Source organism: Mucilaginibacter rivuli, from assembly GCF_019391655.1.
GTDB classification, from domain to species: domain Bacteria; phylum Bacteroidota; class Bacteroidia; order Sphingobacteriales; family Sphingobacteriaceae; genus Mucilaginibacter; species Mucilaginibacter rivuli.
In genome coordinates, this window is sequence record NZ_JAHXPQ010000003.1 from 57,672 (window position 1) to 115,342 (window position 57,671).

General features: G+C 43.0%; 51 protein-coding genes (2 of these 51 cut by a window edge). 21 read left to right on the forward strand and 30 right to left on the reverse strand.

Annotated features, from left to right (window positions below; all coding sequences use genetic code 11):
• Both KXQ82_RS07490 and rhaT read right to left on the reverse strand, forming a co-directional pair.
• Positions 1 to 48: the beginning of a bifunctional aldolase/short-chain dehydrogenase gene (locus KXQ82_RS07490; protein ID WP_219487566.1), read on the reverse strand. The gene continues 2,070 nt to the left of window position 1, outside the view; 48 of the gene's 2,118 nt are visible here — the first part of the coding sequence; the start codon lies at positions 46 to 48; its stop codon lies off the left edge, out of view.
• A gap of 41 nt (positions 49 to 89) precedes the next feature.
• Positions 90 to 1,220: an L-rhamnose/proton symporter RhaT gene (gene rhaT, locus KXQ82_RS07495; protein ID WP_219487567.1), complete on the reverse strand. Its 1,131-nt coding sequence runs from the start codon at positions 1,218 to 1,220 to the stop codon at positions 90 to 92.
• 382 nt (positions 1,221 to 1,602) lie between these two features.
• Between rhaT and KXQ82_RS07500 the strand changes: the two genes are divergently transcribed.
• The 7 genes from KXQ82_RS07500 (at position 1,603) to KXQ82_RS07530 (ending at position 10,119) form a co-directional block, all read left to right on the forward strand.
• On the forward strand, positions 1,603 to 2,634 hold the full coding sequence (locus KXQ82_RS07500; protein ID WP_219487568.1) for a GntR family transcriptional regulator: 1,032 nt from the start codon (positions 1,603 to 1,605) through the stop codon (positions 2,632 to 2,634).
• 230 nt (positions 2,635 to 2,864) lie between these two features.
• Entirely contained in the window at positions 2,865 to 3,302 is a 438-nt protein-coding gene (locus KXQ82_RS07505; RefSeq protein ID WP_219487569.1) for an RrF2 family transcriptional regulator, read from the forward strand.
• A gap of 220 nt (positions 3,303 to 3,522) precedes the next feature.
• The gene (locus KXQ82_RS07510) at positions 3,523 to 5,622 is read left to right on the forward strand and encodes a ferredoxin-like domain-containing protein (protein WP_219487570.1); all 2,100 of its coding nucleotides are present in this window, start codon (positions 3,523 to 3,525) and stop codon (positions 5,620 to 5,622) included.
• Between the two features lie 9 nt (positions 5,623 to 5,631).
• A complete protein-coding gene (locus tag KXQ82_RS07515) occupies positions 5,632 to 7,170 on the forward strand; it encodes a TSUP family transporter (RefSeq protein WP_219487571.1) in 1,539 nt (512 codons plus the stop codon).
• 2 nt (positions 7,171 to 7,172) lie between these two features.
• Entirely contained in the window at positions 7,173 to 7,889 is a 717-nt protein-coding gene (locus KXQ82_RS07520; protein ID WP_219487572.1) for a phosphoadenylyl-sulfate reductase, read from the forward strand.
• On the forward strand, positions 7,886 to 8,791 hold the full coding sequence (gene cysD, locus KXQ82_RS07525; protein WP_219487573.1) for a sulfate adenylyltransferase subunit CysD: 906 nt from the start codon (positions 7,886 to 7,888) through the stop codon (positions 8,789 to 8,791). The genes KXQ82_RS07520 and cysD overlap by 4 nt, the downstream gene beginning before the upstream one ends.
• Positions 8,792 to 8,868: 77 nt before the next feature.
• Positions 8,869 to 10,119, forward strand: coding sequence for a sulfate adenylyltransferase subunit 1 (locus KXQ82_RS07530; protein WP_219487574.1), 1,251 nt, complete (start codon positions 8,869 to 8,871; stop codon positions 10,117 to 10,119).
• A gap of 58 nt (positions 10,120 to 10,177) precedes the next feature.
• Here KXQ82_RS07530 and KXQ82_RS07535 read toward each other — a convergent pair whose 3' ends face one another.
• From KXQ82_RS07535 to KXQ82_RS07610, 16 genes are all read right to left on the reverse strand, one after another.
• On the reverse strand, positions 10,178 to 11,002 hold the full coding sequence (locus tag KXQ82_RS07535; RefSeq protein ID WP_219487575.1) for an AMP nucleosidase: 825 nt from the start codon (positions 11,000 to 11,002) through the stop codon (positions 10,178 to 10,180).
• A 9-nt stretch (positions 11,003 to 11,011) separates the two neighbouring features.
• Positions 11,012 to 11,716, reverse strand: a complete 705-nt coding sequence (locus tag KXQ82_RS07540) for an LOG family protein (protein ID WP_219487576.1) — start codon at positions 11,714 to 11,716, stop codon at positions 11,012 to 11,014.
• Positions 11,717 to 11,877: 161 nt separating this feature from the next.
• The gene (locus tag KXQ82_RS07545) at positions 11,878 to 12,213 is read right to left on the reverse strand and encodes a hypothetical protein (protein WP_219487577.1); all 336 of its coding nucleotides are present in this window, start codon (positions 12,211 to 12,213) and stop codon (positions 11,878 to 11,880) included.
• 255 nt (positions 12,214 to 12,468) lie between these two features.
• Positions 12,469 to 13,737, reverse strand: coding sequence for an NAD-dependent dihydropyrimidine dehydrogenase subunit PreA (gene preA, locus KXQ82_RS07550; protein WP_219487578.1), 1,269 nt, complete (start codon positions 13,735 to 13,737; stop codon positions 12,469 to 12,471).
• A 104-nt stretch (positions 13,738 to 13,841) separates the two neighbouring features.
• Positions 13,842 to 15,188: an NAD(P)-dependent oxidoreductase gene (locus KXQ82_RS07555; RefSeq protein WP_219487579.1), complete on the reverse strand. Its 1,347-nt coding sequence runs from the start codon at positions 15,186 to 15,188 to the stop codon at positions 13,842 to 13,844.
• A 134-nt stretch (positions 15,189 to 15,322) separates the two neighbouring features.
• Positions 15,323 to 16,189 (reverse strand): nitrilase-related carbon-nitrogen hydrolase, encoded by an 867-nt coding sequence (locus KXQ82_RS07560; protein WP_219487580.1) that lies wholly within the window; start codon positions 16,187 to 16,189, stop codon positions 15,323 to 15,325.
• Between the two features lie 34 nt (positions 16,190 to 16,223).
• Entirely contained in the window at positions 16,224 to 17,606 is a 1,383-nt protein-coding gene (hydA, locus tag KXQ82_RS07565) for a dihydropyrimidinase (protein WP_219487581.1), read from the reverse strand.
• Positions 17,590 to 19,110 (reverse strand): NCS1 family nucleobase:cation symporter-1, encoded by a 1,521-nt coding sequence (locus KXQ82_RS07570; RefSeq protein WP_219487582.1) that lies wholly within the window; start codon positions 19,108 to 19,110, stop codon positions 17,590 to 17,592. The genes hydA and KXQ82_RS07570 overlap by 17 nt, the downstream gene beginning before the upstream one ends.
• A gap of 23 nt (positions 19,111 to 19,133) precedes the next feature.
• Positions 19,134 to 20,495: an aminotransferase class III-fold pyridoxal phosphate-dependent enzyme gene (locus KXQ82_RS07575; protein ID WP_219487583.1), complete on the reverse strand. Its 1,362-nt coding sequence runs from the start codon at positions 20,493 to 20,495 to the stop codon at positions 19,134 to 19,136.
• 123 nt (positions 20,496 to 20,618) lie between these two features.
• A complete protein-coding gene (locus KXQ82_RS07580) occupies positions 20,619 to 22,076 on the reverse strand; it encodes a CoA-acylating methylmalonate-semialdehyde dehydrogenase (protein WP_219487584.1) in 1,458 nt (485 codons plus the stop codon).
• 25 nt (positions 22,077 to 22,101) lie between these two features.
• Complete coding sequence (locus tag KXQ82_RS07585; protein WP_219487585.1) at positions 22,102 to 22,977, reverse strand: nucleoside phosphorylase; 876 nt, start codon at positions 22,975 to 22,977, stop codon at positions 22,102 to 22,104.
• A 167-nt stretch (positions 22,978 to 23,144) separates the two neighbouring features.
• A complete protein-coding gene (locus KXQ82_RS07590; RefSeq protein WP_219487586.1) occupies positions 23,145 to 23,636 on the reverse strand; it encodes an Lrp/AsnC family transcriptional regulator in 492 nt (163 codons plus the stop codon).
• 101 nt (positions 23,637 to 23,737) lie between these two features.
• Positions 23,738 to 24,580: a 5'-methylthioadenosine/adenosylhomocysteine nucleosidase gene (locus KXQ82_RS07595; RefSeq protein WP_255563511.1), complete on the reverse strand. Its 843-nt coding sequence runs from the start codon at positions 24,578 to 24,580 to the stop codon at positions 23,738 to 23,740.
• 13 nt (positions 24,581 to 24,593) lie between these two features.
• On the reverse strand, positions 24,594 to 25,937 hold the full coding sequence (locus KXQ82_RS07600; protein WP_255563512.1) for an NCS2 family permease: 1,344 nt from the start codon (positions 25,935 to 25,937) through the stop codon (positions 24,594 to 24,596).
• A 29-nt stretch (positions 25,938 to 25,966) separates the two neighbouring features.
• Positions 25,967 to 28,402: an MG2 domain-containing protein gene (locus KXQ82_RS07605; protein ID WP_219487587.1), complete on the reverse strand. Its 2,436-nt coding sequence runs from the start codon at positions 28,400 to 28,402 to the stop codon at positions 25,967 to 25,969.
• A gap of 6 nt (positions 28,403 to 28,408) precedes the next feature.
• Positions 28,409 to 30,835 carry an MG2 domain-containing protein gene (locus KXQ82_RS07610; RefSeq protein ID WP_219487588.1) on the reverse strand — a complete coding sequence of 809 codons (2,427 nt, stop codon included), beginning with the start codon at positions 30,833 to 30,835 and terminating at the stop codon, positions 28,409 to 28,411.
• Between the two features lie 87 nt (positions 30,836 to 30,922).
• On the opposite strand from KXQ82_RS07610, the gene KXQ82_RS07615 reads away from it, so the two are divergent.
• The 3 genes from KXQ82_RS07615 to KXQ82_RS07625 are packed head-to-tail and all read left to right on the forward strand — an operon-like array spanning position 30,923 to position 33,808.
• A complete protein-coding gene (locus KXQ82_RS07615) occupies positions 30,923 to 32,089 on the forward strand; it encodes a glycosyltransferase family 87 protein (protein WP_219487589.1) in 1,167 nt (388 codons plus the stop codon).
• A complete protein-coding gene (locus KXQ82_RS07620; RefSeq protein ID WP_255563513.1) occupies positions 32,086 to 33,042 on the forward strand; it encodes a glycosyltransferase family 2 protein in 957 nt (318 codons plus the stop codon). Before KXQ82_RS07615 ends, KXQ82_RS07620 begins: the two co-directional genes overlap by 4 nt.
• Complete coding sequence (locus tag KXQ82_RS07625; protein ID WP_219487590.1) at positions 33,023 to 33,808, forward strand: polysaccharide deacetylase family protein; 786 nt, start codon at positions 33,023 to 33,025, stop codon at positions 33,806 to 33,808. Before KXQ82_RS07620 ends, KXQ82_RS07625 begins: the two co-directional genes overlap by 20 nt.
• A 125-nt stretch (positions 33,809 to 33,933) precedes the next feature.
• On the opposite strand, the gene KXQ82_RS07630 is transcribed toward KXQ82_RS07625, so the two are convergent.
• From KXQ82_RS07630 to KXQ82_RS07640, 3 genes are read right to left on the reverse strand one after another with little or no spacing between them, the layout of a single operon-like run.
• On the reverse strand, positions 33,934 to 35,565 hold the full coding sequence (locus tag KXQ82_RS07630; RefSeq protein WP_219487591.1) for a dihydrolipoamide acetyltransferase family protein: 1,632 nt from the start codon (positions 35,563 to 35,565) through the stop codon (positions 33,934 to 33,936).
• Between the two features lie 41 nt (positions 35,566 to 35,606).
• Positions 35,607 to 36,860, reverse strand: a complete 1,254-nt coding sequence (locus KXQ82_RS07635) for a competence/damage-inducible protein A (RefSeq protein WP_219487592.1) — start codon at positions 36,858 to 36,860, stop codon at positions 35,607 to 35,609.
• Position 36,861: 1 nt separating this feature from the next.
• A complete protein-coding gene (locus tag KXQ82_RS07640) occupies positions 36,862 to 39,486 on the reverse strand; it encodes a putative LPS assembly protein LptD (protein ID WP_255563514.1) in 2,625 nt (874 codons plus the stop codon).
• A 205-nt stretch (positions 39,487 to 39,691) separates the two neighbouring features.
• Here KXQ82_RS07640 and KXQ82_RS07645 point away from each other — a divergent pair, with 205 nt between their 5' ends.
• From KXQ82_RS07645 to KXQ82_RS07670, 6 genes are all read left to right on the forward strand, one after another.
• Positions 39,692 to 40,483, forward strand: coding sequence for an N-acetylmuramoyl-L-alanine amidase family protein (locus tag KXQ82_RS07645; RefSeq protein ID WP_219487594.1), 792 nt, complete (start codon positions 39,692 to 39,694; stop codon positions 40,481 to 40,483).
• 41 nt (positions 40,484 to 40,524) lie between these two features.
• Positions 40,525 to 41,469: an MlaD family protein gene (locus tag KXQ82_RS07650; protein WP_219487595.1), complete on the forward strand. Its 945-nt coding sequence runs from the start codon at positions 40,525 to 40,527 to the stop codon at positions 41,467 to 41,469.
• 29 nt (positions 41,470 to 41,498) lie between these two features.
• Positions 41,499 to 43,010 (forward strand): sodium:solute symporter, encoded by a 1,512-nt coding sequence (locus KXQ82_RS07655; RefSeq protein WP_219487596.1) that lies wholly within the window; start codon positions 41,499 to 41,501, stop codon positions 43,008 to 43,010.
• A 56-nt stretch (positions 43,011 to 43,066) separates the two neighbouring features.
• Positions 43,067 to 43,774 (forward strand): LOG family protein, encoded by a 708-nt coding sequence (locus KXQ82_RS07660; protein ID WP_219487597.1) that lies wholly within the window; start codon positions 43,067 to 43,069, stop codon positions 43,772 to 43,774.
• Positions 43,775 to 43,868: 94 nt separating this feature from the next.
• Positions 43,869 to 45,110, forward strand: a complete 1,242-nt coding sequence (locus KXQ82_RS07665) for a TCR/Tet family MFS transporter (RefSeq protein WP_219487598.1) — start codon at positions 43,869 to 43,871, stop codon at positions 45,108 to 45,110.
• Between the two features lie 139 nt (positions 45,111 to 45,249).
• On the forward strand, positions 45,250 to 46,605 hold the full coding sequence (locus KXQ82_RS07670; RefSeq protein WP_219487599.1) for an MATE family efflux transporter: 1,356 nt from the start codon (positions 45,250 to 45,252) through the stop codon (positions 46,603 to 46,605).
• A gap of 107 nt (positions 46,606 to 46,712) precedes the next feature.
• On the opposite strand, the gene KXQ82_RS07675 is transcribed toward KXQ82_RS07670, so the two are convergent.
• The 5 genes from KXQ82_RS07675 to KXQ82_RS07695 form a co-directional block, all read right to left on the reverse strand.
• Positions 46,713 to 47,615, reverse strand: a complete 903-nt coding sequence (locus tag KXQ82_RS07675; RefSeq protein ID WP_219487600.1) for a histone deacetylase family protein — start codon at positions 47,613 to 47,615, stop codon at positions 46,713 to 46,715.
• A gap of 148 nt (positions 47,616 to 47,763) precedes the next feature.
• On the reverse strand, positions 47,764 to 48,360 hold the full coding sequence (locus tag KXQ82_RS07680) for a DNA-3-methyladenine glycosylase (protein ID WP_219487601.1): 597 nt from the start codon (positions 48,358 to 48,360) through the stop codon (positions 47,764 to 47,766).
• On the reverse strand, positions 48,357 to 49,010 hold the full coding sequence (locus KXQ82_RS07685) for an alpha/beta hydrolase (RefSeq protein ID WP_219487602.1): 654 nt from the start codon (positions 49,008 to 49,010) through the stop codon (positions 48,357 to 48,359). Before KXQ82_RS07685 ends, KXQ82_RS07680 begins: the two co-directional genes overlap by 4 nt.
• Positions 49,004 to 49,480, reverse strand: a complete 477-nt coding sequence (locus KXQ82_RS07690; protein WP_219487603.1) for a free L-methionine (R)-S-oxide reductase MsrC — start codon at positions 49,478 to 49,480, stop codon at positions 49,004 to 49,006. Before KXQ82_RS07690 ends, KXQ82_RS07685 begins: the two co-directional genes overlap by 7 nt.
• Before the next feature lie 106 nt (positions 49,481 to 49,586).
• The gene (locus KXQ82_RS07695; protein WP_219487604.1) at positions 49,587 to 49,766 is read right to left on the reverse strand and encodes a hypothetical protein; all 180 of its coding nucleotides are present in this window, start codon (positions 49,764 to 49,766) and stop codon (positions 49,587 to 49,589) included.
• 665 nt (positions 49,767 to 50,431) lie between these two features.
• Here KXQ82_RS07695 and KXQ82_RS07700 point away from each other — a divergent pair.
• Both KXQ82_RS07700 and KXQ82_RS07705 read left to right on the forward strand, forming a co-directional pair.
• On the forward strand, positions 50,432 to 51,091 hold the full coding sequence (locus KXQ82_RS07700) for a DUF3291 domain-containing protein (RefSeq protein WP_255563516.1): 660 nt from the start codon (positions 50,432 to 50,434) through the stop codon (positions 51,089 to 51,091).
• Positions 51,092 to 51,107: 16 nt separating this feature from the next.
• On the forward strand, positions 51,108 to 51,356 hold the full coding sequence (locus KXQ82_RS07705; protein ID WP_219487606.1) for a hypothetical protein: 249 nt from the start codon (positions 51,108 to 51,110) through the stop codon (positions 51,354 to 51,356).
• A 545-nt stretch (positions 51,357 to 51,901) separates the two neighbouring features.
• On the opposite strand, the gene KXQ82_RS07710 is transcribed toward KXQ82_RS07705, so the two are convergent.
• The 4 genes from KXQ82_RS07710 to KXQ82_RS07725 form a co-directional block, all read right to left on the reverse strand.
• Positions 51,902 to 52,618: an ABC transporter ATP-binding protein gene (locus KXQ82_RS07710; RefSeq protein WP_219487607.1), complete on the reverse strand. Its 717-nt coding sequence runs from the start codon at positions 52,616 to 52,618 to the stop codon at positions 51,902 to 51,904.
• Positions 52,619 to 52,709: 91 nt separating this feature from the next.
• Positions 52,710 to 52,997 carry an Asp-tRNA(Asn)/Glu-tRNA(Gln) amidotransferase subunit GatC gene (gene gatC / locus KXQ82_RS07715; RefSeq protein WP_219487608.1) on the reverse strand — a complete coding sequence of 96 codons (288 nt, stop codon included), beginning with the start codon at positions 52,995 to 52,997 and terminating at the stop codon, positions 52,710 to 52,712.
• A complete protein-coding gene (locus KXQ82_RS07720; protein WP_219487609.1) occupies positions 52,994 to 53,725 on the reverse strand; it encodes a lysophospholipid acyltransferase family protein in 732 nt (243 codons plus the stop codon). The genes gatC and KXQ82_RS07720 overlap by 4 nt, the downstream gene beginning before the upstream one ends.
• Positions 53,726 to 53,778: 53 nt before the next feature.
• On the reverse strand, positions 53,779 to 54,501 hold the full coding sequence (locus tag KXQ82_RS07725) for a lysophospholipid acyltransferase family protein (RefSeq protein ID WP_219487610.1): 723 nt from the start codon (positions 54,499 to 54,501) through the stop codon (positions 53,779 to 53,781).
• A gap of 45 nt (positions 54,502 to 54,546) precedes the next feature.
• Between KXQ82_RS07725 and trpS the strand changes: the two genes are divergently transcribed.
• The 3 genes from trpS to KXQ82_RS07740 all read left to right on the forward strand — a co-directional run.
• A complete protein-coding gene (gene trpS / locus KXQ82_RS07730) occupies positions 54,547 to 55,542 on the forward strand; it encodes a tryptophan--tRNA ligase (RefSeq protein WP_219487611.1) in 996 nt (331 codons plus the stop codon).
• 170 nt (positions 55,543 to 55,712) lie between these two features.
• Complete coding sequence (locus tag KXQ82_RS07735) at positions 55,713 to 57,053, forward strand: tetratricopeptide repeat protein (RefSeq protein ID WP_219487612.1); 1,341 nt, start codon at positions 55,713 to 55,715, stop codon at positions 57,051 to 57,053.
• A gap of 108 nt (positions 57,054 to 57,161) precedes the next feature.
• On the forward strand, positions 57,162 to 57,671 hold the 5' portion of the coding sequence (locus KXQ82_RS07740) for a deoxynucleoside kinase (protein WP_219487613.1). The gene runs 105 nt beyond the window's last position; only the first 510 of its 615 coding nucleotides appear in the window; the start codon lies at positions 57,162 to 57,164; its stop codon lies beyond the right edge, outside the window.

The following is a 57,671-nucleotide window of genomic DNA, read 5'->3' on the forward strand; positions in this document are numbered from 1 at the left end:
TTCGTCCCATAAATAGCTCACGTGCTTAAATTGTGTTGTTGTAGACATTGTGTGTTGTTAAATTATGTGTGATGATTTTTTGTTTGTGATTATTTGCTTGATTGAATTTGTGCTGTTTTTGGCGCATCAGCAGGCTTAACCGAGTTACCGTATCCTACAATTACTACCGAAAGAATAATGGTAATGATACCTATCCACACGGTTGAAAATGCTTTTGTGCTTACACCTTTCCACTCCTTTAATATAAGGCCCCACATATTCGCTATCAGGATGATGAAAGCCATGTGTAAAATCCATGAGCTTGCGCCGTTACCTAACTTGCTTTCGCCCATGCCGTAGAAGAAGAATTGTAAGAACCAGGTTGTTCCGGCCAAAGCCGAAAAAATGTAATTCTTTAATAGTGGTGTTTCTTTATTAGTATAGTCGCCAAATGTTTTGTTACGGGCATTCAATATCATGCACCATACAAAGTTAGTGGTTAAACCGCCCCATAGTATAACAATATAAGTAACGTTGTTTTTGTAAAGGAAGTGTGTGTTTGCGTCAACAACGTGATTTGCTGCTCTCCATGCATCATCAGCATGTTTGGCCATATCTGCGCCGGCATCAATACCAAATGCGAAACAAGCGCTCAATACACCTGATACGATAGCAACGGCAATACCCATACCAAAACGGTAATCTTTGTTCTCGTTAGCAACGGCTCCTTCTTTTTTCAGGTCGCGTTCTTTTAATGTACCAGCTCTTCCACATATAATGATACCCAAAACGCAAACCAGTATACCTACTAAAACTAACTGGCCCCAGTGGGTAGTAGCTAAAATACCGATGCTGTCTTTCCCGTCTTTAGGTACAAACTGGTAATACACAGCCGGAACAAGCGCGCCAAATACCGAGCATAAACCTAATATAATGGTACTGCCTAATGATACACCTAAATAACGTACACCTAAACCATAAGTTAAACCGCCAATACCCCAAAGTAACCCAAAAATATAAGTGTAAGTTAAAATAGAGCCGTTTGTGGCTTTTATAATATCCATAAAGCCAGGAACAGTTAAATAAGCTGCTACCGGCGGAACGATAAGCCAGGAGAATATCCCTCCCACTATCCAGAAACTTTCCCAGGCCCAACCTTTTACTTTTTTGTATGGGATATAAAAGCTACCCGAGGCAAAACCGCCTATGAAGTGAAAAATAACACCAAAAATTACTTGCATTTATAGATTTATTTATATTGGTTACAAAGAGGATTTAAAAGTAGAAAAGTAGGTTTAAACAGCCGTCATGGTCTGTCATGTTTTAAAGCATTTTTAATTATTGATTAATTTTACTAACCAAAATATCGAAAAAATGTACCGGGGGATAACATAGTTTCGTTTATTATTGCAGATTTGTTAAAATTGCATGAGCAAAAAAACGAGTTTTAATTAACAAGGACGGGGTTTTAATTGTAAAATAATTAATACCGGTATACTATTTCTTGCGAAAACTATGTAATCTTGTAGTCCGAACCAAATTATTTTTGATTTTACGGCCAATATTTATTGATACTTAACCGGATAGCCTATCGTTTAATTTATACCAATACACCTGTATTTAATGAAGCAACCCCCTATTTTTGAATGTATCTACATTGATTATTACTCATCAACGCCTAAATACCTGCAGCTGGCAAATTCCATCATCAACTGCATAAGCGATGGTAAGATCAGTAAGAACGATATACTGCCATCAATTAATGAGTTAAGCTATAATTTCGAGATATCACGCGATACGGCAGAGAAGGCATATAAATACCTTAAAAAAATAGGATTATTGGGCTCTGTTCCTGGCAAGGGATATTATGTTAAAAGCACCGACAGGAGCCACAAACTGAAAGTTTTTTTACTATTCAACAAATTAAGCTACCACAAAAAACTGGTTTATGACTCCATAGTCGAATCGTTAGGCGAAATGGCCGCGGTTGACCTATATATATACAACAATGATTTTTCGCTGTTTAAAAAGCTGCTCCAAAACAAAAGCGATGATTATACCCACTATGTAATTATCCCCCACTTTTTAGAGGGCGGTGAAAAAGCGCACGAGATCATCAACACCATACCGAAAGAAAAGCTGATATTACTGGATAAGCTTATACCCGGTGTTGATGGCGATTTTGCCGCAGTTTACGAAAACTTTGAACACGATATTTATCACGCGCTCGAGCTTGCGCTGGAGCAGTTAAGCAAATACCATACGGTAAAGATCATTTTCCCGGAGAACTCATACTTCCCTGATGAAATATTAAAAGGATACTATAATTTTTGCCACCAATACGCCTTTAACTGCAAAGTTGTGCACCATATAGAAACCGAACAAATAGGTAAAGGCGAAGCTTTTATTAACTTGATGGAAAGCGACCTGGTAACCCTGATAGAACGCATCATATCTACCGACCTTAAAGTAGGTACAGATGTTGGTGTGATATCGTATAATGAAACGCCACTTAAAAAGATCATCCTGAACGGACTTACCACTATTTCTTCAGATTTCCAGGCGATGGGCGAAAAAACTGCACATTTGATACTAAATAGTTCAACAGAACACATAGAAACACCATTTTATCTCACTTTAAGGGCTTCTTTGTAAAAAACCAACCATTTAAGGCTCAAAAAAGCCCAGAAAAAAAATATTTTTACCTTTTTATATAAATATCGACGCTTTTTTTGCTTTTTATTGTAAAAATGGCTGCGAAAATGATTTTTTCCTGCTTTTTTTAACTACTAACTCCATATAGTATATCCTGTAATTATTTTTAATTTTGCAGTAAGCAATAAAATGATTTTCTTTATATAATATTTCAACAGTTTTTTCGCTATATGCTTTCAAAAAAGACAAAATATGCAATTAAAGCTTTAGTTAGCTTGGGAAAAATGGCAGGCAACCCACCTGTTCAGATCTCGAAAATTGCAGAACAAGAGAAAATCCCAAAAAAATTCCTCGAACAAATACTATTAGACCTGCGAAATGCCGGTTATTTATATAGTAAAAAAGGCGCAGGTGGCGGTTACAGCCTAAATAAAGACCCCAAAGACATTTATTTGGTGCAAATTATGCGCATAACCGATGGCCCTATTGCTATGGTACCTTGTGCAAGCTTAAATTTTTATCATAAATGCGAAGAGTGTAAAGCCGAAGGTACATGCGGAATCCGCAGCGTATTTGTTGACGTGCGCGATGCGACTTTGAAAATTTTAAGCGAAACCAGTATTTCCGATATTATTAACCGCGAAGTAGACCTCATAGGTGAGATTTAAGGATCAGCAAAAAGTCAGAATTTTAATAATTTATAAAATAGTCTATCATTTCTATATACATTATATATATATTTGTAGCATAAAAACAGGAATATAGCCCGGCATCATTAAAAGGCGCATTTCTGTTGTGATGCAGGAGTTGGAGCAGAAAAAAAATTAACTAACCCTCTTCAGTTTTAGCCGGAGAGGATTTTTTTTTAGATAAAAGCATTAATAGCATATGCAAAGTTTTAGGACCGAATTAGAAAATCCGGTTGTTGAAAAGGATATTATTGACCTTGAACACAAGATACGCCAGTTTCGCGAAGGAAAGATACACGACGAGAAATTCAGGAGCCTGCGTTTAGCCCGTGGTGTGTATGGGCAGCGCCAGCAAGGTGTACAAATGGTGCGTATCAAACTACCTTTTGGCAAGGTTACTTTTAAGCAATTGCTAAAAATAGCCGATATATCTGATGAGTACGCGAGCCGTAACCTGCACTTAACCACACGCCAGGACATACAAATACACTACGTAAGTTTAGAGCGCACACCCGAATTATGGGCAAAATTAGAGCAAGATGATGTTACCCTGCGCGAAGCCTGTGGTAACACTGTACGTAATGTAACGGCCTCCCCTAACGCTGGCATTGATCCGTTAGAGCTGTTTGATGTATCGCCATACGCTCATGCTACTTTCGAATACTTTTTGCGTAACCCGATATGCCAGGAAATGGGTCGCAAATTCAAAATATCATTCTCATCAAGCGAAGCCGATACCGCTTTCTCATTTATTCACGATCTGGGTTTTATCCCGAAAGTAAAAGTTGAGAACGGCGAAGAAAAACGTGGCTTTAAGGTAATGCTGGGTGGTGGCTTAGGCGCGCAACCTGCATTAGCACACATTGTACATGAGTTTTTGCCCGAAGACCAGCTAATACCATATACTGAAACCGTTATCCGCGTGTTTGACCGTTATGGCGAACGCAGCAACCGCAATAAGGCACGTTTAAAATTCCTTATCGCAAAATTAGGCCTTGATGAAGTTTTACGCCTTATTGATGAAGAACATATAGCTATTAAAAACAAAAGTTACATTGTTAACCGCGATACTGTACCGCAGCCTGCAATACCTTCAAATAAACACCTCGAAATTGAAATAAGCAAGCCAACGCATTATAAACATTGGTTAGCTACAAACGTTTTTGAGCAAAAGCAAAAAGGTTTTTATGGTGTATATATTAAGGTTGAAGTTGGCGATATCCCTACCGAACAGGCCCGTAAACTGGTTGATGCCATTCGCCCTTATGTTGCTGACGAGATACGCATTACCCCTAACCAGGGTTTATTATTAAAATATGCTACAAAAGAGGCGCTGCCTCATTTGTTCAATGTCTTATCAGAATTAGGTTTAGCTAAACCGGGTTTTGACAGCGTTGCCGATGTAACTACCTGCCCCGGAACAGATACCTGTAACTTAGGCATATCAAACAGCATGACCTTTGCACGTGTGTTGGAAGACCTGATATACAGCGAATATGAAGACCTTATTTATAACCGCGAGATCAAGATCAAAATAAGTGGCTGTATGAACAGCTGCGGCCAGCATGGTTTGGCGCATATTGGTTTCCACGGCAGCTCATTAAAGGCACAAGGTAAAGTATTACCATCAATGCAGGTATTGCTTGGTGGCGGTACTGTTGGTGATGGCGTTGGCCGTGCAGGCGATAAAGTAATTAAAGTACCTGCCAAACGTGCTACCGATGTAATGAGGATGGTTTTAAACGATTACAAAGCCAATACGGTTGAAGGTGAGACCTTCTTATCCTATTACGATAAACAAGGTAAGGATTATTTTTACCAGATGTTAAAACCACTGGCCGACCTGACCAACCTGAAAGACGAAGAATTTGTTGACTGGGGCCACGAAGAAACCTTTGAGACCGCTATTGGTGTTGGTGAGTGTGCCGGTGTGGTGATAGACCTTATCGCGACCCTACTGTTTGAAGCAGACGAAAAGTTTGACTGGGCACAGGGTGCATATGATAAGGGCGCTTTCGCGGATTCGATCTACCATGCTTACAGCGTATTTATCAGCGCGGCTAAAGCCTTATTGCTGGATAAAGGTGTAAACAGCTCAACCCACGCAGGTATTATACGCGAGTTTGATAACCATTATGTAGCTACCGGCGAGGTTGAAGTAAACGGCACCTTTAACGATCTTATTTTACAGATCAACAAAAACGAGCCATCAGAAGCCTTTGCTACACAGTACTTACAACAAGCTAAAGTTTTTTTGCAAAGTGTAAAAGATAAACGAGAAGCATTAATACAGGCATAATATTTACCTATGAGCTCGTCACCAAAAAATAATGCACCAACATTAACTCCGGAAATAACACCGGATGGTAACCAACTGTTCCCGGTTTTTTTAAAGCTGAACGAGTTGCATACCCTGTTAGTTGGCGCGGGTAATGTAGGCTTTGAGAAATTAGGCGCTATACTGAATAACAGCACCGAAGCTAAAGTAACCATTATTGCCGAGCAGGTTTCGGGTGAGGTTTACCAACTGGCTGAACGTTTCCCAAAAGTGAATATTTTAAAAAAATCATTTGCCGAAGATGATTTGAAGGATGTGAACATTGTGGTAGTTGCTACAGGAAACGAAGAGTTGAATAACTACATCAGAACCTTAGCCAAACAACATAATTTATTAATAAATGTGGCTGATAAGCCATCATTGTGTGATTTTTACCTGGGTTCCATTGTACAAAAAGGAGATCTTAAGGTAGCAATATCTACCAACGGAAAATCGCCAACGGTAGCCAAAAGACTAAAAGAAGTGCTGAACGAAAGTATACCCGAAGAGTTAGATACCACCCTTCAACAAATGAGCGCCCTGAGAGAAACGCTTACAGGCGATTTTGCATCGAAAGTAAAAAAGCTGAACGAAGTAACATCAATACTGGTTGAGCCCACCGAGGAGCAGGAAATTGTAGCCAATACATCTGCCGAAAAAAACTTTAAATGGATAATTTGGTGCACTATTGTGGCATCACTTGGTATCACCATTTATGCTTTCTGGTTAAAAGACCCTGCTTTTCAAAGCTTTGTAGGTAATATACAACCTATATTTTACTACTTTTTTATTGCCGGCTTTATCTTTTCTATGATAGATGGCGCCATTGGGATGTCATACGGTGTTACATCAACTACCTTTTCGTTAACTATGGGTATCCCTCCTGCTGTTGCCAGTATGGGTGTTCACCTGTCCGAAATATTAAGTAATGGCATAGCCGGCTGGATGCATTACCGTATGGGTAACGTAAACTGGCGTTTGTTTTGGCTATTGCTTATCCCTGGTGCTATAGGTGCCGGTTTAGGCGCTTTTTTAATATCATCATTAGAGCATTACAGCACCTATACAAAGCCTGTAGTATCATTATATACCCTGATACTGGGCGGTGTTATCTTGTCAAAAGCCTTTAAACCAAAATATAAAAGAGCCTCAGGCAAAATTAAACGTATTAGCTTATTGGGTTTTGGAGGCGGTTTTATTGATGCTGTTGGTGGCGGCGGTTGGGGTTCTATTGTATTATCATCATTAATAGCTGGTGGCCGCAATCCAAGGTTCTCTTTAGGTACAGTTAAGCTATCGCGTTTTTTTATCGCCCTGATAAGCTCTGTCACATTCATCCTGATGCTGGCTAACTCCAATTCAAAATGGGAAGCTGTTTTAGGCTTGATAGTTGGTAGTGCGTTGGCATCTCCTATCGCGGCAAGGATATCCAATAAAATATCTACAAAAGCTATTATGGTATCTGTAGGCGTTATTGTAATTTTGATCAGTTTATACAGCATTCAAAAGTTTGTTGTTAAAGTATTGTAGTGATGGTAGGTTCGATAGAGAAAATAAGAGCGCAGCTAACTAACCTCGGCCCTGTTGAGGCATTAACCTTGCTTGCCGAACTATTCCCGGGCAAGGTCATTTTTTCGACCAGTTTTGGCTGGGAAGACCAGGTAATCAGTCACATGATATTTGCCAACAAGCTACCCATAAAGGTTTTCACCTTAGAAACAGGCCGCCTGTTCCCGGAAACTTATTATGTTTGGGGCCGCACCTTAGAGCGTTATGGCGAAAATATACATGCCTACTATCCTAATACAGAAGCTGTAGAACGGCTGGTAAGCAGCAAAGGCCCAAGCAGCTTTTACGAATCGGTTGAGAACCGTAAAGAGTGTTGCGGTATCCGCAAGGTTGAGCCGTTAAACCGTGCCCTTGCCGGCAATGATGTATGGATAACCGGTATCCGTGCAGAACAAAGTGCCAACAGGCAGCATATGGATAACCTTGAACCGGATGAGGTACACCAGCTGATCAAGTTCCATCCTATTTACAGCTGGAGCCTTGACGAAGTTAAAGCATACATTAAAGAATATAATATACCCTATAATCCGCTTCATGATAAAGGTTTCCCAAGTATTGGCTGTGCACCATGCACACGTGCGGTACGGGAAGGTGAAGATTTTCGCGCCGGCCGCTGGTGGTGGGAAGATCAATCGAAAAAAGAGTGTGGACTGCATGAAGTAAGTACTGAACAAAAATGAGTAAAAACAAACTAAATTATTTAGACGACCTGGAAGCCGAAGCAATTTACATTTTGCGCGAGGTAGCCGGGCAGTTTGAAAAACCTGCACTGCTGTTTTCGGGCGGTAAAGATTCTATTACCCTGGTACGCCTGGCCGAAAAGGCTTTCCGTCCGGGTAAATTCCCGTTCCCGCTGGTACACATTGATACCGGTCATAACTTTCCTGAAACCATTTCGTATCGTGATGAGATGGTAGACCGCATTGGCGAAAAGCTGATCGTAGGTTATGTACAGGATGATATTGATGCCGGCCGCGTTATTGAGCAAAAAGGTAAGAACGCCAGCCGTAACTCATTACAAACAGTTACGCTACTAAACACCATTGAAAAACACAAGTTTGACGCTTGTATAGGCGGCGCACGCCGTGATGAAGAGAAAGCCCGCGCTAAAGAACGCATATTTTCGGTACGCGATGAGTTTGGCCAATGGGACCCAAAACGCCAACGCCCCGAGCTATGGAACCTGTACAATGGTAAAATACACAAAGGCGAGAACGTAAGGGTATTCCCGATAAGTAACTGGACCGAGCTTGACGTTTGGAATTATATCCGCAGAGAAAATATTGCTTTGCCATCTATCTACTTTGCACACCAGCGTGATGTAATTACCCGCAACGGCCAGTTAATGGCTGCAGCCAAGGCCTTAAACATGGATAGCGAGGATGTGATTGAACGCCGTAACGTACGTTTCCGTACTGTTGGCGACATGACCTGTACCGCTGCAGTAGAATCGGACGCGTTCGAGATCGATGATATCATTAACGAGATCAGTGAATCGAAAATTAGCGAACGCGGTGCCCGCATGGATGATAAAGTATCGGAAGCGGCAATGGAAGACAGGAAAAAAGGCGGTTATTTTTGATGGAAAACGGAAGATGTAAGACGGAAAATGTACAAACACATCTTCCGTCTTACCTCTTCCATCTTACATAAACACAAATGGACATATTAAAATTTTTAACAGCAGGCAGTGTTGATGATGGTAAAAGTACCCTTATTGGCCGTTTGCTGTACGATAGTGAATCAATATTACAGGATCAGTTAGAAGCGTTGCAGGCATCAAACCGTAAAAATGACGATGGTACAATTGACCTCGCTATTTTAACAGATGGCTTGAAAGCAGAGCGAGAGCAGGGCATCACTATTGATGTGGCTTACAAGTACTTCCAGACTGAGAAGCGTAAATTCATTATTGCCGATACCCCGGGGCATATTCAATACACCCGTAATATGGTTACCGGTGCATCTAACGCTGACCTGGCTATTATATTGATAGATGCGCGTAAAGGTGTGATAGAGCAAACTATACGCCACTCATACCTGGTATCGCTTTTGGCTTTACAGCATGTGGTAGTTGCCGTGAATAAGATGGACATGGTTGATTACAGCGAAGAGGTATTCAACAACATTGTTAAGGATTACCAGGCCATGGCCGCAAAACTTAACCTGAACGAGGTAAGTTATATACCGGTTAGCGCATTAAAAGGCGATAACATTGTACACGAATCTGTTAACATGATATGGTACCAAGGCAAAAGCCTGTTAGATCATTTAGAAACCGTACCGGTGGCTATTGATGATAGTACAGATCATGCACGTATGCCGATACAATGGATCATCCGCCCGCAAACAGAAGAATTGCATGATTACCGTGGTTATGCCGGTCGTGTTGCGAGTGGTTCGTTTAAAGTAAATGATGCGATAACTGTTTTACCATCGGGCTTTAGCTCCACCATCAGCAAAATAGAGTTTTTTGATCAGGAGCCTGCGGAAGCATCGGCAGGCATGTCGGTAACCGTGCACCTGGCTGATGAAATTGACATCAGCCGAGGCGATACATTGGTGAATGCCAAGTATTTACCTACGGTATCTCAACTAATTGAGGCTGACCTTTGCTGGATGGATACCAAACCAATGGATGCCAGCCTTACCTACCTGATACAGCACAACAGCAAAACCACACGTTGTAAGATAAGCGATGTGTTACATAAGGTAAATATTAACACGTTGGATAAAGTATCTGCAGAGAGCTTTAATTTGAATGATATAGGCCGTGTAGTGATCAAAACTGCCGACCCACTTGCTTTCGATCTTTACCAGGAGAATAAAGCCAATGGCGGCGCGATACTGATAGACAGCCGTACTAACCTTACCGTTGGCGCATTGATGTTCAGGGCTAACGCCGACTGAAATAATATATAACATTAAACAGAAAAGGCTCGTTAATAACGAGCCTTTTCTGTTTAAATCAAAATCTTAAATGCTTAACTGTAAGCTTGTTATTTATGAGTTGCTTAAGTGATTCTATACCTACCTTCAGGTGTGTTTCCACATAGTTAGCGGTAACGCTTGTATCGCTCTCGGCAGTCTTTACCCCTTCAGGTATCATTGGCTGATCTGATACCAACAACACGGCGCCTGTTGGTATTTTGTTAGCGAAGCCAGTGGTAAATATGGTAGCGGTTTCCATATCGATAGCCATTGCACGCAAGCTGCGCAAGTACTTTTTAAACTTTTTATCATGCTCCCAAACCCGGCGGTTGGTAGTATAGCAAGTGCCTGTCCAGTAATCCCGCTCAAGGTCGCGTATGGTGGTTGATATCGCTTTTTGCAGCGCGAATGCCGGTAAGGCCGGTACCTCGGCAGGCATATAATCGTTAGATGTACCTTCGCCGCGTATGGCGGCTATGGGCAATATCAGGTCGCCAACCTTATTTTTACTTTTTAAACCACCGCATTTCCCTAAAAACACAACGGCTTTAGGCTTTATCGCTGTAAGCAAGTCCATTACCGTAGCGGCCAGGGCGCTCCCCATACCAAAGTTCATGATGGTGATACCATCTGCAGATACGCTTTGCATGGGTTTATCAATACCAATTATTGGCGCGTTGCCGTGCCACTCCGAAAACATTTCCAGGTATTTAGAAAAATTGGTCAGGATGATGTATTCTGTAAAATCTTCCAATGGCCTGCCCGAATACCTGGGCAACCAGTTATCAACAATAGCCGATTTTGTTTTTAGCCCCGACTTTACCGGGCTCTGTATTTCATGTATCTTCTTGTCTTCTTCCATGTTATGCCATTAAAAATTTGGCTTGATGACGTATGTCTCATAAAACTCAATAATGTGGTTAGCAGCATCTTCGGCCGTATCAACCACCTTGTACAATTGAAGGTCTTCTTCTTTGATGTTTCCGGCGGCCAGCATTTTTTCGGTTACCCAATTTAACAAGCCGTTCCAATAAGCGCTTCCTACCAAAACAATCGGAAACCGGGCTATTTTTCCGGTTTGTATCAGGGTTATCGCTTCAAAAAGTTCATCAAGCGTACCCATACCGCCCGGCATTACCACAAAGCCTTGTGAGTACTTCATAAACATCACCTTCCGCACAAAAAAGTACTTAAATTCCAATAGTTTATCCCGATCGATAAACTTATTTTCAAACAACTCGAAAGGAAGTTCGATACCCAGGCCAACGGATTTACCACCCGCTTCAAATGCCCCTTTATTTGCGGCTTCCATAATACCAGGTCCTCCGCCCGATATCACACCATAACCTTGTTTGGTTAACAGTGCGGCTATCTCTTCAGTTAGCTGGTAATATTTATGGTCTTGCTTGGTACGTGCTGAGCCAAATATCGACACACACGGGCCTATCCTGGCCAATTTCTCAAATCCATCAACAAACTCGGCCATTATCTTAAAAATGTGCCATGAGTCGCTTACCTTAATTTCCTGCCAGGTTTTATTCTCGAACGCCTTACGTATTTTATCTGTCTTCTCCATTAACACATTGTTAAATAATTACGATAAAAAATCGAAATTATCTTATAATAATTTATAAATGCATTTTTTGCATTATAATACTAATATAACAACAATTTTTATAAAACACGCAGGCGATTGGAATTATTTACAAACATTGGTTAATTCGGTACCGAACGGTACTATGCAGCACTCAGCTTTATAGTATTTAAATAGTATATCAGCACGGGTATATATTCGTCACAATGCAAACTACCGCAATCTAATTGGTTTGAACCTTTGAATACGATGTAAACTATCCGGCCTTCGTTATTGGCCTGCATATGAAATTGCCATTCTTTCAGCGTCAGGAACATACTCAGGCCACCTGTCCAGGTGGTACTAACCATGTTTGATTCATGCAGGCCCTTATGGGTAATGTATTTGATTAATTTTTGCGCGTTAACCTTTGCCAGATCGTTGGGCTGGGGAGCGCCTTCAAAACTTTGCTGTATAGCTACTTCAATTTCAGGATACATAACACTATTGATTAATTTGATAAAAAAACGTGTACATCCACCTCACAAACCCGTGGCGATTTTTAGTGTTTTAATGCAATAGACTGCAATTTTTGCACTAAAAATCTAATTTAACGATAGTTTTTATCAAAAACAATAGTTTTTACGAATTTATTTACAATAATTTAATACCAAATTAACATTTTAGTAATATTCAGAAACCAAAATAGCCCTTTAAGCAAGTTAAAGGGCTATAAAAGCTAATTTTATAGTACTTTAATGGTCGTTTAGGGGCAATCCTAAGCGCTGATAGTCTTTCCAGTTTAAATACTCAGGGGCTTTACGTTGTTCAACCATAGTAATACAATCATCAACGGGGCAAACCAGTTGGCATAAGTTGCATCCAACACACTCTTCTTCTTTAATGGTATACTTGTTATAAGGCTTGCCATAATCCAGGTTGATAGATTGATGTGATGTATCCTCGCAGGCAATATAGCACAAACCGCAATGCACACATTTATCCTGATTAATGTTAGCCACAATGTGATAATTGATATCAAGGTCTTCCCAATGCGTCATCGTTGGCACCGATTTACCGATAAAGTCATCCAGCTTTTTAAAGCCTTTTTCGTCCATCCAGTAATTGAGGCCTTCTATCATATCCTCAACAATACGGAAGCCATGTTTCATCGCGGCTGTACATACCTGTACGTTGGATGCGCCCAATAACATAAACTCAACAGCATCGCGCCATGTGCTTACACCTCCTATGCCCGAAATTGGCACCTTACGTGTGGTTTCATTCTGCGCGATGGTGGTCAGCATTTTTAACGCGATAGGCTTAACCGCCGGGCCGCAATAGCCGCCGAAGGTTGATTTACCGGCTACATTAGGGTTAGGCACAAAGCTATCCAGATCAACCCCGGTTACCGATTGTATGGTATTGATAAGCGATAACGCATCTGTACCCCCAAGTACCGAAGCCAGGCCTGTAGGCACAACAGAGTGTACATTTGGGGTCAGTTTGGTTATTACCGGAATAGTAGCTATTTCCATTACCCATTCCACCACCATACGGGCAATTTCAGGATCCTGGCCCACGGCGGCACCCATGCCGCGCTCCGTCATGCCGTGCGGGCAGCCGAAGTTGAGTTCTAAACCGTGTGCGCCGGTATCTTCTACTTTTTTAATGAGTTCGTGCCAGCTTTCTTTGGTATTATCCGCCATGAGCGAAATCACCATCGCCCTGTCGGGGAACTCTTTTAATACTTCGCGGATCTCTTTCAGGTTGATATCCAGCGGCCTGTCGCTGATGAGTTCGATGTTATTGAAACCCATTACGCGGCTGCCATGGTAATCGACCGCCGAGTAGCGTGAGGATACGTTCTTCACCTGGCTGCCAAGGGTTTTCCATACCACGCCACCCCAGCCTGCCTCAAAGGCGCGCATTACGTTTATCTTTTTATCCGTTGGCGGCGCGCTGGCCAGCCAAAACGGGTTCGGCGATTTAATTCCTAAAAAATCTGATGATATATCGGCCATGTTTGTTGTTTAGTTATTGTGCTATTAGTTGTTGAGTTATTAGGAGGATTATTTGGTTAGTTATCTATCAACTTAATAACCCAATAACCCAATCACCTAATAACTTATCCCACCATTAAATAATTCAAAATCCCCTGTGCTCCATCTTTACCCGCTTGCACGGCATCTACCACTTCTTTACCACCGTTAACGCAATCGCCACCGGCGAAGATGCCATCAATACTGGTTACGCCGTTTTCGGCGATGGTAATTTTACCGTATTGGTTGGCAAGGTTGGTTTCGGCAATCAGGTTTTCGAAAGGCATTTGCCCTGCCGCTTTGATGATCATGTCTACATCAAGCGTCATAGTTTCACCCGTATCAACAGGCGAGCGGCGGCCGCTGGTATCGGGTTCACCCAAAACCATGGTGCTGCAAACTATTTGCTTTACTTTGCCATGCTCATCGCCAACAACATGTTTTGGCGCGGCTAACCACACAATACGGCAGCCGTCAAGCTTGGCAATATTCAGTTCAACTTCGGTACAAGGCATTTCTTCTTGTGTACGGCGGTAAAGCATCGTTACTTCTTTGGCCCCTAAGCGTTTGGCTTGCGTAGCGGCATCAATAGCCGTCATGCCCATCCCGATAACGGCAACCTTCTCGCCTACCTTCACCTGGTCGAAACCTTTGCTGCGGATATCGTAAATAAAGCTGATCGCATCAACAACACCATCCAAATGTTCGCCGGGGATTGACAGTTGTCGCGCCAGGCCAACGCCAATACCTACATAAACGGCATCATACTGGCTTTGCAGATCGGTCAGCGAAATATCTCTGCCCAACTCCTGGTTGTATTTTATTTCGATACCGCCGATTGACAGGATGTATTCTACCTCATCTTCGCAGAATTGCGGCGTTACTTTGTAGGCAGCAATACCATATGTCATTAAACCACCGCCTTTTGCTTCTTTCTCGTAAACGGTCACGTCAATTCCTTCGCGGGATAAAACGTGAGCGCAGGATAATCCTGCCGGACCTGCACCAATAACCGCTACCCTTTTACCGTTGGACGGTTTGCGGATAAACAGCGGCCATTTATTGGCGATGGCTTTTTCGGTTGAGTAACGCTGCAAACGCGCTATCTGTATCGGCTCTTCATCCATCAGGTTGTACACGCAGGCGCCTTCGCACAGCTTTTCAACCGGACAAACCTTGGAGCAGCCCCCACCCATAATATTGGATGAAAAAATGGTGTGTGCCGAACCTTTAATGTTCTCGTTAGCTATTTGCTTAATGAATTTCGGCACGTCGATACTCGTCGGGCACGATTTCATGCAGGGCGCATCATAGCAGTAAATACAGCGGTTGGCCTCCACCAGCGCCGCGGTCAGGTTTTCGAATGGCGGATGAATATCAGCGAAATTCGCCTCGTACTCATCGGCGGTAAGCCTGAAATTTGTTATTGACATATTTTTATTTCGGATTTCGGATGTTCGATTTCGGATTTACTCCTATTTCGAATATCGAATGTTCAATTTCGAATTTATTTTTTTCTCTCTTGCTTCGCCCGCCGTAGCTTTAGCGAAGGCGGGATTCTTGCAACTTACAACTCCGTTATCGGCCCGTAAGTCTCCGGTCTCCTGTCGCGGAAGAACTGCCAGGTGCTGCGTACTTCGTCTATCATATCCAGATCGAACTCGGTTATTAGTAGTTCATCATCATATTCTGATGCAGTGGCCAGTATTTGTCCGCGCGGGTCAACGTGGTACGATGAACCGTAAAAGCGGCCCAGGTTCCATGGCTTTTCTTCGCCAACACGGTTAATGCAGCCCATAAAATAGCCGTTTGCCGCTGCGTGAGCAGGTTGTTCCAGTTTCCATAGATATTGCGACAAACCTGCAACAGTAGCCGATGGATTGTATACGATCTCTGCGCCATTCAATCCCAAACAACGTGCGCCATCAGGGAAATGCCTGTCGTAGCAGATATAAACACCCACTTTAGCATATTTAGTTTGAAAAACGGGGTAACCTAAATTGCCCGGTTTAAAGAAAAACTTTTCCCAAAAGCCATTGGTTTGCGGGATATGGTTCTTGCGGTATTTTCCGAGGTAAGTACCATCAGCATCAATAACTGCCGCAGTGTTATACAACACACCCGCCTGTTCCTTTTCGTAAATAGGAACGATGATCACCATGTTATACTTTTTGGCGTAGGTCGCCATCAGGTCGGTTGTCGGGCCGGGCACGCTTTCTGCCGAGGCATACCATTTGGCATCTTGTCCCGGGCAAAAGTAAGGGGTGTTAAAAATCTCCTGCAGGCAAAGTATCTGCACGCCTGCCTCTCCCGCTTTTTCGATGTAAGGGATATGCTTTTGCACCATGGCATCCACAATCTCGGGTATGGTGCCCTCGCCTTCCGTTTTCGGCAGGCTCATTTGTATTAAGCCCGATTTAATAATTCTTGGCATGTAAATTTTTTATAATAAGGTCAGTTAATGTTCTTTATATAAATCCGGTAACTTTTTTACGCTTGATGAACTGGCCGTTGCCTTTCACCACCTTACATTCTTCACCATCGATGGCAACCGTGCCACGTAGCAATACGGTTTTCACCTTACCTTCTACCTCCCAGCCTTCGTAACCGCTGTAATCCACGTTCATGTGGTGAGTTTCGGCAGAGATCTTGTGTTTGGCATTCGGGTCGAAAATCACAATATCGGCATCGCTGCCCACAGATATGGTTCCCTTACGGGGAAACATGCCGAATATTTTGGCGGCATTGGTGCTTGCAACTTCCACAAACTTGTTAATGCTAATTTTGCCTTTGGCTACCCCTTCGGAGTAGAGCAATTCAAAACGGTTCTCGATCGCCGGGTGCCCGTTGGGTATCTTGCTGAAATCGTCTTTACCCATCAGCTTTTGCTCCCACATAAAAGGGCAATGGTCGGTAGCAACTACTTGTAAATGGCCCTGGTTAATACCGTTCCAAAGTGAATCCTGGTCTTTTTTCAGCCGCAACGGCGGACTCATCACCCATTTAGCGCCTTCAAAATCATTTTCGTAGAGCGAAGCATCCAAAATCAAATACTGGATACAGGTTTCGGCCATTACGTTGTGGTTGCGTTTGCTGGCATCGCGCACAGCGTTTAACGCGCCCTCGCAGGTTAGGTGTACGATGTATGCCGGGCAGCCTGTATAACCTGCCAGTTGTGCAAAACGGTTGGAGGCTTCGGCCTCGGTAACTTCGGGTTGCGATAAGAAGTGATACAGGGGGGATAGCTTTCCTTCGGCCCGATGTTTTGCCACAAGGTAATCAATCAAATCCCCGTTGGTAGCATGTGCCGTAACCATCCCACCCTGCTTTTTCACTTCACTCATCAAACCAACCATCTGACGGTCATCAACCATCAGAGCTCCTTTATAGGCCATAAATGTTTTGAATGAGGTTATGCCCTCATCCTCCACCATTTGTTGTATCTCGGCCTTTGTATTATCGTTAAAATCAGTAACCGCCATGTGGAAGCTGTAATCGCCTACAGCGGTACCGGTTGCCCGAGATTGCCAGTCGGTTAACGCATCCTTCAGGCTGTGCCCCTGTGTTTGCAACACAAAATCGATAACCGTTGTCGTCCCGCCAAAAAGCGCGGCACGTGTACCGGTTTCATAGGTATCGCTGGAAAACGTCCCCATAAACGGCATTGATAAATGCACGTGTGGGTCTATCCCACCAGGAAATACCAACATGCCTTTGGCATCTATCTCTTTGTCGGCCTTCACATTCAAGTTTTTGCCGATGGCGGATACCGTTTCGCCCTCAATGAATATATCGGCTATGGTGTCGTTATCAACCGTGATAACCCTGCCGTTTTTAATTAATACTGACATTCAATTCTCCTTCCTGTAATTCGTTCGCGGTAACGGTTTCGGTTTGGTTGCGCATCAGCAGCAGGTAAACCAAACCCGAAATAAAGAACCCCGCGAACCACGCATAACTGTAAACATCAACCAGCCATGGCCAAACCGAACCTGCGGGCAGCACATGAATAATGGCTAAAAAGCCCGGTATATTTGGCGCGATACCTAATATTAAAGATATGATGGCCAGTCCGTTAAAACCGTTACCGAAAGTATAACGACCGCTTTCGCGATACAACTCCTTCACATGTAAATTTTGCTTACGCACGAAGTAATAGTCAGCGATCATGATGCCACCGATAGGACCCAGTAAACCCGAATACCCAACCAGCCAGGTAAAAATATAGCCCGATGGATCAGCGATTAATTTCCATGGGAAAATGCAGATACCGATAACGCCGGTGATATAACCGCCTAATTTAAAATCAATTTTCTTTGGTGAGAGGTTAGCAAAATCATTAGCGGGGCTAACAATGTTTGCTGCAATGTTTGTTGCCAATGTTGACAGCGCTACAGCTATCATGGCGATACTCACCAATAGCTTGCTATCAAATTTACCCGCCAATACAACCGGATCCCAAATGGTAGTGCCGTAAATGATGAACGTTGCCGATGTTACCACCACGCCGATGAACGAAAATATTGTCATAGATGGCGGTAGACCGATAGCCTGCCCCCATTGCTGTGCCTTCTGACTTTTAGCATAACGTGTAAAATCAGGAATATTCAGCGAAAGCGTGGCCCAAAAGCCAATCATCCCCGTAAGGGAAGGAAAAAACGCTTTCCAGAACTCGGCAGTAGTTTTAAACTTTGATGGCTGTGCCAAAACCGGTCCTAAACCATGGCTTGCGTTGATGGCCCAATACAACAATGCCAAAGCAGCTACAGGTAAAAAGAAGGCTTTAAAAACCAAGAGTTTCTTAATGCTATCAACACCCAAATAAACCACGTACATATTCAATAGCCAAAACAAAAAGAACATCAAAGCCGGGCCGGTTTGCAAACCCCATGATGCAGGGAATATCTGCGGAAGCGTGGCTATTGAAGGTATCCACAAGTGTGCCATTTGATACAGCGCGAAACCGCCTATCCATGTTTGTATACCGAACCAGCCGCAAGCGATAACCGCTCTTAACATAGCAGGGATATTTGCACCTTTTAAACCAAAGCTCGCCCTTGCCATTACCGGGAACGGGATGCCATATTTAGCTCCAGCCCTGCCGTTTAATATCATGGGAATGAGCACAATACTGTTGCCAACTAAAATAGTTACAATGGCTTGCCACCAGTTCATGCCGCCTTCAATTAACGAGCTGGCGAGCATATAGGTAGGGATGCAGAGGCTCATGCTTATCCACAGCGCGGCGTAGTTCCAGGTGCCCCACGTGCGCTTATCGGCGGGTATGGGCGCGAGGTCCTCGCTGTAATATTGCAGGTCTTCTATTTGTGCGGCTGCTGATTCGGTTTTTGACATGGATAAATTTAGTGAAAAACTAATCAATAAACATATTCATCGGCAATGGCAATGGCTTGCGATATGATAGCCATACCTTCATCAACCTGCTCTTTGGTAATACTCAACGGCGGCGCTATGAAAATGTAGTTCCAGCGAACAAAGGCGTACATGCCCAGTTCTTTAATTTTACCGGCAACCTTGTTCATTATCACCATTTCATCCGCTTTGGCGTTGTATGGTGCCATTGGTTCTTTTGTATTACGGTTCTTCACCAACTCAAAACAACCAAGCAAACCTGTATTTCTGAAATCGCCAATGCTTGGATGAATTTTCTTCATCTCGTTCGCTTTGGCATCAATATACGCGCCCATGTTGGCGGCATTTTCTATCAGGTTTTCGTCTTCGTAAATTTTCAATACTTCTACCCCTGCCGCGCAGCTTACCGGGTGAGCAGAATAGGTTAATCCCAGCATCAATGGCTTATCATCAAAAGCCGCGGCAATTTTATCGGTTACGATCAAAGCACCCAACGGCAAATAACCCGCGGTAATACCTTTAGCTGTCGCGATCATATCAGGCACCACACCACCATTATTATCCACACCAAACCAATGGCCTGTACGGCCAAAGCCGCTCATTACTTCATCAGCTATTAGCAAAATACCGTGCTTATCGCATAGTGCGCGTAGTTTTTGTAAATAATCAGGCGGGTATTTGATACAGCCTGAAGTACCACTTTCGCCCTCCATTAAAATGGCGGCTACGTTTTCGGGGCCTTCAAATTCGAGCACACGCTCAATATGGCTCACACACTCGCGGTTACAACTGCTCATCTCTTTACCCCAGGGGCAACGATAGCAATATGGGTCCTCAACATGCACAAAATTTGGTGCCTGTTGTGAATCGGATGCCAGTTTACGAGGGTCTCCGCCTGCGGTCATTGCGCCATAAGAAGCACCATGAAAAGCCCGGTAACGGGTTATTATTTTATGCCTGCCGGTATATATCCGCGCGAGTTTTATAGCGTTCTCTATCGCCGTAGCACCGCAAACGGTAAATAATGTCTTAGTCAAATTACCGGGCGATATCTCCGCCAGTTTTTTACCCAGTTCGCCACGGGCCTTAGTTACGCAGCTTGGCGTAACATAACTTACCTGCTGCATTTGCTCCATAACAGCTTGGGTAACACGTTGGTTACCGTGGCCAATGTTCACGTTCATCAGTCCCGATGAAAAATCCATGTAGCGTTTGCCTTCGTAATCGTACAGGTAAATGCCCTCGGCATGTTTTATCGCAATGGGCGCAATACCTTTTTGCTTGCTCCAGGAAAACAGCGTATAGTCGAAACTATTTTGAAGTATCTCTTCCGTTTCTGTCATTAGTTCATTAGTTGCTTCGTTCATTTGTTTATTGGTCTTAGCAATTTAATATTTTGTTCATTAGTTCAATTGTCATTGGTTCATTGATGGTGTAGTTCAATATTTTAGCGACAAAACACTAATCAACAAATGAACCAATAAACTAACTCAACTCATCCAATTCACTCCCGCTTCCGGGTTCCATTTGGTGGTTGATTTTTTCAGTTTCGTCCAAAACTCTATCGAGCTTTTGCCGGTGATATCGCCCACGCCGAATTTACTTTCGTTCCAGCCACCAAACGAGAATGGCTCGCGTGGAACAGGTACACCCACATTCACACCCACCATGCCTGCGCTTGCATTATTAATAACATAGCGCGCCGCGCCGCCGTTTTGGGTAAATACCGAAGCGGCATTACCGTATGCGTTCGCATTCTCTATAGCTAAAGCTTCATCCAGCGTTTTGGTGCGCATAATACTAATCACCGGGCCGAATATTTCTTCTTTAGCTACATCCATTTCGGGAGTTACATAATCTATAACCGTCGGGCCAACATAATAGCCGTTCTCCTTGCCGGGAACATTTGGCTTGCGGCCATCCAATAATATTTTAGCACCTTGTTTTTCGGCACTGGTAATGTATGCTTCTATCCTGTCTCTTGATTCTTTGCTGATCACCGCGCCCAGGTTGTCGCCGGGGATCACTTTTTTTGCCTCGGCAACCAATTGGTCTATGATATGATCAACATCGCCCACACCTACCATAGCCGAGGCCGCCATACAACGCTGGCCAGCGCAACCGCTCATTGATGCGGTGATATTTTGCGCCGTCATTCCCGGTATCGCATCAGGTAACACCAATAAGTGGTTCTTAGCACCACCTAAAGCAAGGCAGCGTTTCAGGTTTGATGTGGCACGTTGATAAACGATCTTGGCTACTTTGGTAGATCCTACAAAGGATACCGCCTCAATCCCCGGATGATCGCAAATAGCATTTACAATTTCGCTATCGCCATGAACAATGCTTAATACACCATCGGGTAAACCTGCTTCTTTTAACAATTCAGCAATTTTACCAACGCTTAATGGCACCTTTTCGGATGGTTTAATAATTAAACAATTACCTAAAGCGATAGCGTTCGGCAAGGTCCAGTTAGGTACCATGCTTGGGAAGTTGAAAGGCACGATAGACGCAACCACACCCAAAGGCACATATTCCGTACGGCACTCTATACCACGGCTTACTTCCAATAACTCGCCTGTTACCAGTTGTGGTAAGGAGCAGGCAAATTCTGTGAGTTCGATAGATTTTTCAATTTCGGCAACTGCTTCACCGTAGGTTTTGCCGTTCTCTTCCTGCACCAATTTTGATAATTCAACCAAATCTCTCTCTAACAAGGTTTTGTATTTAAAGAAAACCTGCACGCGTTCTTTTATTGGCGTGGCCGACCATTTTTTAAAGGCGGCTTTAGCCGAAGTAACTGCCACATCCAAATCGGCGGCGGTTGACATGGGTACTGTAGACAATAATGTGCCATCAACAGGCGATACTACCTGCATATTTTTTGCAGTGCTGGCATTTGTAAACTGGCCACTTATAAAATTCTGAACCGGACTATATTTCATTCTGTTTGTATTATACTATTCTGTTTTAATTGCTTGCAATTATTCCAAGCGTTTTTTCTATTAATGCATTTACCGTTGCACCCGGATCTTTTGAAAACGCCCCTGTTATACGGTTGGCTATCAACGCGTTCAGACTGATGGTTTTGTGCCCCAAGGCGGCACCCAAACCATAAATACCTGCCGTCTCCATTTCAAAATTACTGATAATGAGATCTTTGTATTTAAAATCGCTCAGCTTATCAATAAAACCCGGATTGCTTAAACCCAACCTCAGTACCCTACCTTGCGGGCCATAAAAACCCGGACAGGTTACTGTGATGCCTTTATGGAAACCCCTATCAAACTGCTTTAACAAGCCTTCATCACACGCGTTAATGTAAGGTGCCGATACCTTTCCCGATAAGCCCGTTTGTGTAATAAACTCGTTTAATATCAGGTTGCCTGTATCATTAGCCTGCACATCATAAAAGTTCATCAGGTTATCAATACCCAAACCGTGTGTTGATGCCAAAAAGCTATCTACCGGGAAATCCCTCTGTAAAGAACCAGATGTACCAATACGGATAATGCTCAATTGCTTTAACTCCTGGTTTACTGTACGTGTTGCAAAATCAATATTCACCAATGCGTCCAGTTCGTTAAATACAATATCTATATTATCAGTACCAATACCTGTTGAAACTACCGAAACCCGCTTTTTACCAATATAACCCGTATGCGTTACAAACTCCCGGTGAGCACGCTTAACTTCAACTTTATCGAAGTGTTTACTTACTTCTCCCACCCTGTCAGGATCGCCAACGGTTATAATGTTGGTGGATATTTCATCGGGTTTAACATCTAAATGGTAAATAGCACCACGTGAATTTACAATTAGTTCAGACTCAGCAATACGATTCAAATCAGGTAAGTTTGGATTTCCTTCACTCCTTAATTCAGTAAATTAAATTAAAAGTAAACAGAAAAAAGTAAAAAATGCAATTAATTAAACATTTTTTGCAAAAAATGTTTTCAGGTTTAAAAAATCATCCTGCAAAGGGGGCGCAGGATGAGCAAAAATATCAGTCATTATCTTAACGAACCCAGATCAGGCTGCGCTAATTTTAATACCTTAAAGTACATATCTGTTTTGGTTTGATACACACCTTCAATACAACTAATGTGTTCGTTTATCAGTTCAACCAAATGGGTGTTATCGCGGCACATTACATCTACTTCGATATCAAAATCGCCTGAAGTGGTTGCCAGGAAACTGATCTCGGGCAAATGCATCAATCTATCTGTTACATTTTGGATAAGGTTTGCCGGTCTTACCGATACTTTTATGTGCGCATACGCATGAAAACCTACTTTTTCGGGGTTAACCCTACCTACTATCTGGATGGTTTTATCTTCTATCAGTTTACCTACACGCATACGTATATTGCTGATAGACACCCCTAATTTCTCGGCCATTACCGTGAACGACATACGGCCATCCTGCTGCAGCAGCATTAAAATTGAAAAATCAAGCTCATCAAGCGAGCCGTTTTGGCTGTTGTTTGGTGGTGGTGTTAGCATGTAATAATTATTTTATTAATAGTAAATAAAAGCAAATCTTATTAAAATACTATATCAAACGTGCAAATTATAATAAAATCTGTGCGCCTAAGTTACTTTAATTATAGTTTTCCTACAATAGCAATCACCAAATTAGCCGAGTTTTCGGCAGCAATTTTGTAAAAGGTGGCAACATCTTCATGCGCCGTTTCGCTGGCATTATCGCTCAGGCTACGTATCACCAAAAACGGAACATGCTGCTGCCAGCAGGTTTGCCCTACTGATGCACCCTCCATTTCGGTAGCTTCGGCCTTCATTTTTTGATAAAGTTGTTTTGTGGCTGTTGCCGATGATACAAAAACATCGCCGGTAACTATCACGCCTTCAATAACCTTTGGCGTGCGTTTACCTATGATGTGAAAACTTACAGTTTTACTCACATTTTCCGCCAGTTCTATCAAGGGCCTGGAACACGGAAAATATAAGGGATTATCCTGTAATGTTATCGGGTCTTTTGTTGGCCCCCGCAGCATACTATCGGGTGTAATAGCGCCATAATCATGATAAGCCACGCTTGTCCCTATAACCAGGTCGCCGGGCAATAATTTAGGGTTTACCCCTCCTGCTATACCCGAAAACAATACTTCGCGCGGGTTAAAATGATCTAATAATAAAGTAGTAGTTATAGCAGCATTTACCTTGCCTATACCTGTTTGTGCCAAAACAATGTGCCTGCCATTTAACATACCCTCGGTGAAATGGATGCCTTGAAATACCAGCTCTTTGGGTTCTTTGATGAGGCTATGTATCAAAGCAACTTCTGCCGGAAAAGCTCCTAAAACCGCTGTTATATTTTGATTAGCAGCCCGCCCGCTATAATTGCCCTGAACTGTTGGCAACGATACTTGTGCAAACAGGTATTGCACGCTAAGCATTAATAAAACAAAGGGTATCAGTTTTTTCATATAAAGGTGTTATTTACGCGAGTATTAAGCCTAAAATGCAAAAGGCATCAATTATCCAAAGGGTAATGCTTACTTCTTTTGCCTTGTCGCTGAATAATTTGAGTAACGAATAGCTTAAAAAGCCCCATGTGATGCCTTGCGTTATGGAGTAAGTAAAAGGTATCAGTACCATGGCTAAAAAGGCCGGTATGGCATCATCAAGTTCGGTCCAGTTTATTTTTGTAACCGGGCGCATCATAAATACGCCTACCAATACCAGCGCGGGCGCCGTAGCTATGGCAGGCACCACCGAAAGCAATGGCGCCAAAAAAAGGAAGGGCAAAAACCATAAGCCGCCAACAATTGCTGTTAAACCTGTACGGCCACCTGCCTCAATACCTACAGCCGATTCAATATACGCCGTACCCGGACTTGAGCCTGCTATACCCGCTATTGTTGTAGCCACGGCATCGGTAAGCAAGGCTTGTTTTACATGTTGCGGCTCGCCGCTCTCATCTAATAAATTTGATGCCTCGGATAAACCGATGAATGTTGAAAGGCTGTCGAACATATCGGTAAATACAAAAGCGAAGATGACCGGCACCATTGCCCATGTTAAAGAATGAACCAGGTCGAGTTTAAAGATGAGGCTAAAATCAGGCGCGGAAAATATATCGCCGCCAAGGTTGATCAATGGCTGCCCCCCTCCCCAAAAACGACCGATAGGTAACGCGGCTAAAGTTGTAGCTACTATCCCTATCAAAATAGCGCCCTTTACCCGGTAAATAACAAGTACCGATGTTAACAGTATACCTGCGATAAAAGTGAGCAAGGCAGCATCTAATTTACCAAAACCTATTATTGTAGCCGGATTGGCTACCAAAAACTTAGCATTTACAAAACCTATCAGCGCGATAAATAAACCAATACCAACAGATGTAGCATAGCGTAATGTTTTGGGTATGGCTTTAACAATATAGGTACGGATATTAAAAACAGAGAGCAGCAAAAATATAACACCAGCCCAAAATACAGCACCAAGAGCTACAGGCCAGGGCACCTTCATACCTAAAACCACCGAAAAGGTAAAAAATGCATTCAAACCCATACCCGGAGCAACGATGATGGGATTTTTGGCATACAGTCCCATCATTAAGCTGCTAAAAAACGATACGATTATGGTAGCGGTTAATACTCCCGCAAAGGGCAAACCCGCTTTGCTCAATATAGCAGGGTTAACTACTATAATGTAGGCAGTAGCTAAAAAGGATGATGTACCGGCAAGTATTTCGGTTAAGGTTGTGGTGTTGTTTTTCTTTAGGTCAAAGTAATCTTTCATTAATCGCTTGCTGAAGCCTAAATGTATTGATTTATGCATCAGGATGCAAATAACATTATCGCAGGACCTTATTTTACCTCATATACTGATGATGCCACTACCGGTATGCCTTTATCTGTAATACCCTGAACCACCAGCCTTATCTTACTTTTCGGATCGGCATTATAAAAGCTTATTGTAGCTTCTCCGTTAGCATTGGTAGTAATGTTTGGCTCCCAATGTATGGTGGTACGGTAATCGGGCTTAGTATCAGGGGCCTCATACCGTGGCGCAAAAAAAGTACGTTCTTTGGCATAGCCTTCAATATTGGCCATAGTATGGTCAAAAACATCTTTTTCTAAAACACCGGGCCTCATCACTACAAATACCGAATGCATTATACCATAAACTGTTTCGCGGCGGTTTATAGTTACTTTCAGGATATGGTCCATAGGCTGGCCCAGGTAGTCATCATCACAAACAAAACGGTAATCTATTTTAGAGTTATCTGAGTACACCCCTCTGATTGAAACGGTATGAGCCGGAAAATAGCCATATTGCAAAATAATACCCGGTGATGGATCCTCAACTTGCACATGGCACCCATTACCCAACTCACTATGAGTACCACCTATCATATACAACAGGTATTGTAACAAACTGCCATAATCTTTTTGCTCGGCTAAAGTTATAGGGTGCACTTCTTCGGGTAGCATATTGGTGTAGCCTTTAATTTGCACGGCACTTAAATTATTAACACCCTCAAAACTAAACTTTTGCCTTATTTTATCACGCGCAATTAACGCGTCGGATGTTAAAGGTATGGTATCTTCCGGAGCAAGTACAGCCGCATGAACAGGCAGGCTATCCCTGAAAAGGGAATCAACACGGATGTATCCCCCGGTTTTACCTTTGCTCCTCCCATCGGCCTTTATGCCATTGCTGCTACGTGAGGTGAAATTTAGGTATTGGTAGCCATAAAATACCGCGCCATCAATATTAAACCTGCCCGATGAATCAGTTACCGCGGTAAACAATTTATCGCCTGTTGCCTTTGGCGCAAACATGGTAACATTGATATTAGGCATGGGTTTATCGGCCCAAACCTTGCGCACCCGGCCGGTAATGCTAATGGCCTGCTCTACCTCATATGATATTTTGAGCGTGGTATCGGCAATACGCTTCCATACAAAATCGCGCCAGCCCTGGGTGAGCAGCAGCAGATCCAGTTGCTTATACCTGTTAGTATTAGTAGTATCAAAATACCTTTCGGGATGCTCTATCACACCCTTAAGTTCTGAAGTAAGTTCAAGATAGGTTAAGATATTTTCAGGCTTAACCGCCGATACATTTTCGTCAATAGCCGATAATGATAAGTTGGCATGTTGCGTTTTATCGAGCTTTATTTTTACAGTTACCTTTTCTTTAGACTTATACAATGCCTTATCTGTATTTACTTTAAGGGCATAATTACCCGGCTTGCGTACATATACCAAACGCTCGCACAAAGGCACCGAGTGGTCATCATACAAAGTAATAGCAGCAATACCTTCCGGGAAATTGGCATCGGGTATATTAACAAATACTTCTTTTGATTGTACACGCAACTGGTCGTTATAAATTATTTTGCCGCCATGCCTGGCGATAATGACCAGATTTGCCCCGCCCGATTCACGAAGCATACGCTCACTACAACTGATATCAACAGCTATGGAGGGGCTTACCACACTCACCCCCATTACAAAACCTTTTTTTGTGCTATTCCTTAATTTAAAATCATAAGGCTGGTTCTTTATCATCACGTTGGCGTGATAACGTTGCGTTTCATCGGGTGTTAAATTGAACGAGCCAAAGCCCAGGCTATCACAGGTAAACTTAGCAACTACCCTGCCCGATGATGCCAATACAGTTCCGTTAACCGGGATCCCTTTACCGTGCTCATCTTCGGCCTTTACCGCTACAACGGATGTAACATCATTAACTAATGTACCGCCTTCAGGCAAAAACCTAACGAGTGGGCCGCTGGGCAAAGTATCTTGTTTAGAAATGACCGGCTGTTTCTTTTTTAACCTACGTACCGGCTTTATTTGCGCTGCAGCACTTGTTTTGGTATCCGAAGCGTTAACCACTGTAATGTTTTTTTCGAACACAAAATTATCGCCAAAATTACGCATCCAGTTGGTATACGCCCTGATGCGGTACTTACCTGCAGATATGGTATCTGGCAATTTAAAATCGCCGGTACCTAAACCGTTTTCCAGCCTGATGAGGTGGTGTTGCTTTATTTTTAAACCCGGCGATATCAATTCTACATACAGGTTATGACTGTAATTGATAGGTTTGTTATTTTGTGCGTCAACCAGGTAAGCCTTAAACCAAATATTTTCGCCCTGGGTATAAACATCCCTGTCGGTATGCAAGTACACCTTCTCAAAAAACAGCGGAATGGTTTGCTGCGCATTAACTGTAATTGCGCAGCGTAGTATTAAAACTATAAAAAGCAGTATCCTGGTATAATAACTCATCCGTATTTATTTAACATCATATTGTGCCACAGCTGCTACAGGGATTCCTTTATCTGTTACGCCCTGCACAATCAGCTTTATTTGGCTTTTGGGTTCGGCGTTATAATAAGTAATGGTCGCTTCGCCTTTGTCATCGGTGGTAATATTAGGCTCCCAATGTATAGTAGTACGGTAATCGGGTTTGATATCTGTTGATGGATACTTTGGCGCGTAAAATACCCGGGCCTGGGTATAGCCAACAACATCGGCCATGGTGTTATCAAAAATATCCTTCACTTTCATAGATCCGGGGCGCATTAAAAGTTCTACGCTATAAACCTTCCCGTCTACAGTTTGGTAGCCGCGGATGGTTACCTTAAGCACCCTATCCATTGGCTGGCCCCAAAATTCATCGTCACCGGGATATCGTTCTCCGGGCATAGTTATTCTTGAATTATCCGAGTATAGTCCGCGAACGCTCACCTTATGCTTATACGGGGGTTTCCAACCTGTAAATATCATTGGCTGTTCGCCATCATTCATTTCCCAATGAGCGTATGGTATGCGGTTTACAACATATTGGCCAACACTGCCATACTCTTTTTGCTCGGCCATAGTTACAGGAATAACGTCTGTTGGCAAAGCGTTACTATAACCTTTTATCTGCACTGTTTTGAGGCTATTGATACCCTCAAAAGTAAACTGCTGTTTAATTTTTTCACGGGCTATCAGCGGGTCGGGGCTAATGGGTATCGTATCTGCAGTAAAAGCATTGTCTGGCTTAACTTCCATCTTATCCTGAAACAGCGAATCTATTTTTATCCAGCCTCCTGTTTTTCCCTTGCTTTTTCCATCTGGTTCTAACCCATCACTCCGGCGTGAGTTAAAATTAATGTAGTTATAGCCATATAATATTGGCCCGTCTATCCGGAATTTGCCCGATGAGTCCGACTGTGTATAAAACAGCTTATCTCCGGTTGCCTTGGGCGCAAACATGGTGATATTCATATTGGCTAAGGGTTTATCACTCCAAACCTTTCGCACCCGGCCCGTAAGCGTTAATGCCTGCTCAACATCATATTGCTGTTTAAATTTTGTTTCGGCAATATCTTTCCAAACAAAATCGCGCCAGCCCTGGGTAAGCAGCAACAGGTCAAGCTGTTTATAACGTTCGGTATTAGTGGTATCAAAATACCTTTCGGGGTGTTCTATATTACCCTTTAACTCCGAACGTAACTCCAGGTACGATACTATGTTTTCTGGCTGTACAGGAACCATTCCAATATCAACAGCCGCCAGCGACAGGTTTGTCCGGGTACTATCGCACAGCTTAATTTTAACAGTAACTTTTTCTTTGGGCTGGTATGATCTGTTATCGGTGCTAACATTTAATCTGGTGCTATTATTATGATGTACATACACTAAACGCTCGCCTAAAGGCAAAGCACGTTCATCATATAAAGTAATGAGCGATACACCTTCAGGGAAGTTTGCATTTGGTATCTGCACAACAATGCTCCGCTCCTGCAGCCTTATCTGCTGTTTAAAAAGCGTTTTACCCGCATGCGCGCCCATAATAACCAGATTTGACCCACCCGACTCGCTTAAAGAGTAAACATTGCAATTAATTTCGGCAATGATGAAGGGGTCAACATTACTTGCGCCAAGGGTAAAACCTTTTATCCGGGCATCTTTTAACTTAAATGTATATGGCTTGCCTTTTATTGTCGCTTCGGCGCGATATTGCTGGGTTTCATCCGGCTGGAGCGTAAATTTACCCATACCTAAACTATCGCAGCTAAATTTTGCAACTAACCTGTTTGATGAAGCGAATATTTGCCCCGATACTGCAATGCCCCGCCCTTGCTCATCTTCAGCCTTTACGGCAATAACCGAACTCACGTTGTTCACCATAGAGCCGCCTTCCGGGAAAAACCGGATAACAGGACGGGAAACCAGGGTATCGGATTTTAACCCAAGCAATTCCTTCTGCTTTATTTTTTTTATGGAACGGTTAAGGTTTGCAACTGTAGCTTTCTTTCCCGAAAGGTTAATAATCGTGATGTTCTTTTCGAAAACAAAACTATCGCCAAAATTACGCATCCAGTTAGTATACGCCCTGATGCGGTACGTGCCTGCCGAAATGGTATCGGGTAGCTTAAAATCGCCGTTGCCTAAACCATTCTCTAACCTGATGGCGTGGCGCTGAACGATCTTTAACCCGGGGCTTATTAACTCTGCATATAAATTATGGCTGTTATTAATGGGCTTATTGTTTTGCGCGTTAACCAGATAGGCTTTAAACCAAATGTCTTCGCCCTGCATGTAGGTATCCCTGTCGGTATGCAGGTATACCTTCTCATAAAATAAGGGAACAGTTTGCTGGGCGCTGATGTTTAGGGCGCGTAGTACAATCAAAACACAAAAGGCAAGGCGCTTTGCACTTAAAGTCATAAAGCATTCAGGTTTGGTTGAACGAATATAATAAAATCGGGCACTAATGTTATCTTTGATGCGTTACATTTGCTTTTCGGCTATTTGATGCAAAAAATAAAAGCTCTTTTTACCAATAAATACTTCATCCTTACGCTTTGGTTTGGCTTGAGTACAATTGCCGCTTTAAAGCAGGTAATTATGCACAGCATTAATAACTATCAGTTATATAAATGGTCGTGGTTTCACCTCATCCAGCAAAAAAATATTTACCTGCGTTACCCCCAGTTGTTTGAAGATTGCCACCATTACGGGCCGTTTTTTGGCTTAATAATAGCGCCCTTTGCCATATTACCCGATTGGCTGGGCGTTATGCTATGGAGCCTGTTCAATACCTGGATATTATACAAGGCGGTAACCATGCTCCCCTTTGATAAGAACAAGCAACTGATGATATTGCTGATATGCGCGCATGAGTTGATGACATCGTCATTCAGTGTACAGGTAAACCCGTTTATTACCTCGCTAATGTTGTTCACCTTTATCTTCATCCGCAGGGAAAAAGATTTTTGGGCGGCGCTCATGATCATTATCGGCACTTATATTAAGTTGTATGGCATTGTTGGGCTGGCATTCTTTTTCTTTTCAGAAAATAAGATCAAATTTATCTGGGGTCTGATATTCTGGGCCGTGGTGCTTATGGGGTTGAACATGCTGGTATCATCGCCGGCTTTTGTTATACAATCCTACCAGGACTGGTACCATAGCCTTGCCGCGAAAGATGTAGAGAACAATGCATCGCGCATGCAGGATATTGGTGTTAAGGGTATGATAAGGAGAATATTTGATATTTACCTATCGGACATACAGGTGCTTATCCCGGCAACTATCTTGTTCTTCACATCATACCTCAGGTTTAAAAGTTATAAAAACCTGCAGTTCCAGTTACTGATATTATGCTCAACACTGATATTCCCTATTATTTATAGCAGCAGCTCCGAATCGCCAACGTATATCATCGCTTTTATGGGCGTGGCTATATGGTATATGAATTTGGACAGGCCGGTTACCCGATTTGAAATATTTTTAATCATTTTTGCAATCGTGATCACCAGCTTTTCACCGTCAGACTTGTTTCCGCGGTATTTAAGCGAACACCTGACCAAAAAATATGGATTAAAAGCCCTGCCTGTATTTATAGTATGGCTTAAAATAGTTTACGAAACCTGGACGCGGGATTTTAAAGAAGAACCGCCGGTACCGGCAATAGCATGATAAAAAAGAAACTTTCGGTAGTAATACCATCTTTTAATGAGGAAGGCAATATTGAAGCCTTGGCCGCGAGGTTGCTCGCGGTACTGAAGGGTGTGCCTTCTTATGATTATGAGGTTATTTTTATTGACGACGGCAGCTCTGACGGTACTTTAGATAAACTGAAGGGGCTTGGTAAACTGGACAATAACCTGTTCTATTTAGAGCTTTCGCGGAATTTTGGCCACCAGAACGCTTTGAAAGCGGGTTATGATTTTGCTACCGGCGATGCCATTATTAGTATGGATGGGGATATGCAACACCCGCCCGAACTAATACCCCAGTTTATTGAGAAATGGGAAGAGGGTTATGATGTGGTATACAGCACCCGTGAGTATCAGGATGATACTACCATATTCAAAACCAAAACCAGCGACCTGTTTTACAGCATGATCAACTCGTTATCGGATACCAAACTTGAAAAAGGCACTGCCGATTTCCGCCTGATAGACCGTAAGGTTGCCAACGTGCTGGTACAGCTAAACGAGAACGGCTTGTTTATGCGCGGTTTGATAAAATGGCTGGGCTTTAAGCAATATGCCATACATTACCAGGCCGAGGCGCGTTTTTCGGGCAAGAGCAAATATACGCTGCGGCGGATGTTCAAATTCGCGGTGGAGGGTATCACGGCATTTAGTGTGAGGCCGCTTTATATGGCTACCGGTGTGGGTATATTCTTTTCTCTGGCATCATTGCTTTACATCCCCTATATTTTGTACAGCTATTTTTTCAGGCCCCAGTTTGAAGCTGCCGGCTGGGCATCACTTTTAGCCACCGTTGTGTTTTTTGGCGGTATGCAATTGATGGTACTTGGTATTATTGGTACTTACCTTGGCAAATTGTTTATGCAGGCCAAACAACGCCCTAATTATATTATACGCTCAACCAACCTGAAAGATGATACTGCTAAGCTTTGATATTGAGGAGTTTGATATGCCGTTTGAATATGGCAAACAGATAGCTTTTGACGAACAACTCCGTATATCAACCGAAGGTACACTTAAGATACTCGACATACTGCAAAAGCATGATGTGAAAGCAACATTTTACTGCACGGCCAATTACGCTGATCACAAACCTGAAATTATACAACAGATAGTTAACAGCGGTCACGAAATAGCTTCGCATAGTTATTACCATTCGGATTTTAAGCCTGAACATTTAAAGCTATCGAAAGACAGGCTGGAGCAATTATCCGGCGAAACCATAAAAGGCTACCGTATGCCACGCATGCAACCTGTGGATGAGCAAGAGATATTTAAGGCCGGTTACGTATATAATTCATCCATTAACCCTACCTACCTGCCGGGCCGGTACAATAATTTTAATAAACCACGTACGTATTTTTACCAGGATGGTGTATTTCAAATGCCAACATCGGTATCGCCATTGCTGCGCTTCCCTTTGTTTTGGCTAAGCTTTCATAACCTGCCATTAGGATTACTGAAATGGCTGTGCAAAAAAACCCATAAAAAAGACGGTTACCTTAACCTGTACTTTCATCCATGGGAGTTTACCGATATTAATCAGCCGGAAAAATTCGGTTTCCCGGGATATGTTACTAAAGTTACAGGAGATGCTTTTGTAGAACGAATAGACGAGTTTATCCGCTGGGGATTAAAACAAGGTTATGCCTTTGGGCGGACGGATAGATTTGTGGAGGAGGTTACGGCGAGTAAATAATACGAATACCGTCATTGCGAGTGATAGCGAAGCAATCTTAGATAATGCTAATCTGGAATGCCCGTTGATAACCTTAATAGTTTAGTATTGCTTCGTGCCTCGCAATGACGTGATGGTTACCAAACCTACACTTCCCTATCCAGATCCCAGTTCTCCAAATAATCAGCCACACGACGGATGAATGAGCCACCTAAGGCGCCATCTACTACCCTATGGTCATAAGAAAGCGACAGGAACATCATGTGGCGGATGGCAATTACGTCGCCTGTAGGGGTTTCTATAACGGCAGGTTTCTTTTTGATAACACCTACTGCTAATATAGCCACCTGCGGTTGGTTAATAATGGGCGTACCCATAGCATTGCCAAACGAACCAATATTGGTGATGGTGAAAGTTCCCTCCTTTATCTCATCGGGCTGAAGCTTGCTGGTGCGGGAGCGGTTGGCAAGGTCGTTTACGGCTTTGCTAAGGCCTACCAGGTTCAGCTCATCGGCATTGCGGATAACCGGAACAATGAGGTTACCGCTTGGCAAGGCTGCCGCCATACCAATATTGATATTTTTCTTTTTGATGATCTGCGTACCATTAACAGATACGTTTATCATCGGAAAATCTTTAATCGCCTTGGCTACAGCCTCAATAAATATTGGCGTGAAGGTTATTTTAGTGCCTTCGCGTTTTTCAAAACCTGCCTTTACTTTATCACGCCACAGCACCATGTTGGTTACATCGGCCTCAACAAATGAGGTTACATGTGGCGATGTATGCACACTGGCTACCATATGGTCGGCAATAAGCTTACGCATGCGGTCCATCTCGATGATCTCATCAGCACCACTTGTTGACCTGGATGGCGCTGATTGAATAGCACTTGCAGCAACAGATTTTTGCGGTACGGATTGGGCTACAGCAGCAGTAGCAGATTTTTCGGGCACAGCTTGTGGCCTTGTTTGTTCCACAACCGGGGTTTCTACTTTTGGCGCTTCGGCCTGCGGTATTACGGTTGGTATAACAGGTGCCTCGGTTTTTATAAACTTAGGCTGCTCCAGCATTTCTGATGGGCGTAAGGTTTGTTGTGGTGCAGGCGCAGGAGTGCTAAGCGGTGATGCCACAGCACCTGTGCCTCGCTTGCGCACGTATAGTAAAATATCGTCTTTAGTTAATCGCCCTTCGGAACCGGTACCTGGTATCGCATCCATCTCTTGCGGAGTAATGCCTTCCTGTACAGCTATATTTTTCACTAATGGCGAGTAGAACCTGGCACCCGATGATGGTACTACCGCTTTGGCTGTAGTATCTAACTGGCTAATCCCCGGTACAGCTTCAGTGCTTTCTTCGGGCAATATCTCTTCGTCGTGCTTATCTTCTGTTAATTCAGGAAAAAATTCTTCTTCGTGGCTGGCTGCAGGTGTTTCTGATACAACTTCAGCTTTTGGCGCATTATTATTATCGGTATCGGGCAGTTTAAAGTTTTTAATAGCAGTATCCTGCTCAGCGGTTAATGGGGCTTCAGGTTCATCGGTTTCAATAATACCCAACACTCCGCCCACTTGTATTACCTCGTTCTCTTTGCAAAGCTGCAAAACCAGTCGCCCCTTTACAGGCGATGGCACTTCGGAGTCTACTTTATCGGTGGCAATATCAATTACTGTATCATCAATCTCAACAAGGTCGCCAACATTTTTGTTCCATTTAATAATGGTAGCCTCGGCAACACTTTCCCCCATTTTGGGCAATAACAACTTATATTTGGCCATTAATTATCGCTTGAATTTACAACCCGAAAATTAAGACAAAATCAGTCAACAGACACGTTTCCGCGCAATAATTTTATCAACATACCCATTGCTGTAATGGCCGTTCGCTCAATGTTTTGCATGCGTTTTTTACCAAAAACAAACTTATGTGCAAAAGTTTTTTGACTGTTAGCTACGGCTATCCACACTGTACCTACCGGTTTATCATCAGTACCGCCATCGGGGCCGGCTACGCCTGTTACGGCAATAGCATAGTCTGATTTAAAGTTGCGCAGCGCACCCTCCACCATTTCAATAACAGTTTCTTTACTTACGGCGCCGTGGCCCCAAAGCGTTTCGTTGGTAACACCAAGTATGCTTTCCTTTAATTCATAAGCATAAGATACCGCCCCCCCTAAAAACACCTTTGATGAACCGGGATGCTGTGTAAACAAATGCGATATAAAACCGCCGGTGCAGCTTTCGGCAACTGTAAGGGTTAAGTTTTGCGCGCCCATTTCGTCCAATATGGCTTTCTCTATAGGTACGTCAACATCAGTAACCACACTACGCCCAATACGTTTTATCAGTTGCGCGGCATACATATCAGCTTCGTTGTGCAATGCGGCTTCATCATTACCAAAAGCGCTTAAACGTAAACGTACCGAACCCAGTTTTGGCAGGTATGCCAGTTTGATATGTGCAGGTAAAGAACTTTCAATATCAGCTATCTTTTCAGCCAAAAAAGATTCACCCTCACCTACTGTCAATATGGTTTTGTGTACAATGGCGGGCAGGTCAAAAGTAGCTTTCAGCTTTGGTATCACTGTTTCCTCCATCATATACATCATTTCGTGCGGCACACCCGGCATCGATACATATATTTTACCCTCATGGTTAAACCACATACCCGGGGCTGTACCGTTGTTATTGATAATCACCTCACAGTTTTCAGGTATATCGGCCTGCCTGATGTTAACCTCTAATAAAGGGCGGTTATATTTCGCAAAAATGCGACTCACGTTTTCTAACGCTTCGGCGTTTTGTACCATCCCAACGCCAAAGTATTCGGCTATGGTAGTTTTTGTTATGTCGTCTTTAGTTGGGCCCAGGCCGCCGGTTATCAGAATAATATCGGCACGGTTTTTCGCCTCGGCAAGGGCAGTTAAAATATGCTGCCTGTCATCAGATACCGAGCTGATCTGCTTTACGCGGATACCAATAGCATTAAGCTGCTGCGCAATCCAGGCCGAATTACTGTCAATTATCTGGCCTATTAGTATTTCATCGCCAATGGTAATAATTTCTGCAAGCATATTAATCGTTATTGTAATAATCTTTCCTTTTGCTTAGTTTGAGGTCCTGCAAAACAGAAGCCTTGACCTTTAAGGTTACATTATAAAATTTGTAAAAGCCAAACGGTATCCACTGTGCCGACAGGTCCCAGCAATGTAGGTCGCGGTAAATGGATATTGATGTAGGGGTAAATTGCCCTGCCTTCACATCAAAACCCGATGAGTACTGAATTTTCCATTTGGGTGTAATGTTCAGATCGCCATTAAAGTTAAGAGAATTGCTGATAAATGTAGATACCCCGGTATTGTTGTATGCAAAGCTATAGCTCACACTAATATTCCAGGGGATATTAAAATCGACATAGGCATTGGGGTTTGAGTTGATCAGGGCAAGCTTTTCGGCCTGTTGCTTGTTCATATTCTGCAAATTAGAACCGGGCTGTATCTGGTTATTAGGGTTATTGGGCTGGTGTAAACTTTCGGAGTTAAGGCTGATACTCATGGACATGTTAAAGTTTGTGAGTGTGGGGAATTTACCATCCTGGAAAGTGTACCTGTCTATTACCCTTGCATACCTAATTAGCTGGCCATTGGATACAGAGTCGCGCACCTGGTTAACATACGGGTTAAGCGTACCGCCAAAGTTTATACCGAGTTTATTGTTGAATAAAGATGTGCGGCCCGAGAAACTAATGGGCGAAAGCTTTAACGAATCGGCTATAAAGTTGTAAAAGGTAGAGAAGGAAAGCCCTTGCAGCAACTGTATTTTACGTGGTGTTTGCGATGTATCGGATTTGCGGGCACGTAATTTTGCTTCGATGGTATTATCTAAGCTAAAAGCTAAACCTGCAGACTTACCCCCTGATGGGCCACCGTAAACCCCCTGCTCAAATATAGAGTACTTTTGTGAAGTGTAGGGATACGGAATGGTGGCACTACTAACTATGGTTTTATAATACCCATAACCCGGATCAGAAAAATCAGGGCGGTATTGAAAGCTTATAGACGGTGTCATTACATGCCTTATGGCTTGTAGCGTACCTTTAAAAAACATGGTATTATATACTTTGGTAGATAAACCTGTTGATATGGAATAATCTCCGGCCCTTCTGAAACCTGAAACGGTATCAACCACCATCGAATCGAGGCCCGAAACGCTACCCCTGGCAAAACGCTTGCGTATAGTTTGGAAATAATCGCGTTCGGTATAGTTTATGCTTGAGTTAAACTGGAAATAGTTTAAAATGTTAAGGCTCAAGCTAACCGGTATAGATTGCGTGAAACCATTTTGTAACCTTTTTGAAAAAGTTTGCGAAGTAAATAACTGATCTTCGGCTACATTATTAATCTTGTTGGTACCCTGCAAGCTATAACCTACCGTGATACGCTGATACCATTTTTGTTCTCCTACCCTGTCTTTCTTGTCAAAGGGGCTTAAGCTGGTCATGTTCAAGCTAAAGGTTGGAAGCTCTAAGGTTACTGTTTTTGCTGTCAGGTCCTGGCTATGCGACAGGTTAACAGACAGGTTAAAAGGTGTACCTGTAAATACTTTACCATACGCTATGCTCGACCGCAGGTTATTTTGCGTAAGCGCGATCAAATTATAGTTGGTTTGCGCCGGCGAGTTACGGTAAAAGCTTGATGTACCCGCGTTAACCGATGCTGAAAATGTAGTACCCGGGTGCGCTGCCGCATCCTGGCTGTGCGACCATTGTATATTAAAATCCTTAGCGGCAGGATCTGTTTCAAGGCCATATTTATGGTAGCCAAAGCTTAGCGATAAGGTACCCTGGTATTTATATTTTTTAAGATAATGTGCCAGCGAGTTAACATCAAACGATCCTTTTGAATAGTATGTGGCTGTATTGGTCAAATCGATATAATCACTGAGGCCTAAATAAATACCAAAACCTTTTAAAAAGAAACCCAGTTGCTGGTCTTCGCCAAAAGTTGGCAATATAGCGCCCGATGAGCGTTGGTCTGGCTTCGGGAAAAAGCCAAAAGGAAGTACAATTGGAATAGGAACGCCTTCAATCTCAAGGTAGGCAGGGCCCGAAATGATCATGTGCTTCTCTGCAATACCTTTTGTAATTACAATACCAAAATCCGTTTCGGGGTATGGCTTATCGCAGGTGCTGTACAAAACATTGCGATAGGCTATCTCCTCTTCATTCAATCGCTTGGCTTCGCCACCCGATATAAAATTACCATCCTGTTTTGAGGCGGCATTATGAATGAAACCCTTTTTGGTGACGTAATTAAACACCAGCGAATCGCAAATTAGCGGGTCCTGATCTTTTTGTTTAAAAATTGGCCGGCCAATATATGCGCCGGTTAACGGATCGCGGCCACCGCGGGCAAATACCAGGTGATTCTTTTTATCAACACGGATATAATCGGCATCTAACGACGCGTCTTCGAAAGAAATACGTGCGTTATGCAGCAAGATCAAAAAATCAGATGGTATATGTATGGCAATAGTAGTATCGCCGGCCTGGGCTTTTATTTCCGAATCGAAACTATTGCCCTTTTTCTTAGTCGTATCTTTTGCCGCTTTAACTTTTGAAGTATCTGTACCTTTCTTTCCTCTTTGTCTGGTTAGTTTACTATCTTTAACAGGATTCAGCTTAATAATAGTATCGCGCATACTATAACCACCTGTTTTTGCGTAGTTATAAGAAGCCGCCAGCCCATTGATGTTGAAAAGAAGAAATAAGAGAAAAAAAAGGCGTTTAAATTTCAAAATTGATTATGAATAGTATTTTTGCAAAAATAGTTTTACTTGCGGCTCAAAAATAATGAAAAATAAGGCATTGAAAAGATACATTTATTGTTTACCCCTAATACTTTGTTTGTCGGCTGTCAAATCCTACAGCTTTACTGCTGCCGCAAAAACAGACACATCTGCATTCAGGGTAAAAACTATTGTGGTAGATGCAGGACACGGTGGCCATACGGGCGCATCGGGCTCTTACTCTACCGAAGAACAAGTAACGCTTGCATTGGCACTTAAATTACAAAAGGCCATACAAAAAGACTTAAAAGATGTAAAAGTGGTAATGACCCGCACCACACCCGATGGTGTAGGCCTGCAAAAACGATCGGATATTGCAAACGATGCAAAAGGAGATCTGTTTATATCCATACACTGTAACTCATTGCCAGACAGGACACGGATTGTAAATGGCAGAAAGGTACGCTCACCAGATCAATCGGGCCGTGGCGTATTGTTATTGGTTTACGGTTTACACCGCGATAAAGAAGAGGTTGCGGCTTTACGTGAGAACTTATTTGAGGAAACCAGTGCCAAGGGCGGCAATGGTTTAGGATTTGACCCGCATGACCCCGGCCAGATGATTATTTTAAATGCCTTCAAACAAAAATTCAGGAAAAACAGTATACTGTTTGCAAACCTTGTTAATGATGAGTTTGTACAAACAGACGGCCGGTCAAGTGATGGCGTTAAAGAACAGGGCGTTTTAGTATTATGCCATACCGCTATGCCTGCCGTTTTGGTTGAAACAGGATTTATAAATAACCCTAAAGACGAAGAGTATTTAAACTCGGAAGATGGGCAAAATGAAATTGTGGCATCAATCGTGCGTGCCATAAAAAGCTACAAGAAGGAAATTGAGCCCATTTGACTGACTAAAAAACCTAAACCACCATATAAACACAAGAAATCTTGAAAATATCTAACGAAACCAAAATAGGCGCATTAACAGTAATTACCATAGCTATATTAATTTTAGGATACAGCTTTTTAAAAGGTAACGACGTATTCTCATCAGATAATAAATACTACGCTGTCTATAATTCGGTAGAGGGGCTTTCTGTATCAAAACCGGTTATGGTTAACGGCTTCCCTATTGGCCGTGTATCAAACATGACCTTACTGGCCGATGGGCGCACCCTGGCCGAGTTTAAAGTACAATCAAAATACAGTGTGCCTAAAAACACCATAGCCCAACTGGCAAGCACCGACTTACTTGGTGGTAAAGCCATTGTATTTAAATTAGGCGACAGCAAACAGGAAGCCGCTAATAAAGATACTTTATCGGCCTATGTACAGGGTGGTTTGGCCGAAAGCCTGCAGCCCGTACAGAAAAAAGCAGAAGCCATCATTGCTAAAATGGATTCGATACTGACTTCGGTAAACAACATTATGAACCCTAAGTTCCAGAAAAATGTTGACCGCAGCTTTACAAGCATAGCTAATTCATTGCAATCATTAGAAGGCACTACGCAAAAGGTTGATGCCCTTGTTGGCAAGCAAAGCGTCCATATTGATCATATTATGGCTAATGTTGAGGATATTACCACGAACTTAAAAACCACTAATAAGTACCTGACAGGCACGCTATCAAACTTTAATAAAGTGAGCGATGATATCGCAAAATCAAACCTTAAACAAACGTTGGATAATGCAGGTAAGGCCATGGCCGACCTGCAGGCTACTATTGCTAAAATGAACAGCAAAGATGGTTCATTAGGTTTATTGCTGAATGACAAACAGGTGTATAATAACCTGGCTAACTCAACAAACAGCCTGAATGAGTTATTGAAAGACCTGAAAGCCAACCCGAAACGTTATGTGCACTTCTCGGTATTTGGTGGCAAGGATAAGTAATAAACATACTATGTTGTAAGCCCCAAGCAATGTCGCCAGCAGTACTATTATCATTCATTATCGGGTATTTTTTAGTACTGATCGTCATATCATTCCTTACCAGCAGGAAATCATCGGATAACGATACATTTTTTGTAGCCAACCGCAACTCCAAATGGTATTTGGTAGCTTTTGGTATGATAGGTACCGCGCTGAGCGGGGTTACTTTCATATCCGTTCCCGGCAAGGTTGGCGCTCCCACCGGCGATCAGTTCGCTTATTTCCAGTTTGTGTTAGGGAATGCCGCGGGCTTTATTGTGGTAGCATTGGTTTTACTGCCTTTATATTACCGCCTCAAACTCACATCTATATACGGCTATATTGAACAGGCTTTAGGTACCTGGAGCTATAAAACAGCAGCAGGCATATTTTTGATTAGCCGTACCATTGGCTCGGCATTCAGGCTGTATTTGGTGGTGATCGTGTTACAGAGGTTTATTTTTGATAGCTACCATATTCCCTTCGCGGTAACTGTGCTCATTTGTTTGGTGCTCATATGGTCGTACACCTACAAAGGCGGTTTAAAAACCATTATCATTACTGATAGCCTGCAAACATTGTTTTTAGTATCATCGGTTTTCCTGTCCATTTTTTTTATCTGCCGCAGCTTAAATTACAATGTGTTTGAGGCTGCCGACGCGATAAAGAACAGCAGCTATTCCAAAATATTCTTTTTTAATGATTTTGTAAGCAGCAAGTTCCACCTCGGTAAACAGTTTTTGGGCGGCCTGTTCATTACCATTTGTGTTGTAGGATTGGATCAGGACCTGATGCAGAAAAACCTGAGTTGCAAAAACATAGGCGAAGCGCAAAAAAACATGTTCAGCTTTACTTTTGTGTTTGTGCTTATCAACATCTTTTTTTTAAGTGTGGGCGCGCTGCTTTACATATACGCCGCAAAAAATGGTGTGGTAGTGGCCAAAACAGATTACCTGTACCCTACCATCGCTTTAAATTATTTGGGGCTTATACCTGCTATTGTTTTTATGCTTGGCCTTACCGCTGCCACATTTGCAACTACCGACTCGGCCTTAACCGCCTTAACCACATCATTTTGTGTTGATTTTTTAAACTTTAACAAAAGCACCGACATCAACAGCAAAAAAATGGTGAGTGCCCGGCATATCGTACACATCGCCTTTTCGGGATTGATGTTTTTGGTGATCATTATTTTTAACCAGATTAATAATGATGCCATTGTTACCGCTATTTTTAAAGTAGCATCATACACCTACGGGCCTTTGCTGGGCCTGTACTGCTTTGGCTTGTTTGTAAGCAAACGGCAGGTATTGGATAAGGCCGTACCATTTATCTGTTTAATATCCCCGGCGGTATGCTACTATTTAAGTGCAAACTCTAAAACATTATTAGGCGGATATGCTTTTGATAATGAACTGATAATAGTGAACGGCTTAATTACGTTTATTGGCTTATGGTTAACATCATCCAAAAAAATGGAAGATGGAAAAGGTAAGATGGAAGATGGAAACTACGCACATTAAAAACATCTTCCGTCTTACATCAAAAAACATATATTTGTTCCCTTTAATAAAATTTTATGACTGGTGAAGATAAAATAAGACAGGCATTCGAGAATAAAAACTGGCAGGAAATTAAGGTTACCGATAGCTGGCAGATATTTAAAATAATGGCCGAGTTTGTTGACGGATTTGAAAAGATGGCCAAAATAGGCCCCTGCGTTTCTATATTTGGTTCGGCACGTACAAAACGAGATAACCCACACTATAAAACATCAGAAGATTGCGCCCGTTTGTTAACCGAGCGTGGTTACGGTGTAATATCAGGCGGTGGCCCCGGAATTATGGAAGCTGCCAACAAAGGCGCTTACGAGGCCGGCGGTAAATCGGTAGGATTGAATATTGAGTTGCCCTTTGAACAGTTTCACAATCCGTATATCGATCGCGATAAGCTGATGGAATTTGATTACTTCTTCGTTCGCAAAGTAATGTTCATGAAATATTCACAGGGCTTTATCATCCTTCCGGGTGGTTTTGGTACCATGGATGAGTCCTTCGAGGCGATCACCCTGATACAAACCGGTAAAATAGCCCGCTTCCCGATAGTTTTTGTGGGAACAGAATACTGGGGCGGCCTGTTTAAATGGGTAGAAGAAACCATGCTGCATGGCGAACACAACATCAGCGCCGACGACCTTAACCTGTACCGTTTGGTAGATACCGCCGAAGAAGCTGTGGAACACATCTTCCGTTTCTACGACAAATATGTACTGAAACCGAATTTTTAAAACGTTGTACTTATATGGAAGCCTCCTGTGTACAGGGGGCTTTTTTTATGAACAATTAACACTATATCAATCTATTTCTTTTTATTTTGTAATTATGGAAACTACCACTAAACCCAAACGCCCTGCCGCTTTAGGATTTATTTTTGTAACGCTGCTGATAGACATTATCGGTTTCGGTGTTATTATACCGGTGTTTCCGTCGTTAATACAAGGGCTGCTGCATTGCGATTTAAGCGTTGCAGGGCGCTATGGTGGTTACCTGATGTTTGCCTACGCGAGTATGCAGTTCTTCTTTTCGCCGTTAATTGGTAACCTGAGTGATAAATACGGTCGCCGGCCAGTATTGTTAACCTCCTTGTTAGGTTTTGGTATCGATTATTTATTCCTGGCCTTTGCGCCAAGCATATGGTGGCTGTTTTTGGGCCGCATTATTGCCGGTATTACAGGTGCCAGTTTTACTACTGCCACCGCTTACATTGCCGATGTGAGCACCGACGAAAACCGGGCGCAAAACTTCGGTATCGTTGGGATGGCCTTTGGTATGGGCTTTATCATAGGCCCGTTTTTAGGTGGTATTTTAGGCGACATCTCGCTGAAACTCCCGTTTTTTGTAGCGGCCGGGCTTGCTTTGTTAAACGCCCTTTACGGCTTTTTTGTACTGCCCGAATCGCTGAGTAAAGAAAACCGACGTGAGTTTGATATCAAGAGGGCTAACCCTTTTAAAACAGTATCCAATTTAAAAAGATATCCTGCCGTTGCCGGTCTTATCATTTCATTGATCCTGATTTACCTGGCATCTCACTCTGTGCAAAGCACCTGGACCTATGTTACCATTGAGAAATTTAACTGGAGCAAAAAGATGATAGGCTATTCGCTGGTAATGATAGGTGCTTTGGTGGGCCTTGTTCAGGGCTTGCTCATTCGGGTAACCATTCCCAAATTAGGTAAAAATAAAAGCGTTGTTTTGGGTTTGCTGCTGTACAGTGCAGGTTTGTTGCTCTACACCTTTGCCAGCCAAACCTGGATGATGTTTGCCTTTTCTATCCCTTATTGCCTTGGCGGGATAGCCGGGCCGGCGTTACAGGGTATTATTACAGGCGAGGTACCATCAAACGAGCAGGGTGAGTTACAGGGCGGCCTGACCAGCCTGATCAGTGTGACCTCTATTTTCGGTCCGCTTATCATGACTAATCTTTTCTCCTATTTCAGCGGCAAATCGGCACCTATATATTTCCCGGGTGCGCCGTTTTTAATGGGTGCGCTATTGATGCTGGTGAGCGCCATATTTGCTGTAAAAAACTTCAAAAAGGAAAAAAAGCAACCGGCAGAAGCCTAAAGCACTCAAATATTTAACAATTTTAACGTAAGGTATTTATTTACCTTGCGACTAAGCCGCTATAAACTTAACAAAGCCGTAAGCTACAGGTAATTGCCCGCAGGCACATTATCAATAACTTTGTACACCTAATATCCAAATGAAACGCATCTACACCAAATATAAAGCCCACTACCGCGATAACTTAAACCTGGCCATACCGGTTATGATATCGCAAATTGGCCACATGCTGGTACAATTGTCGGATAGTGTGATTGTTGGGCACTGGGCCGGTACTATCCCCCTGGCCGCTGTTGCATTGGCCAACGCGGTGTTCATCATTATACTGGTAACCGGGTTGGGTATCTCCTATGCTATTACTCCGCTTATCGCGCAACAGAACAGCCAGGAAAACTACAGTGAATGTGGCCGTTTGTTGAGCAACAGCTTACTTATTAATATCATTACCGCGGTATTGTTGTTCCTGTTTGTGTATTTGGGTTCGATGTATATACTGGATCATTTACACCAGTCGCCGGCAGTAGTTGAGCAGGCCAAGCTATTTTTACCCCTGCTGTCCATATCCATTATCCCATTAATGATATTCAACACCTTCAAGCAATTTGCCGAAGGACTGGGTTTTACCAAACAAGCCATGAAGATCTCCATCTGGGGTAACGTGATCAATATTTGCCTGGGTATCACCTTTGTAAAGGGTTTATTTGGAATAACATCATTGGGTATCCGTGGTGTGGGCTACAGCACGCTGATAGACCGCTGTATCATGGCTGTTGTCATGTCGGTCTATGTGTTACGATCAAAGCGATTCAAAAAATACCTTACCGACTTCAGCACCAACAGCATCGACCGCGCCCGCAGCTGGAAACTTTTAAAAATGGGCGCGCCTGTTGCCATGCAATATACTTTCGAGGTAAGCGCTTTCGCGGGAGCGGCGTTTATTATCGGCTCCATCAGCCCGGTGCAGGAAGCTGCGCACCAGATCGCTTTAACATTGGCATCATGTACCTATATGCTGTCGATGGGTGTGTCCGCGGCAGCGGCAATCAAATCGGGTAATAATTTTGGTGTGAGCAATTTTGACGAACTGCGTAAGTCGGCCATATCAAGTTATCATATCGTATTGGTAATGATGTGCATTACGGCGCTTATGTTTACTTTTTTTAATAACTGGCTACCGTATATGTTTACCACTGATGAGCACGTGATCGTGTTCGCGGCGCAGTTGCTGATATTGGCGGCGTTCTTCCAATTATTCGACGGTACACAGGTAGTTGGCTTGGGCATACTGCGTGGCATGGGCGATGTTAAAATACCTACTGCCATCACCTTTGTGGCTTATTGGGTAATTGGCATCCCGGTAGGTTATTACTTCGGCATTAAGCAAAACTTGGGCGCTGTGGGGGTTTGGTATGGACTGGTGTTGGGTTTGATGGTGGCTTCGGTGTTTTTGTTTATGAGGTTTAATGGGTTGAGCAAAAGAAATCAGCTGATCTAACAAACGCGTCATTGCGAGGAACGACGCAATCCTAAACTATTTATTCGCGCTTGCAAGTTGCCTAAATACCTATCGAAGATTGCTTCGTTCCTCGCAATGACGTAATTTTAAAAATAAACATCCATTGCCGCCTTAAACGTATTCACATGCGCGTCTACAATGTCTTTAACATGAGGTGAGTACCCGCCGCCCATGCTAACCTGAACGGGGATATCGTTCGCAAGACATTGTTCAAAAACAAATGTGTCTCGTGCCTTGCAGGCTTCTTTGCTCAGCTTAAGGCGACCCAGTTTATCGGTAGCTAAAACATCTACCCCGGCTAAATAGAATATAAAATCAGGTCTTTCGCTGGCGATGAGTTTGGGTAGGGTATCTTTTAGAATAGAAAGATAGGCTTCATCTTCCATCCCATCCGGCAAGGGCACATCCAGGCTTGAGCGTTCTTTCCTTGCCGGGAAATTATGCTCGCCATGCATGGAGAAGGTAAATACCCTGTCCTCATGTTCAAAGATCTCGGCCGTGCCGTTGCCCTGGTGCACATCTAAATCCACAATTAAGATAGAACAGGCTAATTTATTTGATAACAAATAGTTAGCAGCTATAGCCTGATCGTTCAGTAAACAAAAACCCTCGCCCCAGTTGCTGCCTGCATGGTGTGTGCCCCCGGCGGCGTTGAAGGCGATCTTGTTTTTAAAAGCATACAAAGCACCGTCTATTGTACCTTTAGAAATTCGTCGTGATCGCTGTACCAGTCTCGCCGATAAGGGGAAACCTATGCGCCGGATTTCCTGTGGCGACAGCGTCAAATCACGCAGGTGATGCCAATAAGCATCATTGTGTGTAAGCAGGATGATATACTCATCTACCATTTCGGGCGAGAACAGGTTTTCTTCGGTAATAATGCCTTCGTGCAGCAATTGCTGTGGTATCAACTCATACTTCAGCATCGGGAACCGGTGGCCCTCGGGTAAAGGATGGGCGTATATGGGGTCGAAGGCGATTTTGAGCATTACTTATAAAATTAATAAAAGCTTGGGATTGTGCGATTCCCCTCTTGAGAGGGGTGTAGGGGTGTGTCTTGCTTGCGGACGAACACACCCCCTGCCACTACAATACCCAACGCGCCCCCTCTCAAGAGGGGAATTAAAAGCCATTTACTTACTTCTTCTTTGCAAATGGGCTTCCCTTCACATAAAACCGATATGGCAACAAGGCATCCTCTTTTGCGTAAGCAACACCAATTCGGGGTGCGGCTAACACTTCTTCATCGGTAAAGGAAAGTCCTCTATCCTCAATCCATATCACATCGCCGCTAAGGCTATTACCGTTCATCAGGCGCGATATTCCGAGCGCTTTGGCTACACTGCCCGGCCCGTTGGTAATAACAGGCTTAAAAACGCTTAAATTGCGCCGCTCCATCATCACATCAATTCCTTCAGTTGGTACAATGCCTCGGATGAGCACCGCGTGGGGCTGGCCTTCAACCGAAGTCACCACATTGAACATTTCATGAATGCCATAGCACAGGTACACGTAGGCCACGCCGCCTTGCATGTACATGGTTTTGGTGCGGTTGGTCTGGCGGTTTCCATAAGCGTGCGATGCCTTATCTACAATACCATTATAAGCCTCTGCTTCAACAATATAACCACCAGTAGTTATACCATCAATACAGGTAAATAAATACTTACCCAACAGGTTACGGGTAATGCTCAGCACATCATCGTGTGTGTAAAATTCCAAAGGAAGCTTCATTTACTGAGCACCTCCCTTACTATCGGGCTGATCTGCTTGCTCCGGTTAAACACCATCATATGATCTCCACCGCGTATAACGATAGCGTACTTTATCCTTTTGTAATTGAACACTTTATCGGCATCACCTATCAGGTGCGTTATGTTGGGTGGGACAATGGTATTGTCCCAGTTCAGGCTCGCACCAATCGACCATTTTAAAAATGTTGGCGATGTATTTTTGAGCATGGAGTAAAACAGGTCGGCATGGATACCGGCCATTTTGCCCATAACGGGTTTAAATAAAAAGCTTGCCTTAATCATAAACTCACCACTTAACAATTTGTACATGGGTATTGATTTGAAAAAGTTATAATAAGCCGGCGCCTCGGCGGGCGATTTGATACTGGAGATGAGGATGACGTGTTTCAATTCGAGCTGTTTGGCAATTTCGGTCGCCATCATCCCGCCAAGGGAAACACCGATAACGCTATCGCCTGCTTTAATACTGAACTGCCGGATGAGCCTGGTAGCATAAGTAGCCAATGTATCATCATGTTGCGGCTCGATCCAAATCACAGGAATGGCTTCAAAACCCGACAGATCGAGGTGCCTGAACAAGCGCTCATCGGCACCCATGCCCGAAATAAGGAATACTTTAGGGATTACCATTTAATGAGCCTTACAATCTCTTCGAGGTATTTGGCATCGGTATCATCAAACTGATCCAACGCTTCGCTATCTACATCCAACACGCCCATTACCTGCTGGTTATGAAACAAAGGAACAACAATTTCTGACCGGGAAAGCGAGCTACAGGCAATATGCCCCGGGAAGGCTTCTACATCCGGCACTACCAAGGTTGTAGCCTGCGCCCATGATGAGCCGCATACGCCCCTGCCCTTTGCAATACGTGTACAGGCCACCGGCCCCTGGAACGGGCCAAGTACCAACTCATCCTGTTTCACCATGTAAAAGCCTACCCAAAACCAGCCGAATTGCTCCTTTAAAGCTGCCGCAATGTTGGCCAGATTGGCTACCAGGTCGGGTTCGCCATCTAACAGTGCTGTTATTTGTGGGATAAGTGACGTGTATTGCTCTGCTTTACTTGCAGAGCGGATGATGGTTAAGTCTTCTGCCATGAGTCAAAGTTATGAAATGTATTGTTGCGGGCTAGTTATGCGAAAGTAAAAAACACAAAAGCCTGTTAAAAAATCTTAACAGGCTTGAGCAATCAAAAGATGTTTTCTAACGGCCACTTTTATTCTTAGTTGCATCTACTAAAACAAAACTTGAATTTGGTTTCGCAGTTGGCGGCATTAAATGACCTTTAGGTACTGTGACCTCTTTGATAAATCCGCCCCTTGGGCCCTTCTCTTCATACTGACCAGACTTCGGTGCTGGTTGACCTGACTTTAAATTTTTCATTTTTTTATTTTAAAGATACAAAATATAACTCATATTTTTAGTATTTACCAAGTATTATTAAACGATACTTACTAACAATAATAGCACTTTTCCACATTTATACCTGAGTGGCTAATTTTGTATTTAGATTTGGTTGTCGGAAGACTAATTCGCCTTTTGTTGTAGTGTTGAAAAGGCAATAGTATAGCGGATGATACCGAAAAAAAAACAGCACTTTAAAAGTTTACCAACTATCGATCCGAGATATGTGCGAGCAATGCCAATGTCCCTACGTAAGTAGAGTGCAACTCGCGACCTGCAAGAGCGAAAGCTGTTAGGAAAGATAGGCCAAAATAAAATGACCGTTGTTATACGTTTCATCTTGGGAAATCCAAGTCAGGGGTTTTGGAAGAGTAAGCTAAAGTTCGAGCCAAAATTTTTGCCGTTTTTTATTTTCAGACCATTTTTTTGTTGGTTTTATAAAAACGACTCTCTCTTTTTGGTTCAGTACTTACTAAATCACTGCGTTCAAAGAGGCTGGCTTTGCTGCTAACCCCCTTGCAGGGATAAAGGACATGCTATGCTAAATCGTATCAAATAATGATGATTCTGCTCAATTATCACATTTAATCTTTTATTTCGCTTTAATGATCGTCAGCCTCACTATAGTCAGATACCGCAAAGCAATGATACCCTTTGCCTTATTGGCGATGGCCATACACCGATGGCCCATGCTGTGGCGGCAAGGCTGCTCCTTTTGGAAATTGTTGGGCTGCGGACATAACGGCACTTTTGACCTGCAGCCCGACTGGCAGCAATGGGGCCTGTTAGCCGTTTGGGATGAGCGGGAAGACTTCGACAGGTTTTACAGCAAATCATTTGTGAGCAAATGGTGGGCAACCTACGCCACCGAACAATGGACGATACTATTAGAGCCCCTGCAAAGCCACGGCCGCTGGAATGGCAAAGAGCCTTTTGGCAAACCAAACATCAGCACTTACACTGGTCCCGTTGCTGTACTCACGCGGGCCACAATACGCTTCAACAAACTGAAGAACTTTTGGAGCAATGTTGACGAAGTAGCAAACATCATGGCCGCCGCGCCCGGGTATATCACTTCGGTGGGTATTGGCGAGGCGCCGGTTTACAGGCAGGCCACCTTTTCGGTTTGGGAGAGCGCCGACGCAGTAAAAAACTTTGCCTACAACACACCCGAACATGCCGAAGTGATCCGAAAAACGCGCCAGGAAAACTGGTATAGCGAAGAGCTTTTTGCCCGCTTTAAACCTTTAGAAACATGGGGTACTTTGAACGGTAAAAACCCGCTTAAAAACATCCTTAAATAATCACCATTTTTATACCATGAGAATAGTAGCCGAACTACCCAATCCTGATTTCAAAATTACCATTATGAGCATGAACCAAAAGTTCATTATCAAATTGGAGCAAGGCTCGCTGGAGCAAATTTTCAAAGTCCCCGAGATGGATCTTACCGATGGTGTGAACAGCGTATTCGAGTTGCTTGATGAAGAATTTTTGAAGACCGTAGCTGCCCGTTTTTTGGAAATGCGTAAGGATTGGAAGGACACTTACTTCAGATACAATTACTGATTTAAAAAAACATCGCAAATAATTAAATATCAATTAGTTAAATACTTAAAATCATTCAAACAGAATTTTATTTGGCGATAATTGAGGATTTTGGTTGTGATTTTTGATTGAGATAATCTTATAGTTTATATAAATTTCATAATAAATTGTAAATTAATAATTTATATAAGTTAACAAAATTATATTTTGCCAGGCAAAAAGCCTTAAAATTACCGGATTTGAAGCTTTGACCCATCAAACCCGTTTTTAAATGTAGCATCTTTAAACTGAAAAAATCAAAGGTTTTTTTGAAGAAAATACACTCATTGAAGGGGTGTAAACAAGCGTTACATTTTTGAGATTTTGTATACAGGAACACGCTCCTACTCTACAGTGTACTTAAAGAAAAACACCAATCCTATTTTTGAAATGGCCAACTAAAGCTGGCATAACTCCCCTACCTAACCGACACTAAATTACAGGTCAAAATCAGCCTTTGAGCATCGTGTAATTACACCTCAAAAACCATTAATAAGACAACAGAAAGTCAATGATTTTTCACCCTTTTACAAGGCCATATCCTTGCTGGTATGGATGTCGATATTCAGGTAATCTTTCTCAATCAAACCATCGCGCATACGCACGATTCGGTGGGCATGTAAGGCGATATCTTCTTCGTGGGTAACCAGTATAATGGTATTGCCTTTGGCGTGGATATCTTCCATCAGGCCCATAATTTCGATGGAGGTTTTGGTATCCAGGTTACCGGTAGGCTCATCGGCCAGGATGATGGACGGGTTATTAATTAATGCCCTTGCCACGGCCACACGCTGGCGCTGTCCGCCCGAAAGTTCGTTAGGCTTGTGATCTACCCTATTGCCTAAACCAACGTTTTCAAGCGCTTTACGTGAACGCTCAATGCGCACCTGCTTTTTAACGCCCGCGTATATCAGCGGTAAGCCAACATTATCCAAAGCGGTATTACGGGGCAATAAGTTAAAGGTTTGAAAAACGAAGCCGATCTCTTTGTTACGCACTTCGGCCAGCTGGCTGTCGGTCATCTGGCTTACGTTGGTACCGTTCAGGATGTAATCGCCTTTGGTTGGGGTATCCAAACAACCCAGAATATTCATTAAAGTGGACTTACCCGAGCCTGAAGGGCCCATTAAAGCTACAAACTCGCCTTTGTTAATGGTTAACGATACCGACTTGAGCGCGTGAATAACCTCGGCACCGATAACATATTTACGACCTATATCTTTAATGGTAATTAATGGCTCCATCCGTTTTTCTTTGTTTGACTATCGAAAGATACAGAATGTTACACGGGAAAGGAAATAACCTTTTCAGTCCCCCGTCAGGGAGTTAGAGGGCTTACCCTATCACCTTCGCCACCTTAAAATAATCAGCATCATGCTTAGGCGCATTAGATAATGCTTCTTCATGCGTAATTTCCTGTTTCAGCACGTCCTCACGGAAGTTATTCACCGTATCGGTCATATAAACCAATGGCTCAACGCCGGTGGTATCCACCTCGTTCAGCTTTGCCATAAAATCGAGTATTTTACCCATATCGCCCATTAACTCTTCGCGCTCGGTATCGGTAACTTCAAGGCGTGCCAGGTGGGCTATTTTGTCTACGGTGTCTTTATCTATTTTCATGCAGAGGCAAATTTAGTATTTATCAGGTTATAAACCTCATCTTTTAGCATATCGGCATCAGCAATGGTCAGGTGCGCGGTTTCTATCGGTTTATGGATAAAAATATCACTCACACCTGGTCGGCTGCCCAGCTTAAAACCGCTGTCCCACAACACATGCCATGTATTAAGCGATGTTATGGGGATAATGGGTATCTTCAATTCTATAGCCAAACGGAAAGGCCCGTTCTTAAACTCATGCAGTATGGGCGGGTACTCATCTCCTATTTTTCCTTCCGGGAAGATGATGAGCGTACGGCCCTGCTTTAAATTCTCCTCCGCCTTTTTAAATGCGCGGAATGACGACATTTTACTATCCCGGTCAACCGGGATATCAACCGTTTTTAAAAACACGGCAAAACAAGGGTTATCCAGCAGTTCGGCTTTGCTTATAAAGTGATAATCGCCTTTAACAGCGATGGTCATCGACAAGATATCGAGGTTTGATGTATGGTTGGGGCAAATAATATAGGTTTTACTCCAATCTATCGGCTCTTCCTCCTTTACCCTGAAAAAGAAACCGGATAGTGTAGCGCTGATGTGACAGCAAATACGGCGTATCTTATTCAGCGTTTTGTACCGTGATGGCTTACGCGAAAAATAATAAATAAATGGAGAGAAAAGCGCCAGGGCTATAACCGCTGTAAAAATGTAATAGTAATTGTGTAACCGGCGTAAATAAAGCAGCATTAAATAACAGGGTTTAGTTTGCTTAATATACGCAAATGCATCAGTTTATAGTTTTAGCTGCTCAGGCGCTCGTTCATCAGGTTAAATACACAGTCGCGCAGGTCGTCGGCATCATCAAGGGTGAGATGGTCGGTTTCTACCACCTTATGCACATGCAGTTTGCACGAACCTGGCGTACTGCCCATAACGAGGCCGGTATCCCACAATACCCTCCAGGTGTCTTTTGATGTGATGGGGATAATGGGGATCTTCAATTCAATAGCCAGCCTGAACGGCCCATTCTTAAACTCGTTCAATACCGGTGGGTAATCTTTAGGTATTTTGCCTTCGGGGAATATTATGACACTCATACCACTTTGTAAACGTTCGCCCGCCTTTTTAAACGCCCTGAATGACGATATTTTACTCTCGCGGTTCACCGGGATGTCGATGGTTTTGAAGAAAATACCCAATGCAGGGTTACGCACAAACTCTTCTTTACCAATAAAGCAAAAGTTATTTTTCATCATTAGGGTCACACCGGTAATATCAAGGCTGGAGCTGTGGTTGGGGCAAATAATGTAGGGGCGGCTCCAATCTATGGGTTCTTCAAATTCATAGGTATAGCGTATGCCTGCAATACTCGAGCTTAGCCAACCGCATAGTTTACGCACCTTGTTCATAGCAGGGTAACGGCTTGCTTTACGCGATAAAAACCAAAGTACAGGGTAAAATATATAGATAAATGTAGCTACGCTGTAACGGTAAAAGCGGGCATGAAGTTTTCTGAAAAACATTTTCATCGGCATCAAAAATATAAAAAATACTTACTTTCGCCCAATATGGAAACTGTTGTTAGTGGTATCCGGTCAACCGGAAAGTTACATTTAGGAAATTACTACGGAGCTATTCAAAACTTCGTAAAAATGCAGAACGAGTATAACTGTTATTTTTTTATTGCCGACTGGCACTCACTAACCACACACCCTACCCCTGCTGATTTGCACGATAACGTTAAGCAAGTTTTGGTGGAGTACCTGGCAACAGGCATTGATCCTGAAAAGGCAACCATATACGTACAATCAGACGTGCCGGAAATTACCGAGCTATACCTTTACCTGAACATGAACGCCTACATGGGCGAACTGGAACGTGCCACTTCATTTAAAGATAAGGTACGCGCCAACCCTGATAATGTAAACGCCGGCCTGCTTACTTACCCGGTATTAATGGCTGCCGATATTTTGATACACAAAGCCACAAAAGTACCTGTAGGTAAAGACCAGGAACAGCACCTTGAAATGGCGCGCACTTTTGGCAACCGCTTTAACCGTTTATATGATAACGAATACTTCCCCGAACCATACGCTTTTAGCGCAGGTAAAAGCCTGGTTAAAATACCGGGGCTTGACGGTAAGGGCAAAATGGGAAAATCGGAGGGTGAAGCTAATGCCGTTTATTTATCAGACAGCCCTGAGGTTATCCGTAAAAAAGTAATGAAGGCATTAACCGACGGCGGGCCAACAACCGAAAACCAGGAAAAACCCGACTATATACAAAACCTGTTCGACCTGATGAAAGTGGTATCCACCCCGGATACCCTGTCACATTTTGATGAGCTATACAATAAAATGCAGATCCGTTACGGCGACTTTAAAAAGCAGTTGGCCGAAGACATGATCATTACCACCGCCCCTATGCGTGATAAGATAGAAGCCATTGCCGCCGATAGCGATTACCTGCGTAAAGTTGCACGCCTGGGTGCCGATAAAGCCTGTGAAAGCGCAGCCAAAACAATAAAAGAGGTAAGGGAAATCATTGGCTTCAGGCGGTTTTAAAATCCGCCTTACCCCAAAAGGAGGAGTTTTGTAGCCACTATGTTACACAGTTTGTAATTTATACAAGAAAATGTAACTATATTGCATAAGTTTTTTTCATTGAAATTAACCTCTACCTTCTACCTATGTGTTCTACCCTAAACCGACTGTTGTGCAGTTTCTGTATGCTTATGCTCGTTGTATCCTGCAGGCAGCCCCCTGCGCCGGCCGAGGCTACATCATCTTATAAACACACAATAGATAGTTTAATAATTAAAGGGCGCAGATCACAAAACAAACATATTGATTCCCTGCTGGTCATTTCGGCGCAGCTTTCAAACATAGCCGCACGTGGCGACAAAAGCGCCCTTGTCTATTCAGAACTATTCAAATCCCAATATTACTGGCTGTCATCTGATCATGAAAAATCGATGGAGTTGGTACTCAAATGCCTTGCCGATGCCGAAAAATGGGATGTAAAAGAGATATACCCTGATATTTACATTACCATGGGTAACCTGCACAAAGAAAGCGCTAACTATAAAATGGCTTTTGAGGCGAGCGATAAAGGCCTTAACTGGGCGCAGGCTAATAAAGATACATCGGCTATAATTGCGGTGCTGGCATTAAAGGCCATGTTTACGCATAGCTTTTGGTTGTACAACCATGATAAAACCCAAACCGATAGCTCAATAAATTTACAGTTTGCGGCCTTGAAAATAGCCGAATCGGGCCAGAAGTACGAAAGGATGCGTACACGATTTTATGATAACATAGCGCAATATTATCTTGACCATAAGGATTATAAACAAGCTATTTTTTATGGTGATAAGGGTGTTGCCATGGCCTTAAAGTATAATCAGCAACGCTCATTAACCTACAGCTATTGCTGGCTGGGCCAGGCCTGGTATTTTAGTGGCGATAAACAAAAAGGGTTGGATTACCTTAACAAGTCGCTCATACTTTCAAAAAACCTTAAAGAGCCCTACCGTGTAATGGAAATATATGGCCACATGTATGATTGCTATTACTCGGCCGCCGATTACAAGGCCGCTATTGATATGCAGGCAAAATCCGAGCATGTAAAAGATTCTATACGCGGCAGCATCAACGTAAAACAAATAAGCGAGCTGCAGATAAAATACGAATCGGCTAAAAAAGACCAGGCCATATCACTGCTCGGGCATAACGATACTGTTAAAAACCGTTTAATAATAGCGGTATTGGGTTGCAGTATGCTATTTATAGCCTTCTCGGTTATTCTGTTTTTACAATATCGTGTAATTAGCCGTAACAACCACATCATTACGCAAAGCAACGAGAAAAAACATAAGGCACTCCAAAACATTGCCCATATACAGGCACATGAGTTAAGAAAACCCCTCGCATCAATAATGGGACTTGTTAACGTGATAAAAATAAGCGAGTATGAATTTGATAAAGAGCTGATAACTAAGCTCGAAGAATCGGCAAAAGAACTTGACGAGAAGATACACGCTGTACTTTACCAGGTTGATAAAGAAACCCATTAAGTTGTACTTGTTCCGAAATTTATTTTTTGGCCACGCATTTTAAAAAGATTCGCTATATATTGCAGCCTGATTAATGACGACTATCAACCACAACTTCATAAATAGATTATGCACATAGCCATTGTAGGAAACATTGGTGCGGGTAAAACCACACTAACTGAATTATTAGCCAAAAATTACGGCTGGGAGCCTTTATATGAAGCGGTTGACCATAACCCCTACCTCGAAGATTTTTACAGCGACATGAAACGCTGGAGCTTTAACCTCCAGATCTACTTTTTAAATAACCGATTTCAGCAAATAGTTGAGATACAAAAAGGCACACGTAATATTATACAAGACAGGACGATTTACGAAGACGCTTTCATTTTCGCTGAAAACCTGCACGATATGGGTTTGATGACTACCCGCGATTATGAGAACTATCGCGCCATATTTGATAACATCACAGCTTTCATCAAGCCACCGGATCTGTTGATCTATCTTAAGGCATCCGTACCTACCCTGGTAAATAACATACAACGCCGTGGCCGCGAATATGAAAGCGGTATCAGGTTAGATTACTTATCCAAACTAAACGATAAATACCAGAAATGGATTGATGGTTATAAACTGGGT

Coding starts and splice junctions, on each gene's coding strand:
- rhaT (WP_219487567.1), bottom strand. CDS start 1,220: ATGCAAGTAATTTTTGGTGTTATTTTTCACTTCATAGGCGGTTTTGCC.
- KXQ82_RS07500 (WP_219487568.1), top strand. CDS start 1,603: ATGAAGCAACCCCCTATTTTTGAATGTATCTACATTGATTATTACTCA.
- KXQ82_RS07505 (WP_219487569.1), top strand. CDS start 2,865: ATGCTTTCAAAAAAGACAAAATATGCAATTAAAGCTTTAGTTAGCTTG.
- KXQ82_RS07510 (WP_219487570.1), top strand. CDS start 3,523: ATGCAAAGTTTTAGGACCGAATTAGAAAATCCGGTTGTTGAAAAGGAT.
- KXQ82_RS07515 (WP_219487571.1), top strand. CDS start 5,632: ATGAGCTCGTCACCAAAAAATAATGCACCAACATTAACTCCGGAAATA.
- KXQ82_RS07520 (WP_219487572.1), top strand. CDS start 7,173: ATGGTAGGTTCGATAGAGAAAATAAGAGCGCAGCTAACTAACCTCGGC.
- cysD (WP_219487573.1), top strand. CDS start 7,886: ATGAGTAAAAACAAACTAAATTATTTAGACGACCTGGAAGCCGAAGCA.
- KXQ82_RS07530 (WP_219487574.1), top strand. CDS start 8,869: ATGGACATATTAAAATTTTTAACAGCAGGCAGTGTTGATGATGGTAAA.
- KXQ82_RS07535 (WP_219487575.1), bottom strand. CDS start 11,002: ATGGAAGAAGACAAGAAGATACATGAAATACAGAGCCCGGTAAAGTCG.
- KXQ82_RS07540 (WP_219487576.1), bottom strand. CDS start 11,716: ATGGAGAAGACAGATAAAATACGTAAGGCGTTCGAGAATAAAACCTGG.
- KXQ82_RS07545 (WP_219487577.1), bottom strand. CDS start 12,213: ATGTATCCTGAAATTGAAGTAGCTATACAGCAAAGTTTTGAAGGCGCT.
- preA (WP_219487578.1), bottom strand. CDS start 13,737: ATGGCCGATATATCATCAGATTTTTTAGGAATTAAATCGCCGAACCCG.
- KXQ82_RS07555 (WP_219487579.1), bottom strand. CDS start 15,188: ATGTCAATAACAAATTTCAGGCTTACCGCCGATGAGTACGAGGCGAAT.
- KXQ82_RS07560 (WP_219487580.1), bottom strand. CDS start 16,189: ATGCCAAGAATTATTAAATCGGGCTTAATACAAATGAGCCTGCCGAAA.
- hydA (WP_219487581.1), bottom strand. CDS start 17,606: ATGTCAGTATTAATTAAAAACGGCAGGGTTATCACGGTTGATAACGAC.
- KXQ82_RS07570 (WP_219487582.1), bottom strand. CDS start 19,110: ATGTCAAAAACCGAATCAGCAGCCGCACAAATAGAAGACCTGCAATAT.
- KXQ82_RS07575 (WP_219487583.1), bottom strand. CDS start 20,495: ATGAACGAAGCAACTAATGAACTAATGACAGAAACGGAAGAGATACTT.
- KXQ82_RS07580 (WP_219487584.1), bottom strand. CDS start 22,076: ATGAAATATAGTCCGGTTCAGAATTTTATAAGTGGCCAGTTTACAAAT.
- KXQ82_RS07590 (WP_219487586.1), bottom strand. CDS start 23,636: ATGCTAACACCACCACCAAACAACAGCCAAAACGGCTCGCTTGATGAG.
- KXQ82_RS07595 (WP_255563511.1), bottom strand. CDS start 24,580: ATGAAAAAACTGATACCCTTTGTTTTATTAATGCTTAGCGTGCAATAC.
- KXQ82_RS07600 (WP_255563512.1), bottom strand. CDS start 25,937: ATGCATAAATCAATACATTTAGGCTTCAGCAAGCGATTAATGAAAGAT.
- KXQ82_RS07605 (WP_219487587.1), bottom strand. CDS start 28,402: ATGAGTTATTATACCAGGATACTGCTTTTTATAGTTTTAATACTACGC.
- KXQ82_RS07610 (WP_219487588.1), bottom strand. CDS start 30,835: ATGACTTTAAGTGCAAAGCGCCTTGCCTTTTGTGTTTTGATTGTACTA.
- KXQ82_RS07615 (WP_219487589.1), top strand. CDS start 30,923: ATGCAAAAAATAAAAGCTCTTTTTACCAATAAATACTTCATCCTTACG.
- KXQ82_RS07620 (WP_255563513.1), top strand. CDS start 32,086: ATGATAAAAAAGAAACTTTCGGTAGTAATACCATCTTTTAATGAGGAA.
- KXQ82_RS07625 (WP_219487590.1), top strand. CDS start 33,023: ATGATACTGCTAAGCTTTGATATTGAGGAGTTTGATATGCCGTTTGAA.
- KXQ82_RS07630 (WP_219487591.1), bottom strand. CDS start 35,565: ATGGCCAAATATAAGTTGTTATTGCCCAAAATGGGGGAAAGTGTTGCC.
- KXQ82_RS07635 (WP_219487592.1), bottom strand. CDS start 36,860: ATGCTTGCAGAAATTATTACCATTGGCGATGAAATACTAATAGGCCAG.
- KXQ82_RS07640 (WP_255563514.1), bottom strand. CDS start 39,486: ATGCGCGATACTATTATTAAGCTGAATCCTGTTAAAGATAGTAAACTA.
- KXQ82_RS07655 (WP_219487596.1), top strand. CDS start 41,499: ATGTCGCCAGCAGTACTATTATCATTCATTATCGGGTATTTTTTAGTA.
- KXQ82_RS07660 (WP_219487597.1), top strand. CDS start 43,067: ATGACTGGTGAAGATAAAATAAGACAGGCATTCGAGAATAAAAACTGG.
- KXQ82_RS07665 (WP_219487598.1), top strand. CDS start 43,869: ATGGAAACTACCACTAAACCCAAACGCCCTGCCGCTTTAGGATTTATT.
- KXQ82_RS07670 (WP_219487599.1), top strand. CDS start 45,250: ATGAAACGCATCTACACCAAATATAAAGCCCACTACCGCGATAACTTA.
- KXQ82_RS07675 (WP_219487600.1), bottom strand. CDS start 47,615: ATGCTCAAAATCGCCTTCGACCCCATATACGCCCATCCTTTACCCGAG.
- KXQ82_RS07680 (WP_219487601.1), bottom strand. CDS start 48,360: ATGAAGCTTCCTTTGGAATTTTACACACACGATGATGTGCTGAGCATT.
- KXQ82_RS07685 (WP_219487602.1), bottom strand. CDS start 49,010: ATGGTAATCCCTAAAGTATTCCTTATTTCGGGCATGGGTGCCGATGAG.
- KXQ82_RS07690 (WP_219487603.1), bottom strand. CDS start 49,480: ATGGCAGAAGACTTAACCATCATCCGCTCTGCAAGTAAAGCAGAGCAA.
- KXQ82_RS07695 (WP_219487604.1), bottom strand. CDS start 49,766: ATGAAAAATTTAAAGTCAGGTCAACCAGCACCGAAGTCTGGTCAGTAT.
- KXQ82_RS07700 (WP_255563516.1), top strand. CDS start 50,432: ATGATACCCTTTGCCTTATTGGCGATGGCCATACACCGATGGCCCATG.
- KXQ82_RS07705 (WP_219487606.1), top strand. CDS start 51,108: ATGAGAATAGTAGCCGAACTACCCAATCCTGATTTCAAAATTACCATT.
- KXQ82_RS07710 (WP_219487607.1), bottom strand. CDS start 52,618: ATGGAGCCATTAATTACCATTAAAGATATAGGTCGTAAATATGTTATC.
- gatC (WP_219487608.1), bottom strand. CDS start 52,997: ATGAAAATAGATAAAGACACCGTAGACAAAATAGCCCACCTGGCACGC.
- KXQ82_RS07720 (WP_219487609.1), bottom strand. CDS start 53,725: ATGCTGCTTTATTTACGCCGGTTACACAATTACTATTACATTTTTACA.
- KXQ82_RS07725 (WP_219487610.1), bottom strand. CDS start 54,501: ATGTTTTTCAGAAAACTTCATGCCCGCTTTTACCGTTACAGCGTAGCT.
- trpS (WP_219487611.1), top strand. CDS start 54,547: ATGGAAACTGTTGTTAGTGGTATCCGGTCAACCGGAAAGTTACATTTA.
- KXQ82_RS07735 (WP_219487612.1), top strand. CDS start 55,713: ATGCTCGTTGTATCCTGCAGGCAGCCCCCTGCGCCGGCCGAGGCTACA.